Here is a 56,785-nt window from a genome sequence, read left to right as displayed (position 1 = left end):
CCGCGCACGTGGAAAACCCGGCACAGCGGCCCCATATGGGGGTCAATCCTGTTATGAAGGCTCCCTTCCGCCACCCCGCGGTGCCATCGTGGGGCCAATGATTCGCATGACCGAGCCGAGCAAGATCACCAGCGTACCCGACCACCAGCCTGCAGCCGGCGGCATCGCCGCGCGTGCGCGCGCCTCCGTGGGCCCGAAATATCTGGCGGGGCTCAACCCGGAGCAGCGCGAGGCGGTGGAGACGCTGGACGGCCCGGTCCTGGTGCTGGCCGGCGCCGGCACCGGCAAGACGCGCGTGCTGACCACGCGCATCGCCCATATCCTGAGCCAGGGCCGCGCCCGCCCCGCCGAGATCCTGTCGGTGACGTTCACCAACAAGGCCGCGCGCGAGATGAAGCACCGCCTCGGCCAGATGCTCGGGCAAGCCGTGGAGGGCATGCCGTGGCTCGGCACCTTCCACTCCATCGGCGGCCGCATCCTGCGCTTCCATGCCGAGCTCGCGCAGCTCAAGTCGAATTTCACCGTGCTCGATGTCGACGACCAGGTGCGGCTGCTCAAGCAGCTGCTGCAGGCCGACAATATCGACGACAAGCGCTGGCCGGCGCGGATGCTGGCCGGCCTGATCGACGGCTGGAAGAACCGCGGCCTGACGCCGTCGCAGGTGCCGTCAGGCGAAGCTGCGATGTTTGCCAACGGCAAGGGCGGCAAGCTTTATGCGAGCTACCAGGAGCGGCTGAAGATCCTGAACGCCGCCGATTTCGGCGATCTGCTCTTGGAAAACATCCGGATTTTCCGCGAGCATCCGGACATCCTTCGGCAGTACCAGCAGCGCTTCAAATTCATCCTGGTCGACGAGTATCAAGACACCAACGTCGCGCAATATCTGTGGCTGCGGCTGCTGTCGCAGGCGCCCTCTTCCTTCGCCTCTCCCCGCGTGCGGGGAGAGGCCGACACGCTCGGCAGCGCAATGGCGCGCCAGAGCGTGGCGGGTGAGGGGGACTCTCCGAGCACCGAGCTCGTGGAGAGTCCCCCTCACCCTGATCCTCTCAGTGCGAGCGAAGCTCGTCACGACCCCGCAAGCGGGGCGAGGGAGCAGACGTCTCACGTCAAGAACATCTGCTGCGTCGGCGACGACGACCAGTCGATCTATGGCTGGCGCGGCGCCGAGGTCGACAACATCCTGCGCTTCGAGCACGATTTTCCGGGCGCCAAGGTCATCCGCCTCGAGCGCAATTACCGCTCCACCGGCCACATCCTCGCCGCCGCCTCGCATCTGATCGCGCACAATGAAGGCCGGCTCGGCAAGACCCTGCGCACCGAGGACGTCGAAGGCGAGAAGGTCACAATCACCGGCTCCTGGGATTCGGAGGAGGAAGCCCGCGGCATCGGCGAGGAGATCGAGCAGATCCAGCGCAAGGGCGAGAAGCTCAACGAGATCGCCATTCTCGTGCGCGCGTCCTATCAGATGCGCGAGTTCGAAGATCGTTTCGTCACGCTCGGCCTGCCCTATCGCGTCATCGGCGGTCCGCGCTTCTACGAGCGCGCCGAAATCCGCGATGCGCTGGCATACTTGCGCGTCATCAATTCGCCGGCCGACGATCTCGCTTTCGAGCGCATCGTCAACGTGCCCAAGCGCGGCCTTGGCGACGCCACCGTGCAGATGCTGCACGACCACGCCCGCAAGCGCCGCATTCCGCTGTTCGAGGCGGCGCGCGCCGTGGTCGAGACCGACGAGCTGAAGCCGAAGGCGCGCGGATCGTTGCGCGACGTCGTCGCCCAGTTCGATCGCTGGCGCGCCCAGCGCGAGGTCACCGCGCATACGGATCTCGCCCAGATCGTGCTGGATGAGAGCGGCTATACCGAGATGTGGCAGAAGGACCGTTCGGCGGATGCCGCGGGCCGGCTCGAGAACCTCAAAGAGCTCGTGCGCTCGATGGAGGAGTTCGAGAACCTGCAGGGGTTCTTGGAGCACATCTCGCTGGTGATGGACCGCGAGGGCGGCGCTGAAGACGACGCGGTGTCCCTGATGACGCTGCACTCGGCCAAGGGCCTCGAATTCGACAACGTATTCCTGCCCGGCTGGGAAGAAGGCCTGTTCCCAAGCCAGCGCACGCTGGACGAACAGGGCCGCGCCGGCCTCGAGGAAGAGCGTCGTCTCGGCCATGTCGGCATCACGCGCGCCCGCCGTCGCGCCAAGATCTATTTCGCGACCAACCGCCGGATCCATGGCACCTGGTCGACCACGATCCCCTCGCGCTTCCTCGACGAACTGCCGGCGGCCAATGTCGAGATCACGGAATCCAAAGGCGGCTCGGCCTGGGGCGGCACCGGCGGCTACGGCGCCTCGCGCTTCGACGACATGGAAGCCTTTGGCTCAACCTATTCGACGCCGGGCTGGCAGCGCGCCCAAGCAAACCGCAATCGGGGTGGCGGGCGCAATGGCGGCGGCAGCCGCGGTGGCTTCGAGGAAGAGGCTTCGACATTCTCGTCGTCTTCGTCATCGGGCCTCGATTTCGGCAGCTTCTCCTCGCGCCGGCGCGGGCCGATGACGATCGAGGGCGAGCTGGTCGCCAAATCGACCGGCACGACATCGGAATTCTCGCTGTCCGACCGCGTCTTCCACCAGAAATTCGGATACGGCCGCGTCACCAGGATCGACGGCAACAAGCTCACCATCGCCTTCGACAAGGCCGGCGAGAAGAAGGTCGTGGACAGCTTCGTGCAGCGGGCGTGAGCCCGACATGCCTCACTACGTTGCCATCATCGAAGACAACGGCCCGGACGATGTCAGCCTGTGGCTTCCCGACTTGCCCGGCTGCATCTCTGGCGGCGACGATGTCGACGAGGCCCTGGAGGGCGCGCCCGAGGCGATCGCATTCTATGCGGAGGAGCTGATCGAGGACGGCCGCCAGCTTCCCCCGCCCCGGACCTTGGACGAACTCAAGGCCGATCCGGAATTTGCCGACGCGATCCGGAACCACACGGCCGTCCTGATCGAATTTCCTCCCCGCGACGACGCCCAAGAGTGAGGGCCGAGTGAGGACTGTTCGCCGCACTCGCCGAACTCTCGACAGTTCGGCGACGAACAGCCCTTGACCACCGCAAACTTCCCCGTATCTGATGCACCTATGGTCCGGGGCTCAATCACGCTGATCGTGCTTGCATTGGGGATGCCATCGCTTGCGATGGCGGAGACCATGAGCTTTGGCGATTCGATTGGGCTGCTGGCCAAGAGTTGCGGTGCGGAAATCGTCGCCAATTGCCGCGGCGTCAATCCGGACTCCACCCGCCTGAAGGAATGCCTGTCCCGCAACCGCGATGTGCTCTCGCAGCAATGCCAGAACGACTACCTCACGGTGTTCGACGCGATCCAGAAGCGCGTCGCCGCCCGTGTCACGGTCGCGAACGCCTGCCAGCGCGAGATCGTCAAGGTCTGCGGCGGCTCGACCAAGGAGACCAGCAAGTCGATCCCCTGCCTGATCTCGACGCCCAAGGGCATCAGCAACAACTGCCTGAAGGCCGTCGACGACGCGGGGTATCGATGATGCGCAGAGCCGGGCACATCGCCACAGGAATCGGCATCGCGTTGGGCCTCGCTCTGCTCGCAGGCGGAGCCGGCGCACAGACCGCGCCGACCCGCGACGACATCGTCGGCAAGCTCAACCATTTCGAGGAAGCGCCCGAACTCGACCTCCCCGCGCTGAAGCAGCAGGTGATGGAGCGGGCCAAGGCCAGGATCAAGAACGATCCGGGTCCGGTGAACCGGCCGCTGATCGCGCCCGACCTCGCCAAGCTGCCCGCCTTCAACGCCCAGATCCAGTTCGACGCCGACACGCCGATCATCCAGCCGGAATCCTACCAGACCGTCGGCCGGATCGCCGACGCGCTGGTTCACGCTTCGCTGCTGCCCTACACGTTCCTGATCGTCGGCCACGTCGAGTCCAACCAGAAGACGCGCGAGGCCAACGCGATTCTGAGCCAGCGCCGGGCGGACGCGATCCGCGACGTGCTGGTGAACACGTTCAAGATCTCGACCAAGCGGCTCCAGCCCATCGGCCTTGGCGAGGAGCAGTTCCTCGACCGCGCCAAGCCGACTTCGGCAATCAACGGCCAGTTGCAAATCCTGACCTTTGCCAAATTGCCCGATGAAGCGCCTGCGCATCCGGCAGCCCCTGCGCCTGCTGCGAAAAAGCCTGCCAAGAAGCACTGAGCGCGCGGCCCTCGCACCCGGCGGAACCCGTTGAAGTTCTGACCATTTTGTGACCTGTCTCACAGCGCGACAGCACTGTTTTGCGCGACGATAGTGCCGGTTTGTGCGCTGCCCTGTCAGGTGCTATAGGCTCTGGTTCGTCCTTCCCAACCCTGTGCTGCATGAGACCAAAATGGGTGGCTTGTTTCAACGCCAACTTGCCGTTTATGTCGAGTACCATCGCGATCCCCGGAATACGGCGATGCATGTGGTCGGCATCCTCTTGCTGTTCACGGGTGCCGTGCTGCCGCTGACACTGGTGAGGTTACCGCTGTTCGGAACCGAACTCAGCCTGGCGGTGATCCTGGCCTTGCCGGTTCTGATCTATTGGCTGCTGCTCGACGCGGCGCTCGGGGTCGGCATTTTGGCCGTTTCCATCGTGCTGTTTTCGATCGCGACGACGATTTCGACGCAAGTCAGCACCATGACGATGTGGGCGATTTTCACCGCGCTGGTCGTGCTCGGCCTCGCCGCCCAGACGATCGGCCACAAGGTTTTTGAGGGTCGCGAAGCCTCGTTATTCACGTTTCCGTCGCATCTTTTGCTGGGACCGATGTTCGTCATGGCAAAATTGTTCATTGCACTGGGCTTCCGTCGCGACCTTGCCGCGATTCTGGCGCCTCTTCCGACCAGTTCCCTTTCAACCCGATAGCTCTAGAAGCGCAACAGCAAACCTTCTTCATGGCTCTCGTACTGGTTACCGGTGGCAGCGGCTTCATCGGACATCATCTCGTCGAATCGCTCCGCGCCCGCGGGCAGCGGGTGCGTGTCCTCGATGTCCGGCCGCCGGCCGCCGCCAATACCGACGTCGACTACGTTCACGGCTCGGTGCTGGACGGCGTCGCGGTGGATGCTGCGCTTGCCGGCGTCGATCAGGTCTATCACCTTGCCGGCCTGCCCGGCATGTGGGTCGCCAACAAGCAGGACTTCCACGAGGTCAATTTCCGCGGCACCGAGGTCGTGCTTGCGGCTGCGATGAGGCGCGGCGTGTCGCGCTTCCTGCACTGCTCGACGGAATCGATCCTGTTTCCCTATGCCAACCTCAACGGCGTTCCCGCCGAAGAGGCGCTGCAGCCAGCCGACGCGATGCCGGGCGCTTACACGCGCTCGAAGTCGCTCGCCGAGCATCATGCCGCGAAGGCCGCAGCCAGCGGCTTTCCGCTCGTGATCGGCACGCCGACCATGCCGATCGGTCCCGCCGACCACAATCTGACGCCGCCCACCGCGATGCTGTGGTACTTCCTGCAAAAGAAGGTGCAGCCGCATCTCGACTTCCCGGTCAATCTCGTCGACGTCCGCGACGTCGCCATGGGCCTGGTGCTGGCGATGGAGCGCGGCCGGATCGGCCAGCGCTACATCCTCGGCGGAGACTGCGTCAGGCTCGGCCAGATCCTGCGAATGATGTCGGCGATGAGCGGACGGCGGCAGTATCCGGTCGTCGTTCCCGGCAAGATCGCCGAGCTCTCCGCCATCATGCTCGAATCGATCTCCGATCACATCACGCGCCGGCCGCCCAACGGCACCGCCGAGGGCGTACGCATCGCGCTCGCCGCAAGCGATCTGTCGATAGACAAGGCGCGCACCGAGCTCGGCTATGCGCCGCGCCCGATCGAGCCGGTGCTGCGCGAAACCATCACCCATCTGCTCGCCCGCGGCGGCCAGGCCGCCTCCAATGCTCTCGAGCATCACGCGCTCTCGTCGCGCGCGAGCTGATCTGCTCCCCAAAGCAAAGAACCTTTCCTTATGTCCTTCGATTTCAGCAAGCTTCTGTCCGTGGCCTGGGGTGGCTGGACCACGACCTGGCCGACCGAACTCCTGGCCCTGATCTGGCTCGCCTTTCTCGCCAGCTGGGTGGGCGCCTCGTTCTGGCAGGGGCGGACCAAGAAGCAGGTCATGACACTGGAGTCGCAGCGCTATCGCCTGCCGATCCTGATCGGCGGCATCCTGTATACGCCGTGGATTGCGCAGGTCCTGGGTTGGAAGCCGCTCTGGGTGCTCGGCGACACCGGCATTGCCATCGCCGCGATTCTTTCGGTCGCCGGCATCGCCTTTGCCTGGTGGGGCCGGCTGCATCTCGGAAAGTTCTGGTCGAACACCATCACCCACAAGGAAGACCACCGCGTCATCGACACCGGCCCCTACGGCATCGTGCGTCACCCGATCTACACCGGGTTGATCTTCGGCATGCTCGTCACCGGCATCGCGATCGGCAGCGTAACGACGATCCTCGGCGCGATCCTGATCTCCCTTGGCATGTGGCAGAAGGGCCGGATGGAAGAGGTGTTTTTGTCGAAGGAACTCGGCGAGGACGCCTACGGCGGCTATTGCCGCCGTGTGCCGATGATCATCCCGTTCACGTCGCCGCGGTGATTTAGGCTACTCCCTCCAATGATACTGCTGCCAGTCCCGTTATCCTGAGGTGCGCGGATCGCGATGCGAAAGCGTCGCGAGCCGAGCCTCGAAGGATGCGCGGCCAAGATGCAGCCGTGCCGTCCATCCTTCGAGGCTCCCCATGCGGCGCTCTGCGCCCCATGGCTCGCACCTCAGGATGACGGTAACAACGCCCGCATTCTTGCCATGCAAATTCGGCTTGCTGCCATTTGCATCATAAATGGTTCGATCCAAGCTCGGCCCGGTTGACTTTTTACCGCCAACCAGTTGGATGCGCGCGCAAACAGGGGCTTCTCATGACCTTTTCCAGCATCTTTGCGCAGTTCGTCGCCTTCGTCGGCGGCATCGCGCTGCAATGGCGAAAGCTGTCGGGCACGACGCCCGCGCCGGCCTGGGGTCAGGCCCCATCGATTCCCGAAGCGAAGCCACAAGGCGCACTGCCGACCTTGAAGATGCCGACGGCACGGGGCTGGAGCGAGGGCCAGAAGCCGACGGCGGCGCCCGGGCTCAAGGTCAACGCGTTCGCAACCGGCCTCGACCATCCGCGCTGGATCGAAGTCCTGCCCAACGGCGACGTGCTGATCGCGGAGGCGACGCAGGTCGCAGGTGCCCCCCGCAGCGTGTTTCACTACGCGATGCAGGCGACGATGCGCCGCGCCGCGGCGCTCGGCGTCTCCGCCAATCGCATCACGCTGCTCCGCGACAAGGACGGCGACGGCGTTGCCGAAGTGCGCGGCGCCTTCATGGAAAACCTCAACCAGCCGTTCGGCATGGCGCTGGTCGGCGACACCTTCTATGTCGGCAACACCGACGGCGTGATGGCCTTCCCCTACGTCGCCAACGCCGACCGCATCACTGCACCGGGCAAGCGGCTCACCACGTTCAAGCCGAGCGGCCACTGGACGCGCAGCCTGCTCGCCAGCCCCGACGGCAAGAAGCTCTATGCCGGCGTCGGCTCGCTCAGCAACATCGCCGAGATGGGCATGGAGGTCGAGGAAGGCCGCGCTGCGGTCTACGAGCTGGACCTCGTCGCCGGAACGCATCGCATCTTTGCCGCCGGCCTGCGCAATCCAGTCGGTCTTGCCTGGGAGCCGAATACGAATGTGCTCTGGACCGTCGTCAATGAGCGCGACGGCCTCGGCGACGAAACCCCGCCGGACTATCTCACCTCGGTGCGCGACGGCGGCTTCTACGGCTGGCCCTATTGCTACTGGGGCAAGACGGTCGACGATCGCGTGCCGCAGGATCCGGCCATGGTGGCCAAGGCGCTTCAACCTGACTACGCGCTCGGCGGCCACACCGCTTCGCTCGGCCTGTGCTGGGTGCCCGCGGGCACGCTGCCCGGCTTCCCCGACGGCATGGCGATCGGCCAGCACGGCTCGTGGAATCGCAGCACGCTGTCCGGCTACAAGCTGGTGTTCGTCCCGTTCGAGAACGGAAAACCCACCGGCCCTGCGCGCGACATCCTCTCGGGCTTCCTGGCGCCTGACGAGACGGAATCCTACGGCCGCCCTGTTGGCGTCGTCATCGGCCCCGACAAGAAGTCGCTGTTGATGGCCGACGACGTCGGCAATGTGATCTGGCGCGTGACCGGCGCTTGACGGTTAAGTCCCGACGCACAACGTGGCGCGCTGCTTCTTCAGCAGCGCGATCACGGACAGCGCGGTGATCATTCCGGTCTTGGGATTCTCGGACGGGACGTTCTCGATGCCCATCGAGAACCGCGCCGAATCCGCTTCGACCTCGATGCGATGAACATTGCGCGTCACGGTAGGGTCGGCCCAGACCTGCATCTGGGTGCGATCGGGCCCAATGCCCGCCAGCGACAGCGCAACGGCGACATTGACGTTCGCCGGAAACCCTTTTGCAGCTTCGCGCGCGCTGCCCTCGAACAGCTTGAGGGGCTCGCGCAGATTGTCGATATCGATGTTGTTCTGTACGATGAAAGGGGCGCCTCTCAGCCCGTCGACCGGCTTGCGGGTGACCATCTTCACCGAGTGAATGGTTCCCACCGCAGCGGCGTTGACGGCGTCGAGCCCGATCAGCGCACCTGTCGGCACGAGGATGCGGCCGCCCGTGGCGCGCGCGAGATCAATCAGATCGTCATTGTCGAGCAGGGCGCCGACACTGACGACGACCGCGGACTTGCCACGCTTCAGCGCGGGCTCCACAATCGCGCGCAGCTGACTGCTCGGCGCGCATTCGACGACGATGTCGGCGGCCTCGCCGAGCTGGTCGACCGGCAGGATCTGCGGCTGATGGCGCAAACCATTGAGGAAAGCCTTGTGCTTGGCGGGATCGCGCACGGCCACGGCCGACAGCATCAGTCCCTCGATGCCCCGATCAAGCGCAGTCGCGATCTTGCTGCCGATCGAGCCCAGACCCGCGATGGCCACCCGCAATTCGTTCGACGCTTTCCGAGTCATCGCATCACCCCCCTTGTCCAGTCCAATGTCATAACCGCCTACGCCTCGCGCGCATAGCTGCGCAGCCGCGACTCCAGCACAGACAGCATTGCATCCCGGGCTGGATCGCGCGAGCCGCGCAACCAGGCCGCCGCCAGCGGCAATCGACCGACGGGACCGCTTCGCTTCAGCCGAAGCGACACGAAGCGCACGCCTGTGACGGCCATCCGCGTCGTCCAACGCGGCACGATCGCGACCCCAAGCTTCGTTGCCACCAGATGGATGATGGTCTGCTTCTCGTCGGCGACTTGGACAATGCGGGGCGTCAGGCCAGCCTGCTCGAACAGTTTGATCGTGAGGTCGTGGCTGTGCGGCCGCGAGCGGCGGTCCGGTACCAGCATGGACTCATCGGCGATGTCGGCGAGCGTGATCGACTTGCGTCCAGCAAGCGCGTGACGCTGGGGAAAGGCCACGATCGCGGTCTCCTGAAGCAGCGGGCGAAACTCGAGCCGCTTGTCCGCCCGGTCAGGCGGGCGGACAAAGGCGAGATCGAGCGCGCCGGTCAAAAGCTTCGGTAGCAGCCGGACGGTCTTGTCTTCCAGAAGCTGCACCGCGACCTCGGGATGTCCGGCGCGGAAGTCGCGCAGCAGCGGCGGCAGCAGCCCCGCAGCCGCGCTGTCGATCGCGCCGAGCCGCAACCGCCGAGTAGCGCCTGCGCGCGAGCGGTTGCGCAGATTGCTCTCGACCGCCTCGACCTTGGCGAGGATGGCGCGGGCATCGCGCAGCAGCGTGGCGCCGTCCTCGGTGAGCGAGACCGCACGGGTCGTGCGCGCGAACAGCCGTGTTCCCAGATCCTCTTCCAGCAGCCTGATCTGGCGCCCGAGCGCGGACGGCAACATCGACAGATGCTGCGCCGCGCGACCGAAATGCAGCTGCTCGGCCGCCGCCACGAAACATCGCAGTTGATGCAATTCCATCTCACCGTTCCTCTCGTCTTACACGGGTCGTCATGCCCGGGGCTTGTCCCGGGCATCCACGTTCTTTGGGGCGCAGAGAAAGACGTGGATGGCCGGGACGAGCCCGGCCATGACGCTGTGGATGCTTCAGCGCGCCCAAAGGCTGACCTCGCATGTCGATTGCCCGTCCCCGTCCGACAGGATTGTATCATTTTTTTGTATAAACCAGCGCCAATTGAGTCCGCCTCCCGTGCCCGAATAGGCTTGTTGCCGAACAACGAAAATCGGAACTTCGGGAGGCCAGGGTGGCGAGCGAGATTGAGACGCGCGTGCTGCGCAAGATCAGCTGGCGCATCGTTCCCTTCATCATGCTGCTCTACTTCGTGGCGTTCATCGACCGCGTCAACATCGGCTTTGCGTCGCTGACGATGAACAAGGACATCGGCCTGTCGTCGACCGTCTACGGTTTGGGCTCCGGTATCTTCTTCTGGGGCTATTTCCTGTTCGAGGTGCCCTCCAACATCATCCTGCACAAGGTCGGCGCGCGGATCTGGATCGCGCGGGTGATGATCACCTGGGGCCTGGTGTCGGCGGCGATGGCGTTGGTACAAGGCGCGACCAGCTTCTACATCCTGCGTTTCCTGCTCGGCGTCGCGGAAGCCGGCTTCTTTCCCGGCATCATCCTCTACCTCTCCTACTGGTTCCCGGCACGCCAGCGCGCCGCCGTGACCGCGCTGTTCATGGCGGCCGCGCCGCTCTCCACCGTGCTGGGCTCGCCGGTTTCCGGCGCGCTGCTGGAGATGGATGGCCTGTTCGGCTTCAAGGGCTGGCAATGGCTGTTCGTGCTGGAAGCGATTCCGGCCGTGCTGCTCGGCTTCGTCGTGCTGGCGTTCCTGACCGACCGACCCGAGAAGGCCAAATGGCTGGCCGAGGATGAGCGCCGCTGGCTGGTCGAGACCATGAATGAGGAGACCACCAGCAAGGCCGCGACTGCGAGCCACAGCATCTGGCGCGGGTTAGCCGATCCGCGCGTGCTGGCGTTGTCGCTGATCTATTTCGGCACCTCAGCCGGTCTCTACACGCTTGGCGTCTGGGCACCGCAGATCATCAAGCAGTTCGGTCTGTCCTCATTCCAGGTCGGCTTCCTGAATGCGCTGCCGGCCACGGCTGCCGTCGTTGCGATGGTGCTGTGGGCACGGCATTCCGATCGCACCGGCGAGCGGACCTGGCACGTCGTGATCGCCTGCCTCATCGCAGCTGCGGGCCTTGCCTATGCCGGACTTGCGGGCAGCGTCATTGCCGTGCTGATCGCGCTGGCGCTCGTGAACGTCGGGATCTCCTCGGCAAAGCCGCCGCTGTGGAGCATGCCGACCATGTTCCTGTCCGGCTCGGCCGCCGCCGCAGGCATCGCCACCATCAACTCGATCGGCAATCTCGGCGGCTTTGTCGGTCCCGCCATGATCGGCTGGATCAAGGACCAGACCGGCAGCTTTGTCGGCGGGCTTTACTTCGTAGCCGGACTGCTCGTTCTCTCGGCGCTGCTGACCCTGCTATTGTCGCGCGCGCAGTCCGTGCCCGCCGAACCCGTCCCGCAATCCCACTGAACTCTCAAACGGAGCCTTTCCATGCGTACCCATTCGATTGCAGCCATTCCGGCCGACGGCATCGGCCCCGAGGTCATCTCGGCCGGCGTCCGCGTGCTGGAGGCTCTCGCAAAGCGCAGCGGCGACATCGCCTTCAACGTCACGACCTTCGACTGGGGCTCGGACTACTACAAGAAACACGGCGTGATGATGCCGGCCGACGGCCTTGCTGAGCTGAAGAAGTTCGACGCGATCTATTTCGGCGCCGTTGGCGCGCCTGACGTGCCCGACCACATCACGCTGTGGGGCCTGCGCCTGCCGATCTGCCAGGGCTTCGACCAATACGCCAATGTGCGGCCGACCAAGATTCTGCCCGGTGTTGCCTCGCCGCTGCGCAATGTCGGCGTCGGCGATCTCGACTGGGTGATCGTGCGCGAGAATTCGGAAGGCGAATATGCCGGCATGGGCGGCCGCGCGCATAGGGGCCTGCCGGAAGAGGTCGGAACGGAAGTTGCGGTCTTCACCCGCGTCGGCGTCACACGCATCATGCGCTATGCATTCCAGCTCGCGCAGTCGCGCCCGCGCAAGTTCCTGACCGTGGTGACCAAGTCGAATGCGCAGCGCCACGGCATGGTGATGTGGGACGAAATTGCCGCTGAAGTCGCGGCCGAATTCCCCGATGTGACCTGGGACAAGATGCTGGTCGATGCGATGACCGTGCGCATGACGCTGCATCCGAAGAGCCTCGACACCATCGTCGCGACCAACCTCCACGCCGACATTCTTTCCGATCTTGCCGGCGCGCTTGCCGGCAGCCTCGGCGTCGCGCCGACGGGCAACATCGATCCGCAGCGCCGCTTCCCCTCCATGTTCGAGCCGATCCACGGCTCGGCCTTCGACATCACCGGCAAGGGCATCGCCAACCCGGTCGCGACGTTCTGGACCGGCGCGCAGATGCTCGAGCATCTCGGCGAGAAGGACGCGGCTGCGCGGCTGATGAAGGCCGTCGAGAGTGTCTGCGCGGCCGGCGTTCTGACGCCCGACGTCGGCGGCAAGGCGACGACGAAGGAAGTGACGGACGCCGTAATCGACGCCATCCACGGCTCGAACCTGTAAGCGACCGGTCGGCAAGAGCGGCGCCACGACGGCGCCTCCGATGACGATGCCGGCCATAGAGGGCGCCTGACATTGCCGGCAGGCGCCCCCTGCGCCGCGTCCGGAGTTCGGCCGGGAGTTCATAGGCCTTGGCGCTCTCGGAGACGTCGACGGCCGGCGCGGCCGGGACCTCAAAAATTTGCGTCTCCCCTCTTGAAACCAAAACCGCGTTTTTTTATTTCTCGGCTGCTGCCGAGAGGTAGCACCCCGATGCCTGATGGGTCGGGACAGACTGAGACGGGCACCGGTCGTGTCCGGTGCCGCTCGTATCCATTTTGCTCCATGGAGGATATGGCTATGCGCACCTACGACTTCTCTCCCCTCTGGCGTTCGACCATTGGATTCGATCGCCTCTTCGACCTTGTTGAATCGGCACAACGTGCCAACGAGGACAATTATCCCCCTTACAACATCGAACGCGTCGGCGAGGATCGCTATCAGATCTCACTCGCGCTTGCTGGCTTTTCTCCCGCCGAGATCTCGGTGACGGCCGAACAGAATGCGGTCATCGTCGAGGGAAGCAAGCCGGACGAAGCCAAATGCGAATACCTCTACCGGGGCATTTCCGCCCGGCCTTTCAAGCGGCAGTTCAACCTGGCGGACTATGTTCAGGTGCGAGGCGCCGCATTCGAGGATGGCTTGCTCAAGATCGAGCTGATCCGGGAAATTCCTGAAGCCATGAAGCCCAGGCGAATTGCGATCTCCGGCGCGCCGGCCGGCTCTCTCCATCAACTCGAGGGGAAGGCTGCCTAAATCCCGACTGCCGGTGGCGCATCTTGCTCTCGCTCAATTCGGGGCGAGAGCAGCCGTCGTCCGCGAACTCGCATGCAATATCAGCAAGAGGTTTCAGCGAAAGGAGAAGGAGGACCTCTCATGATCGATCGTACCGACAACATCGTCGACCTGAACGCAATATTGCACCCCAGCTCCGTCTACGATCATCCCCGCGATGTTGTCGCGGATCCGACGCTGTCGATCGGTACGAAGCGCGCAATTCTCGCCTCGTGGGCATCGGACGCGGCCAGCGCCACATCGAACCCGGCGCTGAGAGAACTCGCTGGATCGGACAAGACCGTCACGATCGACGAGATCCTCGAAGCACTGGCGGCGCTCGACCATCATCCGAAAGGCCCTCCGGGCGGCACGTCGGTTCGCACGCGATCCGTCTCGCGAACCGGCCTCGCAGCAGCCTAGGCAACAATAGGCCGACGGGATCACGACCATGATTGATGAAAAGCTGGCCTTGTTGCGCGCGCACCGCAACAATATCAGCCGCTACCAGCGGCTGCTCAACACCGAGCTCACCGATTTCGAACGGCGCTTCATCGAGAGACGCCTGTCTGAAGAGCGCGCGGCGATCGAGAATGTGGCCGCTTCCACCTTTCCGGTTGCCTTTCAGACTCCAAACAGGGCGACTGAGAGCTCAACCGCGCTCCTGTGAGCGAGCAGTCACAGCTGATCGAGATGACTGATACTTTTTCCACATTCGAGATGTTCGTGAACCGATGCGGACGCAGGACGTGGCGTTGGCGCGTTTGTACGACCGAAGGACGCCTAGTCATGCACGGCTTTGAAAGGGGCCGGCCGGCGGCTAAATATGCGGCTGAACGGGCGCTGTTTTTGTCGCTTCTCGCCGCAGCCTTGAGGTCGGCCAGCCAGGCTTCCGGACCGGGCTCGCACTCTGTCGGTCAGACGGCGCCGCCAAAATGGCCACCACGACATCGAATGCCTGAATGAAAAGCACAAGGCCGGGATCGGCATTCTGCGTCAGGCGATTGCTATCCTGGCCATTCCAGCCGCTACATCCTCATCGTCGGCCCGGTGGAGGGGCCATTGCCGCGACCGGCTCAGGCGGCGTCAAGTGCCGCGGGACAACGATGGACTGGCCAGGCGTGAGCGTTGCGTTTTCCGTAAGCGAATTACTTTGAGCGATTGTCCAGACCGGCACGCGATGGGTCGCTGCGATGCTCTCCATGGTGTCGCCGGCACGCACCGGTATGCGCACGCCGCTGTCCCACAATTCGACCAACGTGTCTCCGGGGACCTGGTAACGCAGCGGCACTGCGTCGGCCTGGGTCTGCAGCTGGATGCGCGGAAGCTGCGTCACCATCTCGACGATCTGGCGGTGGATGTCGTCCGACTTTTCGATGTTGATATGCGAGACGCGGCTGTTCAGTTTCAGGTCGTAGCTTGCGTAATGGCCGCGAAAACCGGGTACGGCCACCACGTCGCCGCCGCCAAGCACGCTGTCGGAGAGGAAGATGTTGATGAAGCGTTCGACGTTGAGCGGCACGTCGTCGGTCGCATGGGCAGGATCGATGGCGACGACGAGGCTGATCGGAACGTTCTCCTTGGCCGCCATCTCGGAAATGAGGACCGAGCACAGCCCGCCCATGGAATGGCCGATCAGCACGATCGGCGCCGGCGATTCCTTGTAGCTGGCGATAGCCCGGTTGCCGATGAAGCGGCAGATGGTGAATTCGTAGACGTCGGCCGAGAAGCCGGCCTTGGTCAGCTTCTCGCTAAGCCGGTCCATGCCGGTCGAGAAGATCGGCCCCATCGCGCCGCGAAACAGATAGATCTTCGGCGGCGGCAACGGCTCGGCCGGCGGCGCAGGAGGCGGCGGCGCGACAGCTGGCGCTACGGCCGGCTTCGGCTTGGCAGGCGAGGCTGCAGCCAGACCGGGGTTCAAGGCGAGCAGCGCGACCGCTGCCAACACCACAAGTCGCCTTTGATCAATCATCAAGTCCCGCAGTCCCGCCACGGGGGCAACCGGCCCCATTCCGGCGCTTAGTGACCCCCGATTGGGCGGAATTTGGGGCACGGAGGCGACGAATTGCCCCGGTCAAGCCCGGGTCGCCATATCCTCACCTCTTGCCACGTTGTGGACTCCGAGTCGATCCGGCTACTGCTTGCTCTTGAGCCGGTTGCGGTGTGCGGCCTGCTTGGCGCGATTTCCGCACACCGCCATGATGCACCATCGCCGCGCGCGCCGGCGGGTGTGGTCGGCGAACAGCATCGTGCAGTTATGGCCCTCACATGCCTTCACGTCGGAGAAGTCCTCCTCGCAGACGAACTTGGCCATCGCTTCAGCAACCGGCAGCAACAAAGCTTCCGGCGATCGCCAGCGCCGCTTCACCTGAAGCGACAGCGCACGGCCATCATGATGTCCGGGCTCGATCCGACTGAATGTCTCGTCGCGCTCAAGCAGACCATTCAACGGACCAAGCTCTCCGAGTGCCGCCGCCGTCAGCGGACGGCCCGCATGCTTGCTTACGAAGGCCCTGAACCATTCGCGCAACGCCCGTGCCTGATCCGCGACCTTGTCCAGTTCGCCCGACGTCGCCCGCGCCTTCATCCCGCGCAGCTCATCCGCCGGCACCAGCTTCGCCTGGGCGAGCCAGTCGATCAGGCCATCGCCGTCGTCGAGCCAGTCGACGGGGGTATCGACCGGCGTCGCGACGGAGTTGAGGAAATCGAGGCCGGGCGAGTCTGCGATGAACGGAGCGGGTGGTTTTTCCATAAACGGTCTCTGAAGGGTCCGAGGCCAACATGGCTTAGTAACCTCTAAAATAGCATTTGACAAGTTACGCACAGAGACGTAACCCTATTTTTGTCTTTTAACAGGTTACTCTTTATGGAGACGGTCATGACCCCGACCACCTACTGCACCGCTGATGTCGATGGCTTCAAGGTGTTCTATCGCGAGGCCGGTCGCGCCGGTGCGCCGAAGCTTCTGCTGCTACACGGCTTTCCGAGCGCGGGGCACATGTTCCGCGACCTCATTCCGCTGCTCGCCGACAAGTTTCACATCGTCGCGCCCGACCTTCCCGGTTTCGGCCAATCCGACATGCCTCCACGCGAAACCTTCCGTTACACCTTCGACAACATCGCGCGCGTGATCGAGCGCTTCACCGAGGTGATCGGCTTCGACCGCTTTGCGACCTACGTCTTCGACTACGGCGCGCCGACAGGCTTCCGGTTGGCGCTCAGCCATCCCGAACGCATCGCGGCCATCATCTCGCAGAACGGCAACGCCTATGAGGAGGGGCTGAGCGACGATTGGGGTCCGATCAGAACCTATTGGCAGGATCCATCACCGACCAATCGCGAGGCATTGCGCGCCATGCAGACGCCGGAGGCGACACGCTGGCAGTACACGCACGGCGTTCCCGATACGGCGCTGGTCTCACCGGACGGTCAGAACCTCGACAATTTCTATCTGGCGCGGCCGGGCTCCGACGAGGTGCAGCTCGATCTGATCGGCGACTACAAGAGCAACGTTGCGCTCTATCCTGCCTTCCAGGCCTATTTCCGCGAGCACAAGCCGCCTCTCCTCGCGATCTGGGGCAAGAACGATCCGTTCTTCATTCCGCCCGGCGCGGAAGCGTACAAGCGGGACAATCCGAACGCGGTCGTGAAGTTCCTCGACACCGGACATTTCGCGCTGGAGACGCATGCAACGGAGATCGCGGACGCCATCCGCGCTTTCCTGGCCTAGCGAGAACTGCCCGCTGCCGCGCTACGCCGCGAGCTTCCGTTGATCGCGAAACGCGCTGATCGCCATGTGGACGAGATGCAGCTTGCCCTTGACCGCCGGCGAGATGTCGAACGGATAGGCGTCGCTCATGCCAAGCGACCGGTTGAGTTCGTTGATGCCGCGGGACAGCGGCATCCACAACGCCAGCAGCGCCTCGAAGTCGCTCTCGAAATACGGATCGGTCAAGGTCTGCCGGGCCCGCTCGTCCAGGGACAGAGGCAATCCGGCCAACGAGTCGAGCGTCGCGACGATGTGGAGAAAATGCGCGAAGGTCTCCGCCCAATCTTCCCAGGGATGCGACGTCGCGTATTCACTGATGAAGCCGCGCGGGTCGTATGAACGATCGGTCCGACCGTAATACGAGCTGATCGCGGCCTGATAATCCTGCGTCTCGTCGCCGAAGATCAGCCTGAACGGCGCCTGGAAAGCGGTGCCGTTGACGAGCAGGTCCCAGTAGAAATGGCCGATCTCGTGCCGGAAATGCCCGAGCAGGGTGCGGTAAGGCTCCCGGAATGCGACGCGACGAGCCTCGCGCTCGACGTCGTCAGCTTCCGCGAGATTGAGCGTGATCACCCCCGCAAGATGCCCCGTCAGGATCGGATTGGCCTCGTCGGAGAGAATGTCGAATGCCACCCGCGCGCCGCTGCGCGATACGAGCGGGAGTTGCAGGCGGCGGAGGTCGTAGAGAAGGCGGCGCTTGGCTTCCTCCATGCGCCGCCAGAGCATGATGTTTCTCGTGCTGCCGAGGTCAGGGGTCGTGCGCGTCAGGCTGCAGGATCTGCAATACCAATCCACAGCCTCGACACACCAGTTACAGCCGATGATCTCCCGATTGCGGCAGGCCTGGTTCAACCCGAGTTTTCTCATGTCGATGCATGACGCGTCGAACACCAGCGGGGTGCCACAATTCGCGCATGCGACGTGCTCGAACAAAACGGGCTGTCGGCACGACGGACACTGAAATTCTTTCACGTACTGCAGTCCTGAACCAACGGTGCACCGGAAAACGGGCTATGCCTTCGCGGAGCCCTTGGCGCTTATAGCGGAAAGCAGAGCACGCTGGATACGGAGTGCGTGCTGCCGCAACAAGCCGGCCCGCGTCGCATTCAAACGGATCGATCGCGGCTGCGACGTTTCGGCTGGCGCAGTTTCGGCAATCGGTTGGGCCGCCCACACGCGTTCGGGCTGGACAACCATCGGGCCAATGGCTCGTCTCTTTGTCATGATGTGACAACACCGGATCGTCCGCGAGGTTCCCCACAACGCCTCCGAGGAACCTTTGCTTCAACCACCTGTTGGCATCGCGATTGATTGGTTGAGGAGATCAAAATGAAGAAGCTGGTACTCACATGTGCGCTCGCGTTTGCCGCCGCCACTGCTGCTCATGCAGCAACGACCACGATGAAATCGGGACCGACGGAAAGCTGGACGGTGACCAACTACTACAAGCAGGCCGTCTATGACCCGAAGGAAAGCAAGATCGGCGACGTCGACGACGTGCTCGTTGACAAGTCCGGCAAGATCACGGGGCTTGTACTCGGCGTTGGCGGATTCCTGGGTGCCGGCGAAAAGGACGTCATCGTCCCCTTCAGCGCCGTCAAGACCGCCAAGAAGAACGACAAATGGTGGCTCACCATCGACGAGACGAAGGACACGCTCAAGGAAGCGCCGGGCTTCAAGTACGACAAGGCAAGCACCACCTGGGTGCCCGAGAAGAAATAATTCGTCGCTATCCGGGTACGGATGGGCCAGCCGCTAGCGCGGGCGGCCTTTCCCGCATCCGGCCGCAGCCCGCATGCACAAGGTCATGCCGCCGTCGACAATCAAGCCGGCGGCGGCTCGATCATGTCAGCCCTTACCGGCGTCGGGTCTCAGTTCCGTGCCGGCACAGCCGCCGCCGAGCGCGCAGCTCGCGGGGTGGCGCCAGGCTCGGCCACGGGTCCAGCCGGAGCGCGCGAGCGGGCGATCGCGGCATCGATCTCGGCAATGACGCGGCGCTGGATCGCCTCGTTCTTGTCGATGGTGATGTGGCCGACGCCGCTGCCGCGCACGTCGACATTGTCCAGCTTGCCCCGCAGGCCGGCCGCGGCGCGCACGGGTTCGCCCGGACCGTCGCCGATATAGATGTTGATGTAGCGCTCGGCACCGGTCGACAGCTTGGTCTTGAAGACGGAGTCGAGGCCGATCGCGAGCTTTACGGGAACGCCGAGCTGGTTGAGCTTGGCGATCATGTCAGGCAGCGCGGTTGCACCGGAGGAGTGGCCGACCAGGATGATGGTCTTGAGCCGGCCGGCCCTGTATTCGGTCGCGGCTTCATCGGCGAGCGAGGACCAGGACACGAAGTTCGCGACGGTCACCGGGACGCCCTGCGCCTGGAGCCGGGCGCCGATCGTGTCGAGCCCGAGCGAGAAGATGTTGAGCACGCCGCGGAGCAGGTAGACATGCGTCGTCGCAGCGGCTTGGGTCGGCGCCGCCTTGGCGGTAGTCGGGCTCATGGCAACAGCTGACAGCATGAGCAGGCAGAGCGCCCACACGCGGAGGGCGGGCAACTGGCTTGCGCCGGCGGTGTGACGGCCGTTCGGTCTCATTGATTGTTTCCCTGGGGACAAACGCTTCGCGATTGGGTTGAATCGTAGCCACGGCCTGCTCGCAGACGCAACAAAGAGCGGCGTGATTTGCGATCTTAGACGCAACCCGTGACCATCGGGCAACACCTGCCCGAAAACTACCACTTAAGGGCCCGTTTTGAGACCATTTTTCTCCAGCCGATTGCGGCGGAGCAAGGCCATTCCTATTTCCAGGCTCCGCTGCTTTCCGCCCAAAAGGGTGCGGGTTCCGGCGATTCCCTCCCCCACCCCCATCGGCCACCAATGTCTTCCATCATTTCCGTCGCCAATCTGTCGAAGACCTATGGGTCGGGCTTCAAGGCGCTCAAGAACATCAATCTCGACATCAAGCGCGGCGAGATCTTTGCGCTGCTCGGCCCCAACGGCGCCGGCAAGACCACGCTGATCTCGATCGTCTGCGGCATCGCCAATCCGAGCGAAGGCAAGGTCCTCGTCGGCGGCCAGGATATCCAGACCTCGTACCGCAAGGCGCGCTCGCTGATCGGCCTCGTGCCGCAAGAATTGCACACCGACGCCTTCGAGAGCGTGTGGGCGACCGTGAGCTTCTCCCGCGGCCTGTTCGGCAAGCCGAAGAACCCCGCCCATATCGAGAAGGTTCTGAAGGACCTTTCGCTCTGGGACAAGAAGGACAACAAGATCATCACGCTGTCGGGCGGCATGAAGCGCCGCGTGATGATCGCGAAAGCGCTCTCGCACGAGCCGCAGATCCTGTTCCTGGACGAGCCGACCGCCGGCGTCGACGTCGAGTTGCGCAAGGGCATGTGGGAAGTGGTGCGCGGCCTGCAGCAATCCGGCGTGACCATCATCCTCACCACGCACTACATCGAGGAAGCCGAGGAGATGGCCGACCGCATCGGCGTCATCAACAAGGGTGAGATCGTCCTGGTCGAGGACAAGGCGACCTTGATGCAGAAGCTCGGCAAGAAGCGGCTGACGCTGCATCTGCAGGGCAAGGTCACCTCGCTGCCGGAGAGCCTCAGCCAATACAGGCTCGACCTCTGCGACAATGGCGCGACGCTGGTCTACGACTACGACACCAAGGGCGAGCGCACCGGCATCACCAGCCTGCTCAGCGACCTGCGCAATGCCGGCATCCGCTTCAACGATCTCGACACGACCCAATCGTCGCTCGAGGACATCTTCGTCGACCTCGTGAGGGCGTCATGAACTACCGCGCTGTCCGCGCCATCTATCTGTTCGAAATGGCGCGCACCTGGCGTACGCTGCTGCAAAGCATCGTCTCGCCCGTCGTTTCGACCTCGCTCTATTTCGTGGTTTTCGGGGCTGCGATCGGCTCGCGCATCAGCCAGGTCGAGGGCGTCAGCTACGGCACCTTCATCGTGCCCGGCCTCATCATGCTCTCGGTGCTGACGCAAAGCATCGCCAACGCCTCCTTCGGCATCTACTTCCCGAAATTCACCGGCACGATCTACGAGATCCTGTCGGCGCCCATCTCCTATGTCGAGATCGTGCTGGGCTATGTCGGCGCCGCCGCGACCAAGTCGATCATCCTCGGCTTGATCATTCTTGCCACCGCCGGCCTGTTCGTGCCGCTGCACATCCACCATCCGGTCTGGATGCTGACTTTCCTGGTGCTGACGGCCGTGACGTTCAGCCTGTTCGGCTTCGTCATCGGCATCTGGGCCGATGGCTTCGAGAAGCTGCAGATGATCCCGATGCTGGTGGTGACGCCGCTGACCTTCCTCGGCGGCAGCTTCTACTCCATCGACATGCTGCCGCCCACCTGGCGCACCGTCGCGCTGCTCAACCCGGTCGTCTACCTGATTTCGGGCTTCCGCTGGAGCTTCTATGAGATCGCCGACGTCAGCGTCTCCGTCAGCGTCGGCATGACCGTGGCGTTCCTGGCGATCTGTCTCGCTGTGATCTGGTGGATCTTCCGCACCGGCTATCGGCTGAAGAACTGACGAACGCTCCCCTAGCCCATCCAATTACCTTTCGGCGCCGCCAGCGGCGCCGCGGACCATCTTGCCGAAACGACGGAAAGGGCAAACAATCCCCACCCGATACTGCATTTGTGTTTAACCGATTTGGAGGCCGATCATGTCTCAGGGCATCGCGTGGCCGTTTCCATTCGTGTTTCGTCTTCTCGCTGCGCTTCTGTTGGTTCAGACCTGCTTGACGCTCGGCCCGTGCGCGCCGGCCCATGCGCAACTTGATATCGGGATCGGATCGCGCGGCGGCGATCGCGTGCATGAAGATCGGGGCAGTGAGCGCGACCGCAATATCGGCGCCGGCATCGGGATCGGTATCGAGCTCGGCCGCGCCATCGAGCAAAATTCGAACGTCTCGACCAAGGGCAATCCGAGCGAGCCGAAGCGCTATGGCCGCAAGGACGGCAACGACAAGAAAAAGAAGGACGGCGACAACAAGACCGCCAAGACCGACGACAAGAAGACCGACGACAAGAAGAAAGATACCGGCCAGGCTATGACGGCCATCGACGATTGCTTCCTGATCATCGAATATCCGCCCGGCCAGATCGACGCGCCTGATGGCGCAACCAATACCGACCTCAAGGGCAGCGCGCAGGCGCTCAAGGCCTCGCTGAAAGGTTCAAATAGCGAGCAGACCGTCACCAAGGACAACAAGATTCCCGATGCCCTGAAGAAGCTCACCGAGGGCAACAAATGCTGCAAGCGGATCATGTTCTTCGGGCACGGCTATCAGGACGGCTCGCTCACCGTGCCTTACCCGACCTATGAGGGCGGCGACGGCGACAAGCCCTACCATCTCGGCGGCGACGCCCTGCAGCAGGGCGCGGGCGGCGACGCGTTCAAGGCTTTTGCCAAGCAGGTCAAGGACGCGCTGTGCAAGGATGCCAAGAACGGAAAGCCCGTCGACGGTGCCGAGGTCCGTTTCCACTCCTGCTGGTCCGCCAATAATGTGACGCAGGACCACTCCATTGGCGAGGAATTGTCCAAGACCGGCATCACCACCTGGGGCTATCAGGACGTCGTGAAGTTTCCCTACACCGCGCCGGAGGACGACGACTCCAAGCGTGAGTACAGGCCTCCCGAGTCGAAGGAAACCGGCGAGTTCAAGAAGCTCGACGGTGCCCAAGCGAGCGCCAAATAGCGGCGCTCGCGGCCTGCTCTGGCCTGATTAGCGGTAACAACGGAAGTGGTGGTACCCATCATAGTAACCGCGACAGTGTCGGTGCCCGTGATAGGGGATTCCCAGAATGCCGTCGACAGCGCCGACCGCGCCACCGACACCCGCGCCGACGACGCCGCCGACAGCACCGCCCACGGGACCAGCGATGCGGTTACCCTCGTACGAGCCTTCCTGGGCGCCACGCACGATGCCCTGGGCGTGACCGGCTTGCGGCACGCAAGCCAGGGCAAGAAGGACGGCTGCGCCTGCGAAAAGCAGGCGAACGGGTCGGCCCGCCGGCAACTGCGCGGCGACGATACGAGCTTTGTTCATCTTGAGTCCCCGGAGTAGACGGCGGCGATGGCCGCCAATTGGTAGGCACGTTTGCAACGCCGGGGCGGCCCAATGGTTGCGCCTTTGTGACGAATTGTCGGCGTTTATGAACGCCGGTCCGCTCGCGAAAATGTCAGCACGACCAGCGCCGGCGCGGCACCAAGCGGCCTTGCTTACGCCCGGCATCGCGTTAACGATGGGTGGGCAGGCCGCTGGAACGAAAGCCGGATTGCAGGCATATTGCAGGCCGGGAGACGGAGAGCCGCGGCGTTATTGTTGAGCATGATCTTTTCGGAAAACCGCGACACACTTTTCCGGATCATGCTCTAGCGTGAACAGGCCGGAGGCCAGACGTCAGATGCGTTCCTTTTTCATAGCGTTTACATCCTTGATGCTGTTGAGCGCGGGCACCGCGCAGGCCAAGGTCGACATTACGGTCGACAAGGACAATCAGCAGATGACCGTCGTGGTCGACGGCGTGACGCGCTATCACTGGCCGGTCTCGACCGGCATCCCCTCGCGCGAGACGCCGAACGGCGCCTTCCGCGCCTTCCGCATGGAAGAAGATCACTTCTCGAAGGAATTCGACGACGCGCCGATGCCGCACTCGATCTTCTTCACCAAGGCCGGGCACGCCATTCACGGCACCGACTCGGTGGGGCGATTGGGCACGCCGGCCTCGCATGGCTGCGTGCGGCTGTCGCGCCAGAACGCCTCGACGCTCTACGCGCTGGTGCAGGAGCAAGGCGTGCTCAACACCACGGTGACGCTGACCGGCTCGGCGCAGGTGGCGCTGGCCCGTATGCCGCGCGGCCGCCCGAACAACGCAGTTGCCCGCGCCCAGCAGCCGGCAGACCAGCAATACGCCACCTCAGGCGACCCGGTGAACCTGACGCCGCCAATGCAGCAGCCCGGGCGGCGCTATATGCAGCAGGATGACAACTACATCTATCCTGCTGACGGCAGCGACACCGGCGCTCGCTATCCGGCGCCGCACCCGATCACCCGCCCCTACGGCACGCAGGTCTACCAGCAACTGCCGCAACCGCAGCAGACCTACGACCCGGCCTATAGCCAGCAGCAGGGCTATTACTATCAGCCGCAGCCGCGTCAGTATTATCAGCCGCGCAATTACTACTACCAGAACTGACGCTATTGCTTGAACGCGGCGTCGCCGCGTTCGACGATTTTCCGCGCAGCATCGACGAATGCGCGCGCGACCGGCTCGAGGATCTCGGGCCCGGTCGCGCTGAGATCGTCCGCGGGCGTGTGGAAGGTTTGATGGCGGCCGGCCATGCCGAGAAAATTGGCGTAGCCCGCCGCATGGACGTCGCGCAGCTCACCGACCGCCTGCTTCTCCGTCACCAGACGTTTGGCTGCAACCGAGGCAAAGGCCTCGTCGATCAGCGCGACGGCTGACTTGCTCAGCACGAGATAGCGCTCTTGCTCAGCCCTGACCGTGCGAACGCCTTCCGCAAAGGCGTAGCATGCATTCGACGAACCGAAGTGAATCCAGGCCAGCGTCTCCGTTGGCGGCGGCGCGCCCTCTTTCAAAAACAACTCCATGCCGCCATGGCCGATCTCGTGGCCGGCGGTCGCGATGAAGACGAGATGCGCCGGCCAGTTTTCCGCCGCGGCCGTGCGCGCCAAAGCGAGGAAGTTGGCAATGCCTGGACCGCGCTCGCAGACACAGGAGTACCAGCCGGTCATCGGCGTGGAGACGACGATGGTCGGCCCGCGGCCGACGCCGGCCTCGGCGATAACATTGCGCCCCGACACGTTGCTCTCGTAATGCCCGGTCACATCGAACGTCACCGGCGCGCCCGAGGCGCGCGCACGGTCGAATGTGTCACGCGCCTTGGCGCCGACCACCATCACCGGCACCGGCCAGAGTGCGTCTTCCTGCGTGACGTTGTAGGCAAAGCGATCGTCGGCGGGATTGCCGATCATCAACAGGATGGCGGCGGGCTTTTTTGCCGCGGCTTCGGTGATCGCCGCACGATGCGCCGGGCCGAGATAGGCGCCGCGATCAAACGGCAGATCGACCCAGAGAATCTTGCCGGCGACATCGCCATCCCGGACGAGCGGCGCGGACAGGTGGAAGCCTGCCTTGTCTTGCGGCGGCCACCAGAACGGCGTCGCCTCGACCACCGTGCCGGCCGCCTCCGCGCTCGCCCGCTCCACGACATATTGCCGGCCGAGCACAACGGGCTGGAACCTGATCGCGTAGCCGGCCCCGGACAGCTCGCCTGCAATCCAGTCAGCCGTGGCGCGATCGCCTGATGAGCCGAAGCGGTGCAGGCCGAACGAGGCGTAGCGTGCCACATCGGCATAGAGGCTCGCGCCCGACAACACGTCCTTAGCTGCCGCCTGTCCAACCATCAGAGCCGCCATCGTTGCGATGAGAACAAGACGCATATGAATCGCTCCCGGTCTTTTTCGGAGCAGTTTCGGCTTTCCTCGGCCCCCGTCAACCGCCCTCGCCGACCAGCACGAACGGCGCCCAGACGGCCGGATCGGCATTGCGGGGCGACGAGCGGTCCGCAATCAAGGCCCTCATCGAGCGCCGCAGCGCTTCGGCGCGGCCGATGCCGGGATGCGCGGTGAGTTCGGAGAAGGCGCCCGTGGTCAGGCGCACGGCCGCGTCTGAATCGACCGGCCAGTGCGAAACCAGCAGCGCGCGTGCGCCGGCATAGAAGAAGGCGCGCGCGAGCCCCGACAGGCCTTCTGCGCCCGGCGTATCGCCCGCGGCGGTGTTGCAGGCCGACAGCACGGCCCAGTCGGCATCGAGCTTGAGTTTTGCGACGCGGCTTGCGGTCAGCAGACCATCGTCGTCATCTGTCGGCTTGTCAGGCAATGTCAGTACGAGCGCAGGTTCGCTGAGACCATTGACCTCGCCGGCGACGAGACCATGGGTGGCGAAATCGACGACGCGGTATTGGTCCAGCGGCAGCTGGTTGACGTTGGTCACGGTCGCGGCCGCCCCAAGCTTGACGTCGTCCTGCGGCGACGCACCGAGCGCCGTCGCCACGGCCCGGAGCTCGCCCGCCGTCTCCGGCAGCGCCGGCAGGCCGGTGCGCAGACGCTCGAGATCGACCGCGGAGCCCGCATAGTAGTTCTGGTAGGGCTGCACGTTGCGCCCTGCGCGCTTGTCGCCGGGCGATTGTTGAAACACGGGATCGCCGAAGCCGATGAACGGCTTTTGCGCCCGCGAGTCCCTGGCAAAGCTGCGCAGCGCGCGCAGGCTGGGCACCGAGGGCAGCACCGTGATGGCGCGCTCGTTGAGCAGCCAGGCTGCCTGCCGGTATCGGTCGACGGATGCCTGGTCCGGCTTTTTCGTCACCAGCACCTGAAACGGCAGGCTGGTCAGCGCCCCCGCCGGGACGATCAGCAGCTTCGGTTTGCCGGCGATATCGGTCTCGATCGGGCCGAACAGGGCGTTGTAGAGCTCGAAAGACGCATCGAGGTCGAACGAGGATTTGGCCGCCTCCGGGTCAGCGAGCCCCTGCCGCAGATGCGCGACACGGGCGCTGATCTCGCGGCTGCCGAGCGCGATCTGGCGTAGCGCACTGGCTTCACGTGTCACCGTGAACGCAAAAGTCTTGTCGCTAAGCGCGACGAACGTCACCAGCGCTTCGTCCGGCTTCAACAGCGATTGAGTTTGCACGATCGACAGTGGCTGCGGATTGGACAATTCGGCATAGGCGGGAAAGCTGCGGTCGAGCTGCGCGGTGACCTCATCGAGCGATTTCTGCGTTTGCGCGGCTTGCGCGCGCAGGCTCGCGATCAGCGTGTCGTTGCGCTTTCCATCCGCCTGCCCAAGTTCCGAGGTGATGCGCTTGCCGAGCGTCTCGAGGCTCGCTCTCAGATCCTGCTGCCGCCGGACCAAACCCGCGATCGCATCGTTACCGGCGCCGAAGCGAGCTGCCATCTGCGCCAGCGCGGCGCCTGCCCTGGTCTCATGCGCCCGCTGCGCAGCGCCGAAGGCTTCGTCCCGCGCCGCCGAGTCAGGCTTTCCGTCAGAGACGCGCCAGATGGCGTCGATCAGCCAGGGGTCGATTTCGGGGAAGCGGATGAACTGGGCACTCTCTTGCGCATTGAGCAGTCCGGCGGCTTGTCGCAGCCGCGCCAGCGCGTCCCGCCACTTGCCCTCGCGACGATCGACATCCGCAAGATTGATCAGAGTTGCGATCGTATCGTGGTGCCGGGGGCCGAGCCTTTCCTGGGCGATCGCAAGCGCGCGATCGAGCCTGCGTCTCGCATCCGGCCAGTTGCCGGTTTTGAGGTCCAGAAAGGCAATGCTGCGCAGGTCCATGACAAGCGTCGGATGCGTCTCGCCGAGAACGCGCTCGTCGATCTCGAGCGAGCGGTCGAGATATGGCGCAGCCTCGTCCATGCGGCCCATCTCCATCAGGGTCTGACCGAGCGAATTCGCCGCCAGCGCTGTCGGACCGCTGCCCTGGCCGAACTTGCGTTCCATGACATCGAGCGAACGCCGATAGAGCGCGATCGCCTGCTCCTTGCGCCCGAGACTGACGTAGCTGCCTGCGAGATTGTGCAGGGCGCGCCCGACGTCGGGACTCTCGTCGCCAAAGGCTTTCTCGTAGATCGCGAGAACGCGCTCCTGCAATCCAGCCGCAGCTTCGACCTTGCCCTGAGCAACATAGACATTGGCGAGATTGTTAAGGCCGATCGCCGTGGTCGGATGGGTCGGACCAAAGGTCCGTTCATAGGCCTGAAGCGTCTGCTGGTAGAGTTTTTCGGCCTCTGCATAGCGACCCTCATGCTCCAGGACAGTTGCAAGATTGCCCATGGTGCCCGCGACGTTCAGATGCGCTTCACCGTTCCGCGCCTGCCCGATCGCGAGCGAGCGGCGCATGGTCGCCTCTGCATCAGACAGTCGTCCGGCACTCAAATAGAGGTTGCCGAGATCGTTGAGCATCTTGTCGTAGTTCGGCGCTGCTTCGGCGTTCTTGCCAAAGCTACGGTCAAACAGGGCGAGCGCCTGCTTCAGCATGCGCTCGCCGTCATCGAAGCGACCGAGGAGGCCGTAGACGTCGCCGAGATCATCCATGGCGCCGGCAACGTCGAAGGGTTCCGAATTGACGGCTTGCAGGCCGGCGAGCGCCCGCTCGTAGTATCCGGCGGCCTCCGTGAAATTCTCCTTGTCACGCGCGAGCCCGCCCAGCGCCGACAAGGTGCCGGAGAGGCGGGCATCGTTGGCACCGAATGCACGGGTGCCAAGTGCGAGCGCCCGCTCGGCGACCGTGGCCGCATCCGCCCGGCGCTCGAGCATCCCCAGCGATGCGACCAGAATGTTCGAGGTGCGCAGCGTCGAGGCGACGTCGTTGTTGCGGAGCTTGATGGCAAGCGCGGCATTGAGCTTGTCGGCGGCTTCTCCGAAGCGGCCCAGATTGTGCAGGAACATGCCTTCGTTATGCAGCACGCCGGCATAGTTCATGTTGTCGGCGCCCTGCCGGCGGCGCACCTGGTCCTCCAGCTTCTGCGCGGCCGCCAGCCCCTCGGCCCAACGCCCGCTTTGTGTCGCCGCGTTCATCTGTGCCAGCAGCGAATCGAAATCGCTGCCGCGCTGGGCGGCGGCTGGCTCCGATCCGATGAGGAACGTTAGAAGAAAGGCAGCGAACAGGCGGGCGCGGCTCATGCGAAATTCCCGTCACGCGCGTCGAATTGCAATGATCGCAGGATACGGGCGCCAGCAGCCCCTGTCGACAGCGGGAAGCCAATCCGGCCCGTCCAGGAGGTGACGCCTCGATCGGGCCTCGCCTGCCTGCAAACGGGCAATCCCCCCTCACATTTGCGCGAGGAATCCCGCCCGCGGGCCCCGCCGGTGGAACGCGGTCATCCAGCTGCAAAAAACCAGCAATACGATCGGCGACCATTATTGCTTGAGCATGGACGTTCGGCGGGAAGTTTGCGGCGCCGCCGCATCGGGGCCGGCAGCCCGCCCTGAGGATTTGAACACCGAAAGCGGAGACTATCATGAAGCGAGGCATTGCCGTTTTCGCCTCAGTCGCAGCGCTGATGGCCTTCATTTATTTCGTTGCCGGGAAATGGGCGATTCGTCACAGCACCTTGGAGTTCGCCGACATCCTGCGCGGCGACCGCAACGTCACCGTGGAGGTCTCGGTCCGACGCGACCGCGAGATGGAATCGATCGCGGAAATGATCGATCTTCCCGTCGTGATCCTCAGCCATGGCAACACGGTCAAGCACACCGAGTATTCGTTCCTCACCAACACATTCGCAGCTCGCGGCTATCTGGTCGTCAGCATCCAGCACGATCTTTCGACCGACGATCCGATGGTGACGAAGGCGGGCGAGGAATATGTAGGCCGGCGTTCGCAATACAACCGCGGCATTGCCAACATCCTGTTCACGATCGACGAGCTCAAGAAGATCTATCCGAATGCGGACTACCGCCACTTGACCCTGGTCGGTCATTCCAACGGCGGCGACATCTCGATGTACTTCGCCAAGCTGCATCCGGATCTGGTGAAGAAGGTCGTTACGCTCGACAATCTGCGCGTGCCGTTCGTGACCGACGGCAAGGTCAAGATCCTGTCCTTCCGCTCGAAGGATCCGCAATTCAAGCCAGATCCCGGCGTCGTTCCCGATGACGAAACCTGCGCCAAGGCCGGCATCCAGGTGGTCAGGACCGAATTCCAGCACAATGACCTCAGCGACCGCGGCTCGGACCGGGTCAAGGGCTTCATCGGCAGCGCGCTCGATGACTTCCTCGACGAGCTCGGCGAAGACGACAACCCTTTGAGCCTGCCGCGCCTGGCAAAACCGCGTCCCACCATTGACCGGCTTGCGGCCTCGTTGCCCGACCGCTGAGGGCCCGCGCCACCGCGCATGGGTCTGCCCGCCCGGACGCTGTGCCCTCACCGGGTGGACGGCGCCGCCAATGCCGACTATGGGTCGGCCTTGGCGGCAACAGCCGCCGTCCTCTTGCCCGTTGCGGTTCATGATGTCATTCCGTCCTGCGTTACTGCTCGGCACGATCTGTCTTCTCGCCGCGGGAGGGGCCATGGGTCTCGATTTGGCTTTCGATATCGAGGCGCATCGCGGCGGGCGAGCGCTGTTGCCGGAAAACACCCTGCCGGCCTTTGCCAATGCGCTCACGATGGGCGTGGATACGCTGGAGCTCGATGTCGGCGTGACCGCCGACGGCGAGGTCGTCATCTCGCATGAGCGTGGGCTCAATCCCGATCTCGCGCGGGATGCCGACGGCGCCTACATCGCGGCGCCCGGCACACCCTTCGTCAAGCTAAGGTTCGCCGATGTCAGGAGCTACGACGTCGGGCAAATCCGGCCGGACACCGCCTACGCCAAGCAATTTCCCGACCAGCGCGCCGTGCCGGGGACCCGCATCCCCACGCTGAAGGAGCTGTTCGCACTGGTGCGCAAATCCGGCAACGAACGCGTCCGCTTCAACATCGAGACCAAGATCGATCCGGATCATCCGGATCAATCGCTGGGGCCGCAGGCTTTCGTCACCAAGCTGCTCGGGGTGATCGACGCCGAGGGATTTTCCGACCGCGTCATGATCCAGTCGTTCGACTGGCGGACGCTCCTCCTCGTCCAGCAGCAGGCTCCCAAAATTCCGACCGTGTACCTGACGCTCCAGCGCGGCTCAGCGCCGACCAACGCGCTCGACAAGGCCACCAGTTGGACGGCGGGCTTCAACCCGGCTGATCATGGCGGGTCGCTGCCCCGCACGATCAAGGCTGCGGGCGGGGCGGTGTGGTCGCCCTATTTCGGCGACGTGACTGCGGCGCTTGTCGCGGAAGCTCATACGCTGGGATTGCGCGTCGTGGTCTGGACCGTCAACAAGCCCGACGACATGGCGCGGATGATCGAGTACGGCGTCGACGGCATCATCTCGGACAGACCCGACCTGCTGCGTCAGGTTGCCGGGGAGAAGGGACTTGCGCTGCCGGCAGGGACGCCAGTGGAGCCGTAAGCTATCTTGTAGCCCGGATGGAACGCAGCGAAATCCGGGAATGGTGCCACGTGCCGAACAACCCCGGATTGCGCTGCGCTCCATCCGGGCTACAAACTACGAAGCTGCGTTCGGACTGCGGAATATTACTGCTCGCCGTAGCGCAGCCGCCGATAGAGTGCGCCGAGGATGTTGGAGTAATCATCGGTCCAGACCCGCACCTTCTCGTCCGGATCGGTCTCCTCCCACTGCTTGGAAGACGCGAGCTTACCGACATCGGCCGCCTCGCGCGCGGAGATGACGACGTCGGTCGAGAAGATGTAGTCTGCGTCGCGGCCGGAATCCTCATCAAAGACCCAGCTCTTGAGATCGTTGGCATCGGCAATTCCGACGACGACCGGTTCGAGATCGAGATGCCGGTTAGAGACGTGCATCACCACGGCGCCGTGCGGCGCGAGCTTGTCCTTGTAGATCTTCATTGCCTCTTCGGTCGCGAGATGAATCGGGATCGCATCCGACGAATAAGCGTCGACGATGATGAGGTCGTAGACGCCATCGGGCTCCCTGGCGAAGGTGAGGCGTGCGTCACCGATTACCGGCTTGAAGTTCGGCTGGCAGCTCGAGATGAAGCGGAAATTCTTCGGATCGCTCGCGGCATCGACCATGGACTGGTCGATTTCGAAGAACTTCCAATCTTCACCGGGCTCGGCGGCGCAGGCAAGCGTGCCCGAACCGACGCCGATCGCCGCGACCTTCAACGGCGCGCCCTTGCGCTCGCGGATCGCCGTGATGGCCTGACCGATGCCGCCGTCCTTGTGATAATAGGTGATCGGCTCGGGCCGCCCGGTGACCGGCGTGCCGTCATTGTTGCGGAAACGCTCGGCGCCGTGAATCGTGGTGCCGTGCATCAGCACATGGAAATAGCCGCCCGGCGTCTCCACGATCTTGTGCACGCCGAAGAAGCTGCGCACCGTCGTAACGCGGCCTTCGTCGGCCGGATAGATCCGGATCAGAGCGAGCGCGAGCGCGACGGTGGCAAAGATCTTCCAGCGGCCTGCATTGAGCGCGAGCGCCAGCAGCGCTGCGAGCACCCCAACGGCGCCGGCGACCCAGACGCGCTGGTCCTCGAACCAGGTCGAGAGTGCGCCCGTCGTATAAGACGGCGCAACCAGTGCCGCGGCGAGCACCGCAAGTGCCAGCCAGTACCATTTGACGACGCCGGCAAAACGTTCGTTCGCCGACGGCCGGCACAGCGCCGCAAGCGCGACCAGGATCGGGTATTCGGCGATCCATGAGAACGTGAAGGGCGCCACGAGGCCGGCAAAGAAACCACCAACCATGCCGCCGAACGACAGCGCGACATAGAAGCCGGTGAGATACTTTGCCGCCGGCCGGGTCCGCGCCAATTCGCCGTGACAGGCCATCGCGATGATGAAGAAGCAGAGCTGATGGCCACCAAGCGTGAGCAACAAATTCTGTTCGCCGCCGAAGGCCAGCAGGACGATGATGCCGGCGATCGCGAGCGGCTGCAGCATCAGCATCCATTTGTGCGGCAACAGCGGCCGCGTCTGGAACACGACCACCCAGGTGAGCAGATACAGCGACAGCGGCAGCACCCACAGCAGCGGCGCGGCCGCGACGTCGGTCGAGATATGCGCGGTGACCGCGATGAGCAGGCCTGACGGCACCGCGGCAAGGAAGATCCAGCGCAGCCGCGTCACGATGCCAGGCGCCGGCGCATTCGCGTCCTCGGTCCGCATATCGGCCACAGCCGGCATCGGCGAGCGCAACAGCAGCACGCCGCAGGCGGCGATCAAGAGAATCAAGAGGCCATAGCCCCCGGTCCAGAGCCGGTTCTGCGTGTGCAGCGTGAACATCGGCTCGAGCAGAAACGGATAGGACAACAGGGCGAGGAAGCTGCCGATGTTGGAGGAGGCATAGAGGAAATAGGGATCGCGCCCGTCAGGATGGCCGGTGCGGACGAACCAGGCTTGCAGCAGCGGATTGTTGGCGGCGAGCGCGAAGAACGGCAGCCCGATCGACGTCACGAACAGGCCGAGCAGCCAGAACGCATAGCCGGAGGCCGGCGGCTCGCCATAAGCGCTGGCGATGCCGAGCGGCAGCGCGACGAAGGCGACGACCAGCAACGCAAGATGCACCACCACGGGAACGACGCGATTCCTGATCTGCATCAGCAGATGCGCATAGGCATAGCCGGCGAGCAGCAGCGACTGGAAAAACACCATCGCCACGGACCATACCGCCGGCGAACCGCCGAGTCGCGGCAGCACCATTTTCGTGAACAGCGGCTGCGCCGAGAACAGCAGCAATGCGCTGACGAAGATCGCGGCGGTGTAGACCGCCAGCAGCAGCCGGTTGCGCGACGACGACGGCTGTTCCGTGGCGGCGGGTTGCACGATCGAATCCATGGAAGCTCCGGCTTGCTCCCGGCGGACGCCGGGCGGCGCAATGGAGCACACCGCGCCTGAACGGGCAATAAATGGTCTCGTGATGTTGCCGCGAGGAATGCTTGATATAGAACGTCATTCCGGGGCGCCTCGAAGAGGCGAACCCGGAATGACGCCAGGAACATCATGAGCGAAACCGACGTCGTCATCATCGGCGCTGGCCATAACGGCCTCACCTGCGCGGCCTATCTCGCGATGGCGGGCTTGCGGGTGCACGTGGTCGAGCGCCGCAAGGTGGTGGGCGGGGCCGCGGTCACGGAGGAGTTTCATCCTGGCTTCCGCAACTCGGTCGCGGCCTACACCGTCAGCCTGCTCAATCCGCAGGTCATCCGCGATCTCGGGCTCGCCGAGCAGGGCTTGCGCGTGGTCGAGCGCCGCGCGCAGAATTTCCTGCCCGCGCCTGACGGCAGCTATCTTCTCACAGGCGAGGGCCGGACCAAGACGTCGGTCGCACGGCTCAGCGCGCACGACGCCGACGCGCTCGACGGGTTTTCGCGCGAACTCGAGGACATCGCGGATGTGCTGCGGCAGTTCGTGCTGCGCGCACCGCCGAACCTGCTCGCTCATTTTGGCATTGGCGCCATCCGCGAGGCCGCGAACGCGCTTTCGACAGCCAACATCCTGCGCGGCCTGACGCTGGAGCAGAGCCGCAGTCTGCTCGATCTCTTCACCCGCTCGGCCGGCGAGATGCTGGACGAGCGCTTCGAGCACGATCTCGTCAAGGCGCTGTTCGGCTTCGATGCCATCGTCGGCAATTATGCGAGCCCCTACGCCGCCGGCTCGGCCTATGTGATGCTGCATCACGCCTTCGGCGAGGTGAACGGCAAGAAGGGCGTCTGGGGCCACGCCATCGGCGGCATGGGTGCGATCACGCAGGCGATGGCCCGCGCCGCAGAGGCGCGTGGTGTGACAATCGACACGGATGCCGGCGTGCGCGAGGTGATCGTCGAGCGCGACCGCGCCGTCGGCGTGGTGCTGGAGAACGGCACGGCGATCCGCGCAAGGTATGTCGCGGCCAACGTCAATCCAAAGCTGCTCTATACGCGGCTGATCGCAGCCGACGCGCTTCCTGGGGATTTCCTCGCGCGCATCCGCCATTGGAAGAACGGCTCCGGCACCTTCCGGATGAACGTGGCGCTGGACCGCCTGCCCTCCTTCGCGGCGCTATCAGGCGAAGGCGATCACCTCACCTCCGGCATCATCCTCGCGCCAAGCCTCGGCTATATGGACCGCGCCTATCTCGATGCGCGGGCCGAGGGCTGGAGCCGCCAGCCGATCGTCGAGATGCTGATCCCATCGACACTCGACGACACGCTGGCGCCAGCCGGCAAGCACGTCGCGAGCCTGTTCTGCCAGCACGTCGCCCCCGAGCTGCCTGACGGAAAATCCTGGGACGATCATCGCGAGGAGGTGGCCGATCTCATGATCGCGACGGTCGACAGCTACGCGCCCGGCTTTGCGGCAAGCGTGCTCGGCCGCCAGATCCTCTCCCCGCTCGATCTCGAGCGTCAATTCGGCCTGCTCGGCGGCGACATCTTCCACGGCGCGCTGACCCTGAACCAGCTGTTCTCGGCGCGGCCGATGCTGGGCCATGCCGATTATCGCGGGCCGCTGAAAGGCCTCTACCATTGCGGCTCCGGCGCCCATCCCGGCGGCGGCGTCACCGGCGCGCCGGGCCATAACGCGGCGCAGGCGATCTTGCGGGATCACCGCAGACTGTTTGCAAACCGTGGATAAGCCTGTGGACGGGCTGTGGACAGAGCTGTTGGCGGTGGTGCGCCGAACCCGTGGAAGCTTGAGGCAGAGGCCTAGTACAATCGCGGGGGCAAGCTGTGGAGAACGGGCGGGATAGACCGGGTATAACCGTGGACCGGCCGCGGGATCGCGGGTGGACAACCTGTGGGCCAAAGAGCGCGAGAGCCCGGTTCCCAAAACGACCTCCGCCCGCCAGGAGGCAATTTCCCCGGCGGGCGGTCGCAAACGAAGCCGTCTATGAAAAAAGTGCCCCCCGCTGGGAAATGGGAGGCAGAAATTACTTCAAGGAGCTGCTAACCGAACCGAACTTGTCATTCATCGTGGTGCCCAGGCTGTTCACGACTGTGATGATGGCCAGCGCGATACCGGCCGCGATCAGTCCGTATTCGATCGCGGTCGCGCCTGATTCATCGGACCAGAACTTCGAAACCATGCACTTCAAGACTCGCCTCCATTTCCATTCCAGGGTGTGTCGGTTGGCTCCAACATCCGTACATCTACCCTGTGCAACCTATGGTCTAGTTAACTGGAAGACTGCAAGTTATGCGGAAAACTGGAACAAAAGTTCCCAAAATTGAACTCTACGGAACCCTCGAATGCAGCCCTTGCCGACCCATCGCGCCAGTTTTTCGATAGGCAACGAGTCTGCCGCCAGGCGCGTGGTCGACCTGCTCACGGAAGTCTTTTTCGAGGGCGAGGCGGCCGTTGCAGCCTTCGAACGGCCGGACGGACAATGGGACGTCACGCTGCATTTTGCCGAGGCGCCCGACCAGGAATTGCTGCGCGAACTCGTTGCAACTTCAGCAGGAAATGACATCGCCGCCACCCTCGCCTTCGACACGATCGAGGCCAAGGACTGGGTCAAGGCGAGCCTCGAGGACCTCGTCCCGGTGCCGGCCGGACGCTTCGTCGTTCATGGCAGCCACGACCGCGACCGCGTGGCGCCAAACAAGCTCGCCATCGAGATCGAAGCGGCGCTCGCTTTCGGCACGGGCCACCACGGCACCACGCGCGGCTGTTTACTTCTGCTTGACCATGTCTTGAAACATGCACGGCCGAAGCACGTGCTCGACCTTGGCACCGGTACCGGCGTGCTGGGGATCGCGGCCGCCAAGGCGCTGCATCTGAGGGTGCTGGCCTCCGACATCGACCCTCCCTCGGTGCGGGTCGCGGCCGAGAATGCGGCCCTGAACGAAACAGGGCAATACGTGCGGGTAATCCGGGCGACCGGCTTCGCCGCACCGGATTTTGCCAGAAGCGGCCCGTTCGACCTCGTGCTCGCCAACATCCTTGCCAATCCGCTGCGGCAATTGGCCGGCCCGATGACTCGGCATCTGGCCCCCGGCGCCCACGTCATTCTCTCCGGCCTGTTGACCCACCAGGCGCCCGCGGTGATCGCCGCCTATCGCGTGCGAGGTCTCGCGCCACTCCGCCATCTGCGGATCGAGGGGTGGAGCAGCCTGCTGCTGAGGAAACTCTCGTAGCAACCTCAAACGCCGATGGGGCACTACTTCACCGCCTTCTCGTCACCGCGCTTCGAAGCGCGCAATGCGCGCCTCGCACGGCGCTCGGCGAACCGATCCATCATCTGGCTGATGAGGCCGCGCGGCTTCTTTGGCGTCGCTGCCGCAGGTGCACGGCGCACCGGTGGTGAAATCTTCTCAAAGGTGAACGCTGGCATCGTGTGTCCCCTCGCCGTTGAGATGAACCACTTGCTCGAGTGTCCCTGTTATCCGGACGAAGCGCAACAGCCGCATCCATTACTCCACTCAATTCGAATGGAACATTTTCAAGCACAGTCCATGCCAGATGAGATGCCAATTGCGTCTACATTGCGGACTGATCTCCATGATCCTAAACTGAGCCATGTTCGAAGCTCACTTCCAGACATTCGAAGAGCCCGAGGCCGGCGTCGCATTGACGGCGCGGCTGGCGGCACTCCGTGAAGAACTCGCCCACCGCAAGCTGACCGGCTTCGTCGTTCCGCGCGCCGATCAGCAGCAGAACGAATATGTGGCGCCGTCCGAGGAGCGGCTTGCCTGGCTGACCGGCTTTACCGGCTCGGCCGGGCTCGCCGTGGTGCTGACCCAGGAAGCCGCATTGTTCGTCGACGGCCGCTACACGATCCAGGCGGCCAAACAGGTCGATGCCACGGCGTGGGGGGTGGAATCGCTGATCGATCCGCCACCGGAGAGCTGGGTCTCGGCCCATCTCAAAGCCGGCGATCGCCTAGGATTTGATCCTTGGCTGCACACTTTTGCGGCAGCCGAGCGTCTCTCGGCCGCTTGCGCCAAGGCCGGCGCCGAACTGATCGCGGTCGACAGCAATCCCATCGACGCAGTCTGGCGGGACCGGCCGCAGCCGCCGGTCGCGCCGGTCACGATCCACGGCGTGCAATATGCGGGCGTTGCCGAGGCCGAGAAGCTCGCGCAGATCAAAAGCGAGATCGAGAAGTTGGGAGCCGACGCGCTGGTTCTCTCCGACAGCCATGCGGTGGCCTGGACCTTCAACATCCGCGGCGCCGATGTCGCGCATACGCCGCTCCCGCTCTCCTACGCGCTGGTGCCCAAGGTCGGCCGGCCCACCGTGTTCATCGATCACCGCAAGCTCTCCAACCTCACCCGTGACCATATCGAGCAATCGGCCGACGTGCGCGAGCCCGACGCGCTGACGCCAACACTGATGGCGCTCGCTCGAAGCGGTGCCGCGATCGCGCTCGACAACCCCACCGCGGCCGACGCGCTGAGCCGGTTGATCACGGGCAGCGGCGGCAAGCCGGTGCGCGGCAGCGATCCGGTCGCCCTGCTCAAGGCCGTCAAGAACGCCACCGAAATCAAGGGCACGCAGACCGCGCACCGGCGCGATGCGATCGCGCTGGCGCGCTTCCTCGCCTTCATCGATCGCGAGGCGGGAAGCGGCAAACTCACCGAGATCGATGCGGTCGAGGCGCTGGAGACGTTTCGCCGCGATACCGGTGCGTTGAGGGACGTGTCGTTCCCGACCATCTCCGGCACCGGCCCGAACGGCGCCATCGTGCACTACCGCGTCACCCGCAAGAGCAACCGGCGCATTGCGCCCGGCGACTTGCTGCTGATCGATTCCGGCGCGCAATACGAAGACGGCACCACGGATGTGACCCGCACCATGGCGGTGGGCGAGCCCACCGAGGAGATGCGTGACCGTTTCACCCGCGTGCTGCGCGGTCATATGGCGATTGCGCGCGCAGTCTTCCCGGACGGCACCACCGGCGCGCAGCTCGACACGCTGGCGCGGCAATATCTTTGGGCGGCCGGCGTCGATTTCGAGCATGGCACCGGCCACGGTGTCGGCAGCTATCTCAGCGTGCACGAGGGCCCGGCGCGGATCTCCAAGCTGGGCACCACGCCGCTCAAGCGCGGCATGATCCTCTCCAACGAACCCGGCTATTACAAGACCGACGCTTTCGGCATCCGCATCGAGAACCTCGAGCTGGTCGTCGCCGCCGACATCAAGGGCGCAGAGAAGGCGATGAACGCATTCGAGACGCTGACCTTGGCACCGATCGACCGCCGGCTGATCGACACCGCGATGCTGAACCGCGACGAACTCGCCTGGCTCAATGCCTACCACGCGCGTGTCCGCGCTGAGGTGGGCCCGGCGCTGGATGCGGCGACCAAGGCCTGGCTCGATCAGGCCACGGCGGAGCTGAAGGCTTAAGCCTTGCCCGTATAGCGCCACGCGACCAGCGCAAGGCTCTTTCTCCGCCCTTCGCTGTCATTCCCCGCGAAAGCGGGGAATCCAGTATTCCAGAGACAGAAACGTATGCGGAGAGGCCGCGGCCTACTGGATCGCCCCGTCAAGCCGGGCGATGACACCGGATTTGTGGCTTGAAGCACGCCCAATCAGTCGCCATCGCGCCCTCGTCATAACCGTCCCAAAATCCGTATGGCCGCATTCCGAAACGCCGATTTCGGTCTTGTGCGAACACGCTACAGTCCGCCTCGAACTCGAAAGACGGACGCGCATGCACGGCATGATCAGCAAGCCGCCGGAAGCGGCGAACAAGGACATCGCGACCTCGCGCGTGGTGTTGCTGTTGCTCGTCGTCATGACCGGGATCGCGCCGATTTCGCTCTACATTCTGGTGCCGGCGCTGCCGGTGCTGGCGACGACGTTCGGACGCGACATCTCGATCGCGCAGATGACGGTGTCGCTCTACATGGTCGGCATCGCGCTGTCGCAGCTGATCATGGGGCCGTTGTCGGACAGGTTTGGCCGGCGCCCGGTGCTGCTTGGTGGCCTCGCGCTGATGGTCGCGGCGAGCGTCGCCTGCATCTTCGCCGAAACCCTGCCGCAGCTGATCGCGGCACGCTTCTTCCAGGCGCTTGGCGGCGCCTCCGGCATGGTGATCAGCCGCGCCATCATCCGCGACATCTACGAGCGCGACCGTGTCGCCTCCATGATCAGCCTGGTGGTCGCCGCCCTGATGATCGGCCAGATGGTCTCGCCGCTCACCGGCGGCCTGATCGAGACCGCGTTCGGCTGGCGCGCGATCTTCTACGCGGTCACGATCGGCGCGCTCGCGGTCTCTGTCGGCATTGCGATCGCGTTGCCCGAGACGCGCCGCGACCGTGCAGTCGGCAGCGGCGGCTTTCGCAACGACGTCGGCAGCCTGATCAAGAGCCGCGCCTTCATCGGCTATGTCATGTGCCAGGTGCTGGCCTCGCAGATCATCTTCACCTTCGCCGGCGGCGGTCCCTACATCGTGGTGACCCAGATGGGCCGGACCAGCGCCGAATATGGCGCCTGGTTCGCCACGACGGGATTTGCGTATCTGGTCGGCAATCTGCTCTGCGTGCGCTTCGCGCCGCGGCACTCGCTGGAGAAGCTGATCTGGTTCGGGCTGGGCCTGCAGCTCTGCGGCAGCCTCTTGAACCTGCTCTGGAGCTTCACCGGCTGGAACGAAGCACCTGGCTGGCTCTTTGGCACGCAGATGATCGTGATGGTCGGCAATGCCTTCGTGATGGCGAATTCCGCCGCCGGCGCCATCAGCATCCGCCCTGAAGCCGCCGGTACCGCGTCGGGCGCGATGGGCTTCCTGCAGCAAGGCATCGGCGCACTGATGTCGCAATTCGGCGCCTATCTCGGCGGCCACTCCGCAACGACGCTGCCGCTGACGTCCGCGGTGCTGGCGATCTCGCTGCTCTGCGCCTGCATGATGATCTTCGTCGTTCCTCGCCGCGAGCTCGTGGTGAGCGACGAACTGATCGAACAGGCGGAAGAGGAAGAGACGGGGATGATGTGAAGGGGGGCAGGCCCTCTCCCCGTCATTGCGGGCGCAGCGAAGCAATCCAGACTACCTCGGCGGTGACAGATTGGATTGCTTCGTCGCAAGAGCTCCTCGCAATGACGGAGAGAGACCTCACTCCCCGATCAGCGCCAACCACTCGTCCTCGGTCAGCACCTTGACGCCGTGCTTGTTGGCGTCTGCGAGCTTCGAGCCCGCACCGGGACCGGCGACGACGAGATCGGTCTTCTTCGACACCGATCCCGAGACCTTGGCACCTAAGCGTTCCGCCGTCGCCTTGGCCTCGTCACGGGTCATCTTTTCCAGCGAGCCGGTGAATACCACCGTCTTGCCGGCGACCGCCGAGTTGCTCTTCGGCTTCTCGGCGTCGACGATCTCGACCTCCTTGGTCAGCCGCTCGACGATGCCGCGATTGTGGCTCTCGCCGAAATAGTCGGCGATGCTCTTGATCACGGTGTCGCCGATCTGGTCCAGTGCGTCCATCTCGGCGATCGCCTCTTCGTCGCCTTTGGCGACCTTGAGGCAGGCATCGTGGAAAGCGTCCCAGGAGCCGTAGCCGCGCGCCAGTGCCAGCGCCGTGGTCTCGCCGACATGGCGCATGCCGAGCGCATAGACGAAGCGCTCCAGCGCGATTCTGCGCCGGCTCTCGATGGCCCTGAACAGGTTGCGCACCGAGGTCGCACCGTAGCCCTCGATCTCCTCGAGCTTGAGCTTCGAATTGCGCTTCTCCAGCGTGAAGATGTCGGCGGGCTCCTTGACCCATCCCTCATCGAAGAAATACTGGAGCTGCTTCTCGCCGAGACCGTCGATGTCGAAGGCGCGCCGCGACACGAACAGCTTGAGGTGCTCGATCTTCTGATAAGGGCAGGCAAACTCGCCGGTGCAACGGGCGCGGGATTCCTCTTCGCCGGCGGCCGTCTCGCCGCGCACGACGTCGGTGTGCAGCGGACACGGGCACTTCTTGGGGAAGTGAAATTCCCTGGCGCTCTTCGGCCGTTTGTCGAGGACGACGTCGACGATCTGCGGAATCACGTCGCCGGCGCGCTGGACCACGACGGTGTCGCCGATCCTGATATCGCGGCCCTCGCGCAGCACCTCGCCCTTGTTGCCGATGCCCTTGATGTAATCCTCGTTGTGCAGCGTGACGTTTTGCACGATCACGCCGCCGACCCCGACCGGTTCGAGCTTGCCGACCGGCGTGAACGAGCCGGTGCGGCCGACCTGGATCTCGATGTCGCGCAGCACCGTCATGGCGCGCTCGGCCGGGAATTTGTGCGCGATGCCCCAGCGCGGCGTGCGCGAGACGAAGCCGAGCCGCTCCTGCCAGTCGATGCGGTCGACCTTGTAGACGACGCCGTCGATATCGTAGTCGAGCTCGGCGCGCTCCTCCTCGATGCTCTGGTGGAAGGCGATCAGCTCCTCGACGGAGTGGCAGAGTTTTGTCAGCGGATTGGTCTTGAAGCCACAGCGCTCGAACCAGTGGATCATGCCGGTCTGCGTCTCTTCCGGCATCGCGCTCATTTCGCCCCAGGCATAGGCAAAGAAGCCGAGCGGACGCGAGGCGGTGATGCTCGGGTCCTTCTGCCGCAAGGAGCCTGCCGCCGAATTGCGCGGATTGGCGAAGATGGTATCGCCCGCCGCCTTCTGCCGCTCGTTCAGCGCGAGAAAGGCCCTCTTGGTCATATAGACCTCGCCGCGCACCTCGCAGATCTCAGGGACGTTGCGGCCCTTCAGCTTCTGCGGCACGTCTTCGAGTGTGCGGATATTCGCCGTGACATCCTCGCCCTCTGCGCCGTCGCCACGCGTCGCCGCAGTGACGAGCTCGCCGCCTTCATAGCGCAGCGACATCGAGAGACCATCGATCTTCGGTTCGGCTGAGAAGTTGATCTTGTCGTCATCGAGCTTCAGGAAGCGCACGATCCGGCCGACGAAGTCGCGCACGTCCTCGTCGGCGAAGGCGTTGTCGAGCGACAGCATCGGAACGGAATGCCGCACCTTCTTGAAGCGGCCTGACGGCGCAGCGCCGACCCTCTGTGAGGGCGAGTCTCCGCTGACGAATTCAGGAAAGCGCTTTTCGATCGCATCGAGGCGATGGCGCAGGGCGTCGTACTCGGCGTCGGTGACGGTGGGCGCGTCGTCCTGATAATAGCGCTCGTTGTGCCCCTCGATCTCGAGCGACAGCCGCATGTGCTCGACCTTGGCCTGGGCCTTGGTGAGCTCGGCAACATCACGAAGCGGTTTGGATTTTGCTGCTCTTGCCATGGTGGTTGAATACGACGGAGCGGGTATGACGGTAAAGGCGTGTGGAAATCTCATGCTCCGGACGCTGCGCAGCGCGAAGCGGTGCGCTGCAGAGCCGGGGCCCATCTAGAGGCGGCATTCTGGGTCCCGGCTCGCGCTACGCGCGTCCGGGACACGAAAACTAGGCCGTCGCCGCCTTGAGCAGCCGGTCCGCTGCCGCCCGTGCCTCGGCCGTGATCTCGGCGCCGGCGAGCATGCGGGCGATTTCTTCGCGGCGGTGGTCGGCGGCGAGCGCGTTGACGCGGGTGGCGACACGCTTGCCCTTGTCCAGCGCATCCTTGGAGATCAGCAGATGCTGGTCGGCGCGAGCGGCAACTTGCGGGGCGTGGGTCACGGCCATCACTTGCACCTTCCCGGCAAGCCGGGCCAGCCGAGCGCCGATCGCGTCCGCGACCGCGCCACCGACGCCGGTATCGATCTCGTCGAACACGAGCGTCGGCGCGGAGCCGCGGTCGGACAGCACGACCTTGAGCGCCAGCAGGAAGCGCGAGAGCTCGCCGCCGGAGGCGACCTTCATCATCGGACCTGGCTTGGTGCCCGGATTGGTCTGCACCCAGAACTCAACGCGATCAAATCCCTGCGGTCCGGGCGCGGCCTCGTCGGTCGTGACCTGGGTGATGAATTTCGCGCGTTCGAGCTTGAGCGGCGCAAGCTCGGCGTTGACGGCCTTGTTGAGCTTCTCGGCCGATTTCTGCCGCGCCGCGGAGAGCTTTTTCGCAGCAGCCGCATAGCGGCTATCTGCCTCGATCGCGGCCTGCTCCAGCTTTTTCAGACGCGAGGCGCCGGCATCGATCAGCACGACGTCCGCGGCATATTTGGCCGCGAGCGCGGCGAGGCCATCGACCGGCGTCGAATATTTGCGCGAGGCGGCGCGCAGCGCGAACAACCTCTCCTCGATGCGCTCCAGCTCGGCCGGATCGAAATCGGTTGCGGCGAGCGCCGCCAGGAGATGCTGGTCAGCCTCCTCCAGGGCATTGATCGCGACATCGATCGCCTTCACGGCGGGCTCGACCAGCGCCGGCGAGTTGACGCCGCGACGCTCCAGCCTGCGCACGGCGGCGGCCAAGGCCGAAACGGGCGAATTGTGGCCGCCGACGACCTCCTGCGCCTCGCGCAGGTCGGAGGCGATCTTCTCGCCCTGCATCATGGTGGTACGGCGATTGGCAAGCGAGGTTTCCTCGCCGTCCTTCGGTGCAAGCTGCTTCAGCTCGTCGGAGGCATGGCGCAGATAATCGGCCTCGCGCGCGGCACGCTCCATGCCGGCGCGGTGCTCTTCGAGCTCGGTGTTGGCGGTACGGCGCGCGTCCCAGAGCGCTTCCACGCCGGCTACGTCCTTTTCGAGGCCGGAGAAGGCATCGAGCAGGCGACGATGGGTGGCGGCATCGACCAGCGCGCGCTCGTCATGCTGGCCGTGGATCTCGACCAGCGCGGCGCCGACTGCCTTCAACGTCTGCACGCTGATCGACTGGTCGTTGATGAAGGCGCGGGTGCGCCCGTCGGAGAGCTGGACCCGGCGCAGGATCATCTCGCCGGTATCGTCGAGACCGTTCTCGGCGAGGATCTTTGCTGCGGGGTGATTCTTGGGGATATCGAAGACGGCGGTGACCTGCCCCTGCTCCGCGCCGTGGCGCACGAGGCCGGCGTCACCGCGGCCGCCGAGAGCCAGTGCAAAGGCATCGAGCAGGATGGATTTGCCCGCACCGGTCTCGCCGGTCAAAACCGCAAGCCCGGTGGCGAATTCGATATCGAGCCGTTCGATCAGGACGATGTCACGGATCGACAGACGCGCCAGCATGGAACCAGATTTCCTCGCCGAGACCTAGAGGCCTATCTTCTTGAAGGTCTGGCTGATCCAGGACCCCTGATTCTCGCTCGGCTCGAGACCGCCGGATTTTACAAGATTATAGGCGTCCTTGTACCAGCGGCTGTCAGGAAAATTGTGGCCGAGCACGGCGGCGGCGGTCTGGGCCTCGCCGACGATGCCGATCGACATATAAGCCTCGGTGAGGCGGTAAAGCGCCTCCTCGACGTGGCGGGTGGTCTGGTATTGCGTCACCACGGCCTTGTAGCGGTTGATCGCGGCCGTGTAGTCGCGCTTCTGCATGTAGTAGCGCCCGACGGACATTTCCTTGCCGGCGAGCTGATCGCGGGCGCCCTCGATCTTGGCCTTGGCGGAGGTCGCATATTCGGACGTCGGATATTTGCGCACCACCTCTTCCAGCGAAGCGATCGCCTTCTCGGTGCGGCCCTGGTCGCGATTGATGTCCGGGATCTGGTCGTAGTGCGAGGCGGCTATCAAATATTGCGCATAAGCGGCGTCCGGGCTGCCGGGATGCAGGGTGACGTAGCGGGTCGCAGCACCGATGCAGCTGTCATAGTCGCCGCCCTGGTAAGACGCGTAGGCCGACATCAGCAGCGATTTGCGCGCCCAGTCGGAATAAGGATGCTGGCGGTCGACCTCTTCGAACTTCTTGTTCGCCGCCTTCATGTCCTTCTTTTCGTTCATGAGGTACAGGCCCTCATTGTAGATCTTGTCGGCGGGCTCCTCGACGAAGGTGTCGTCCTTGTTGGTGAACTTGTCCCAGAGAGAGCCGGTGCCGCAGCCAGCCAGCGGCACGGCGAGCAGGAACAGGCTTGCCGCCTGAAGCAGCCTGCGGGCTTGAGATGAAATCGAGAGATATCCGCGCGTCATACGCTGTGCCGACATAGATTTAAGACCTGACGCCCTGTGATGCGGTGTCCGCAGGCCCAAGATCCCCGTCATGGGCGCGAAATGTGACCGTGGTGCCTGCCATGCGACCACGCCGGTGTAACCGAAAATCGATCGTTAACCTACCGGATAGGCAGGCATTCCGCCCGGATTAAGGCGAACTTGCCGCAATCCTAGGGGATCATGGTTACCAGGAGTTTCCCGGAGAATTCGTGGCTTGATGGCCTGCTGCGGCTGGCGCTCAGGACACGTCCGGCCCGTAGGCCGCGGCGATCCGGCCGCCGACGATGCCGCTTCCAACTTCGACCACAGGGCGCGCCGTGCGGCGAGCTGCCTCGCCTTCGATCACCCGCCAGGCGGTGCGGTCGGCGAGCAGTGCGGTCAGGACGGCATGGTTGAGCTTGTGGCCACCACGCACCGAGCGGTAAGCGCCGAGCAGCGGCAGGCCGGCGAGCGCAAGATCGCCGATCGCGTCGAGCACCTTGTGGCGGGCGCATTCGTCGGCATAACGCAGGCCCTCGGTGTTGAGCAGCCGCTCGTCGTCGAACACGACGGTATTTTCAAAAGAAGCGCCGAGCGCATAGCCAGCGCTCCAGAGCTTGGCGACATCGCCCATCAGACCGAAGGTCCGGGCGCGAGCGACTTCGCGGCGGAAACGTTCCGGGTTGACGTCGAAGCCATAGCTCTGCTGGCCGATCACGGGATTGGTGAAGTCGATCTCGACCTCGGCGCGGAAACCGCTCGCGTAGGGGCGGATCTCACCGAAGGAGTCGCCCATCTTGACCGCGATCGGCTTCAAAACCTGGATAAAGCGGCGCTGCGCCGGCTGGTTCACAATGCCCGCCTGATCGATCGCGGCGATGAAGGCCGCGGCGCTGCCGTCCATAATCGGCACTTCGGGACCATCGACTTCGATGATGGCGTTGTCGACACCCATGCCCCGCAGCGCAGCAAGCACATGCTCGGCGGTGGAGATCAACGGACCATTGCGATCACCGAGGACAGTCGCAAAATCGGTAGCCACCACATGCTCGGCGGACGCCTGAATCTCGCGGTCACTTCCCTCAAGCCCGGTGCGGACAAAAATAAGACCCGCATCGACTGGTGCAGGCCCAAGCGTGAGAGTGACGGGAAGACCGGAATGAACGCCGACGCCGGCCACGGTGGCTTGCGCACGAAGCGTTGTTTGCCGGCTAAATTTCATCAGGAACCCGCCCCACTACGACCCACTGCGACTTATACTAGACCCAACTGATCGATCGAGATCGACCGCTCGAATCTCCGTATCCCCAAGTCACGGCAAACCATAGTCACTGCCTCAAAGAGCGCCAACTCACGCTTTTTTACCGATTGTTACCCCAAACCTGCCGTATTCGCGCCAAGGCTTAACCAAATTGCACCTCGGTCCGGGGCCGTTACCGGCGGTTTTACTGAACCACCGAACAGGTAATTAATGATTTAAAATCAGTTGCTTGAGCGCGCACCCCGGATATTTACGGGACCACGGAAAAGGTCCCGGCGAGCGTCTCGCCGGGACCTTTTTGTGTCCGCCTTATTGTAACAATTCTCAGGTCGCCTGCCGTCGCAGGAAGGCCGGGATATCAAGATGGTCGTCTCCCTGTGGCGCCGGCGCAACAGGTGCCGGGCGGCCATGGGCGTCCAGACCCTGGGGTGCGGGCCGGCGGGCATATTCCGACACCGGCTCGCTGGCTGCGATCTGCTGCTGCACCGTCCGCTGCGGCTTGCGATCGGGCAGCGCCGGCATGGCGGGACCAGCCGCGCGGGCAGCGATCGGCGCCTCGGTCTCCTCGTCGCGACGGCCGAGGCCGACATTGGCGAGGCGCTGGAGCAGCGACAGGCGGGTCTTCTGCGGCGTTTCGTCCTCGACCTCGCCGCGGGCCTGACGAAGCTCGGCCTGGGCCGGCATCGGCAGTTCATCGAGGCGCGGCATCCGCGGCGCACGGGCCGGAGCACGCTCGGCCTGCGGCGGGATGAAGGTTTCCGGCGTCATCGGCTCCTGCATGGCAAGCGGCGCCTGCTCGGGCTCCGGAAACAGCGTGGGCTTCTGCGCAATCGGGCGCACGGTCACATCGCCGTAGGTCTGCGGCGCGGAGGCCTGCGGCACCTCGGCAACCGCGGCGGCGATGGCGGCGAGCGCAGCACGCTCGACGTTCGGACGCGGCGCGACCGGCGCGGCCGCGACAGGCGCGGCGGCCGGGATCTGCGCATCCAGCTTCTGGGCACGCTCGGCCAGGCGCTGGTTATCGGCGCGCAGGCGCGCGGTCAGGTCGGCGAGACGGCTCTCCGCAGCAGCAGCTGGCGCCGCGGGAGCCTGCTGCACCTGCTGCGGCGCGGCGTTCGCGACCGGAGCGGAGGTGGCCTGGCTGTTGCGGGCGATCGCGGCCTGCTCGATGCCGGTGGCAACGACCGAGACGCGGATCAGGCCATCGAGCGCTTCGTCGAAGGTGGCGCCGACGATGATGTTGGCGTCCTGGTCGACTTCCTCGCGGATGCGGGTCGCGGCTTCGTCGACCTCGAACAGGGTCAGGTCCTTGCCGCCGGTGATCGAGATCAGGAGGCCCTTGGCACCCTTCATCGAACTGTCGTCGATCAGCGGGTTGGCGATCGCAGCTTCGGCAGCGGTCAGCGCGCGCTTGTCGCCGGAGGCTTCGCCCGTTCCCATCATCGCCTTGCCCATTTCCCTCATCACCGCCCTGACGTCGGCGAAGTCGAGGTTGATCAGGCCTTCCTTGACCATCAGGTCGGTGATGCAGGCGACGCCCGAGTAGAGCACCTGGTCGGCCATCGCGAAGGCGTCGGCGAAGGTGGTCTTTTCGTTGGCGACCCGGAACAGGTTCTGGTTCGGGATGATGAGCAGCGTGTCGACCACCTTGTGCAGTTCGGCAATGCCGGCTTCGGCGGTGCGCATGCGGCGGCCGCCCTCGAAGTGGAACGGCTTGGTCACGACGCCGACGGTGAGGATGCCCATGTCGCGCGCGGTCTTGGCGATGACGGGAGCAGCACCGGTGCCGGTGCCGCCACCCATGCCGGCGGTGACGAACACCATGTTGGCGCCCGAGAGATGGTCGCGCAGCTCGTCGATGACCTCTTCGGCGGCGGCGGCGCCGACGTTCGGCTGCGAACCCGCGCCGAGCCCTTGCGTCACCGCGGTGCCCATCTGCACGATGCGCTGCGCCTTCGACATCGTCAGCGCCTGCGCATCGGTGTTGGCGACCACGAAGTCGACGCCCTGCAGGCCCGCCGTGATCATGTTGTTGACGGCGTTGCCGCCGGCGCCACCGACGCCGAACACGGTGATGCGGGGCTTCAACTCGTGAATATCAGGAACATTGATGCTGATGGTCATGTTTGCCTCTCGATCACGCGCGCGTGGGTTCGCCCCGGCCTGCGGCCGCGGGAGTTGGTGAAATCAGACATTTGCGGAAAGCGGTCATCAAAAGCCCTCGCGTAGCCATCGTCCGACCTTTCCGAAATAACCGCCCGTCCCTGTCCTGACCTGCTGCCGCGTATGCCGCGGTTCGACATGTTCCTGGTGGACATATTGCGGGTAGACGAGAAGACCGGCCGGCACCGCGAACGCGGCGTTCTTCGCCTCGTTGGGCAAGCGGCCGAAACCGAGCGGACGCCCGACCCGCACGGGCCGGCCGAGAATCTGCGTTCCGAGCTCGACGAGGCCGGTGAGCTGCGAGGCGCCGCCGGAGAGCACGACACGGCCCTTGGGCTCGGCGGCGAACGGCGAATCCTTCAACTTGTCCCGAACCATTTCGAAGACTTCCTCGGCACGGTGCTTGACGATGTTGGCGATGGTGGCGCGCGAAACGATCTGCGGCAGATCCTGGTCGTCACCGGCTGTCGGTACAGACATCAGCTCACGCGAGTCCGATCCGCCGGTGATGACGGTGCCGTATAACGTCTTGATTCGCTCGGCATCGGCAATGGTCGCCGAGAGTCCGCGCGCAAGATCCATCGTGATGTGTTGCCCGCCGACCGCAAAACCGGCCGCGTGCACGAAGCGGCCTCCCGAATAGACCGCGATGGTGGTGGTGCCCGCCCCCATCTCGACGACGGCGGCGCCGAGATCGGCCTCGTCGTCGGTGAGCACCGACAGGCCGGCCACATAGGGGCTCGCCGCCATGGCTTCGACGTTGAGATGGCAGCGTTCCACCGCCAGCATCAGGTTTCGCGCCACCGTGGCGTCGCAGGTGACGACGTTCATGTCGACACCGAATTGATGGGCAACCATGCCGCGGGGATCGCGGATGCCCTTGACGCCGTCGAGCGTGTAGCCGACCGGCAGCGCGTGCAGCACGGTGCGGCCCTCGCCGGTGGCGTGGCGCATGCCGGTGGAGGTGACGCGGCTGACATCGGCCGGCGTCACCGCGCCGCCGCGGATATCGGCGGCAGCTTCGACGAGCTGGCCGGAGAGCCGGCCACCGGAGACCGACAGCAGCACGGACTCGACCCGCACCTTGGCCATTTTCTCGGCAAGCCCGACGGCCTGGCGGACCGCCTGCTCGCATTCGCCGAGATCGACCACCGCGCCGGCCTTCATGCCGCGCGACTGGATCTGGCTGTAACCGATCAGCTCCACCGCATGGGTACGGCCTTGCAGGGCTTCGCTCGGCGCCGACGGCTTCAGGCGGGCGATCATGCAGGCGATCTTGCTGGTGCCGATGTCGAGGCAGGCGACGAGGCCACCGCGCTTGTGCGGCATCGGGCGCGTCTTCGGCGTCTGGGTGCGATCAAGACCGGTCATGCGGCGTCCCCGGCCTTCTTTTTCTTCTTCTCCTTGAACAGATCCTCGCGCGCCTTGGCGGCGTCGTCGGACAGCTGCACCACCAGACGATCGGGCAGGCGCATGTCGATGGCGACGATGTCCTTCGAGAACAACCGGTCATCCTTGTCGAGCTTGGACAGCGCGGCGAGCGCGTTGCCGACATCCTGCTCGGGCAGGCGGACGTCGAGGCCGTCCTTCAGCCTCAGGTTCCAGCGGCGCTCGCCGACATAGATCGCGGCCTTGGTGACCGAGTTGACCTGCGGATAGCGTGCGAGCAGCGCCAGGAAGTCGCGGGCCTGGGTGTCGGCGCCCTTGCCGACCACCAGCGGCAGCGACAGGAACCGGCGCGACACATAGGGTTCGAGCAGCGCGCCGTCGTCGGCGATGACGGAGAGCCGGCCGGCCTCCTGCCACAGCGCGAACGCCTTGCGCTCGGTGATCTCGATCATCAGCTGGCCCGGATAGAGCTTGAGCACGGTCGCGTCCGCAATCCAGGGATTGGCCTTGAGCTTGTCGCGGACGTCGTCGGCATCGAGGAACAGCAGCGAGGAGCGGCCGCTGACGCCGCCGATCGCGAGGATCTCGTCCTGGCTGAGCTGCTTGCGACCGTTGATCACGACCGAGGTGATGCGGAAGCCGGCCGAATTGGCCATGGCGTTGCGCGCGTCGCTGACGGCGGTGATGAAATCATGGAGATGGCCGCCCTTGACGATGCCGAGGCCGCAGCTGCCGATCAGCAGCAGCGCGGTCATGCTGATCCCGACCCGGCGCGGCAGATAGCGCTCGACCAGCGCGATCAGACGCGGCGGCGGCTCGCGTTCGACGACGGCCTTGGCCTTGATTTTCTGCTTGGCGGTGACCCGCTTCTGGTGAAGCCGTTGCTGGCGCTTATCCTGCACCCACTCGCGCAGAAGCACGACCGCTCCGATAGCGGCCGCCTTCAGGTCAGCTTGGGGCCTCAGCGATCTCAAAAACGACCGGGTGAGGCTTCCTGCTCCATCCATTGCACGAGCTCGTCAACAGTTTGCCCGCAACACTGCGCGGGCCCTGGCGAACATGACGTCTCGGACGTGCCGGGCCGGGTACTGGTCTTCGGCAGAAGAAACCGCTCCCCTTCAAAACGTTCGCCGATCGGATCCTTCCCAAACGGTTCACGCGCCGGCAGCCAAAACGCCATATGCGCCGCCAGCGTTAACCTTCGGATGTCCTGGTAAACAAAAGGTAAAATTCGTTAACGCGGGATGCTTTTTGCCCAGGCGAGTGAGGCAGTTGCGCCACGATGTCCGGCATTTTACCGGTTTTGGCCGCCAAACCGGGCGCTTTCGCCCGTCTGGCCGTTAACCAATCCTAACTATTTCCGCACGCCCCGCTCGGCGAGCTCGATCAGGCCACGGAGGAAGTCGACAAATGCGATGCCCTCGGCCTTCAGCGCCTTGGGGTAGAGCGAGGATTTGGTCAGCCCGGGCAGCGTGTTGGTTTCGAGATAGACCAGCCCCTTGTCCGAGACGATGAAGTCGGAGCGGGAATAACCGGTGCAGGACATCGCGCGGTGCGCCAGCATGGCCTGCGTCTTGAGCGCGGCGGTCACCTCCGGGGTGAAGCGGCCCGGGCAGATCTCCTGGGTCGTCGACAGCAGATATTTTGCGGCGTAGTCGAAACTGCCCTCGCCCGGAATGATCTCGATCGGCGGCAGCGAGATGATCGACCCATCGGTGCGCTCGAGCACACCGCAGGTCGCCTCGACGCCGGCGATGTAGGGCTCGATCACGTACTCCTCGTGCTTGGCCGCGTTGCGGACGGCAACGAGATCCTGCCTGGCGTTGACGAAGATCAGGCCGTAGCTCGAGCCGTCACGCGCCGGCTTTGCGATCAGCCTGCCATACTCGGCGAAGGCGTCGTCGATGTTGTCGAGCGCGATGTTTGCCGGCGGCGTCACACCGCCAAGCGCGGCAAAACGTTTGGCCGCGATCTTGTCGAAGGCGAGATGCGAGGAGGCTGAGCCGGAGCCAGTGAAGGGAACGCCGCGCGTCTCACACATCACCTGCAATTCGCCGTTCTCCGCAGCTCCGCCGTGCAAGCTCAGCACGAGGACGCGGTCTTCGGCCTTGGCTTTGTCGAGCGCCTGTGGCAGCGGAATTCCGCGCGTGCCCGGCTTGAACTCGTCTTCGAATGGACGGGTATGCTCGAGCAGTTGCTTGGACTGCACGACATGCACCTTGTCCTCGACATCCCACCACCACAGATCGGCCTCGGGCAATGCCTGATGCAGCGCCTGGGCTGAAGCCACTGAAACCAGACGCTCGCGGTTGGAGCCGCCGAAGAGGATGGTGATGCGCATGTTCATGGTCCGCAATTTCTCCAATTCGTCATTCCGGGGCGCGACGAAGTCGCGAACCCGGAATCCATTTCTCCACCGAATCTGCGGCCCGATGGATTCCGGGCTCTCGCTTCGCGAGCCCCGGAATGACGGTGATCATGAAATCCCGATCCGCTTGATTTCCCAGTGCAGCTCAATTCCGGAATTCGCCTTCACGCGTTCACGCACGGTCTCGCCCAGCGTCTCGATGTCGTGCGCGGTGGCATCGCCCGTATTGATCAGGAAATTGCAGTGCATCTGCGAGACCTGCGCGCCCCCGACGCGCAAGCCACGGCAACCGGCGGCATCCACCAGCTTCCAGGCGGAATGGCCGGGCGGATTCTTGAAGGTCGAGCCGCCGGTCTTCTCGCGGATCGGCTGCGCGGTCTCGCGGTGGGACTGCACCTCCGCCATCCGCGCGCGGATGGCCTCGGCATCCCTGATCTCGCCGCGAAAGCGCGCGGACGTGAAGATGATGGAGGGGTCGACGCCGCTGTTGCGATAGACGAATTTCATGTCCGCGTTGGAGAAGACGTGCGTGGTGCCGTCGCGCCCGACGCCGCGCGCCTCGATCAGCACGTCCTTGGTCTCGCCGCCATTGGCACCGGCATTCATGCGCAGCGCGCCGCCGATCGTGCCGGGTATGCCGAAATAGAATTCGAGCCCGCCGATATTGGCGCCAGCCGCAACCTCCGCGACGCGCTTGTCGAGCGCAGCCGCGCCGGCGGTGACGATGTCGCCACTCGCGGCAGCCTCGCCGAACGCGCGCGGTGCGAGGCGGATCACCGCGCCCGCAATGCCGCCATCACGCACGATCAGGTTGGAGCCGACGCCGACGACATAGACCGGGATGTCCTTGGCCAGATGCGCGAGGAAGTAGGCGAGATCGTCCTCATCCGCCGGCGTGAACAGCACCTGCGCCGGCCCGCCGACGCGAAACCAGGTCAGCTCGGCCAGCGACTGGTTCGCGAGCAGCCGGCCGCGCAACTCCGGCATCGCGGCTTTGAGCTCGGGTGTGATGTCGGGGAAGCTCATTGGATGTCCGGAAGGTTTGGAAACCAGACGCCGCGACGAAGCATCACGCCAATATTTGGAGCAACATGATTTTGGTCAAGGTCATCAATGCTTCGCACTTCCGTCGAGCTATCGACTATTGATTCTTCGTCTGGCTGTCCCGTCAGAACTCTCCGCGCTTCGGCCAGGAGATGCATCGCGTCTTGCCAATCCCGAGCTGTAATGCCGAAACCAAGCGGAACATCTCGCAACTGCAGCCAAAGGACCTTCATCCCAACGCCTTCAATTGGTCCGGCAACGCATAGGCCCATTGCGTGATGTTGCCGGCCCCCAGACACACCACGAGATCGCCGGACTTCGCCAGTCCCTTGACGATGCCTGCAAGCTCCGGCGCCGCCGGCAGCGGGATCACCTCGCGGTGGCCGTGCGCGCGCAGGCCCGCGACGAAATGATCGCGGTCGATGCCGTCGATCGGGCTCTCGCCCGCGGCATAGACGTCGGCGACGACGACCGCATCCGCGTCGTTGAAGCAGGTGCAAAATTCCTCGAACAGCGATTGCAGGCGGGTGTAGCGATGCGGCTGCACCACGGCGATGATCCTGCCGTTGGTGGATTCGCGTGCCGCTTTGAGCACCGCTGCGATTTCGACGGGGTGATGGCCGTAATCGTCGATCACGGTGATGCCGTTCCACTCGCCTGTCTTGGTGAAGCGGCGCTTGACGCCGCCGAAGCCGGCGATTGCCTTGCGGATCGCATCGTCAGGGACGCCGAGCTCGCGCGCGACCGCGATCGCGGCCGTCGCGTTGGAGGCGTTGTGACGACCGGGCATCGGCAGCATGAGATCGGCGATCTCGTGCACGGCGCCCGTCTTGCGATCGTGGAACGCGACCTTGAACTTCGAGCCGCCGCCCATCGGGGTCAGGTCGAGAAGCCGCACATCGGCCTGCGGGTTCTGGCCGTACGTGATGATACGGCGATCCTCGATCTTGCCGACGAGGGTCTGCACCACCGGATGATCGATGCACATCACGGCAAAGCCGTAGAACGGCAGGTTCTCGACGAAGTGCCGGAATGCGTCCTGCACGGCATCAAACGTCTTGAAGTGGTCGAGATGCTCAGGGTCGACATTGGTGACGATCGCGACATCCGTCGGCAGCTTCAGAAACGTGCCGTCGCTCTCGTCGGCTTCCACCACCATCCAGTCGCCGGCGCCGAGACGCGCGTTGGAGCCGTAGGCGTTGATGATGCCGCCATTGATCACGGTCGGATCGAGCCCGCCCGCATCCAGCAGCGTTGCGACCATCGTGGTCGTGGTGGTCTTGCCATGCGTGCCGGCGATCGCGACGCAGCTCTTGAGCCGCATCAATTCGGCCAGCATCTCGGCGCGGCGCACCACGGGAATGCGCCGCTCGCGCGCGGCCATCAGCTCCGGATTGTCGCGCTTGATCGCGGAGGACACCACGACGACTTCGGCGCCGTCGACATTCTCGCTCCTGTGGCCGACCGAGACCTTCGCGCCCTTCTTGCGCAGACGGTCGAGATTGTAATTGTCCGAGGCGTCCGAGCCCTGCACGGCATAGCCGAGATTGACCAGCACCTCGGCGATGCCGCTCATGCCGATCCCGCCGATCCCGACGAAGTGGATGGGTCCGATCTCGCGCGGCAGTCTCATGCTTTATCCCGTCGTTCCGTCGTCATGCCCGGGCTTGTCCCGGGCATCCACGAATCCCTACTACTTCATGCAAGACGTGGATGGCCGGGACAAGCCCGGCCATGACGGCAAAAGCAGGAAATTTGGCCGGTTTCGCGTCAGATTCCCGCGACCTTGACCACCAGATCGGCCAGCCGCTCGGCGGCGTCGAGCCGTCCTGCTCCTTTCGCCGCGGCGGCCATGGCGGCAAGCCGCGCCGGCTCGGCGGCAAAACCGGAGATCTCGGCGGCGAGGCGGTCGGAGGTGAACTCGGTCTGCGGGATGCGGATCGCGCCATCGACCTTGGCCAGCACGCCGGCATTGGCGAACTGGTCCTGGTCGATCGCACCCGGCAGCGGCACCAGGATCGAGGGCCGGCCGATCGCGGCGAGCTCGGCCACGGTGCCGGCACCGGAGCGCGACACCACCAGATGGTTCGATGCCAGCCGTGCCGGCAGATCGGTGAAGAACGGCGCAAGCTCGGCCTTGATCTTGAGCTTGTCGTAGACCGCGCGCACGCGGGTCATGTCCTCGTCGCGGACTTGCTGGGTGAGGATAAGCCGGCCCCACAAAGCGGGCTCGAGCCGTTCGATCGCGCCAGGCACGATATCGGCCATGATGCGCGCGCCCTGGCTGCCGCCGACGACAAGCAAACGCAGCGGACCATTCACTTCGGGTGCGGCATATTGCACCGCCGCTGCCGCAAGGACCGCCGGCCGCATCGGCGTGCCGACCGTGGTGGTCTTGCCCGACAGCGCAGGATCGCGGTCGAGCACGCCGGGCAACGACGTTGCGATGGCGTTCACACGGCTCGACAGGAAACGGTTGGCGCGACCAAGCACCGCATTGGCGTCATGGATGATGCCGGGCACGCCGGCGAATTTGGCCGCCACCAGCGGCGGCAATGTCGGATAGCCGCCGAAGCCAACGACAGCCATGGGCTTCAATCGCTTGATCAGGCGGTAAGCAGCGAGGGTGCCGGTCGCAAGCGTCAGGCCGGCATAAGCGAGCTGGACCGGATTGCGGCCGCGCGCGGTCTCGCTCGCGACGACGTCGATCATGTCCTTGCTGAACAACCCGCTATAGC

At 64.5% G+C, this 56,785-nt stretch carries 49 protein-coding genes (1 of these 49 only partly in view); 25 read left to right on the top strand and 24 right to left on the bottom strand.

The window, feature by feature from the left end:
• Window positions 1-97: 97 nt before the first annotated feature.
• The 8 genes from JQ621_RS12460 (at window position 98) to JQ621_RS12425 (ending at window position 8,241) form a co-directional block, all read left to right on the top strand.
• The gene (locus tag JQ621_RS12460; RefSeq protein ID WP_212234987.1) at window positions 98-2,734 is read left to right on the top strand and encodes an ATP-dependent helicase; all 2,637 of its coding nucleotides are present in this window, start codon (window positions 98-100) and stop codon (window positions 2,732-2,734) included.
• A 7-nt stretch (window positions 2,735-2,741) separates the two neighbouring features.
• On the top strand, window positions 2,742-3,029 hold the full coding sequence (locus JQ621_RS12455; protein ID WP_212234986.1) for a type II toxin-antitoxin system HicB family antitoxin: 288 nt from the start codon (window positions 2,742-2,744) through the stop codon (window positions 3,027-3,029).
• Between the two features lie 99 nt (window positions 3,030-3,128).
• Window positions 3,129-3,545, top strand: coding sequence for a hypothetical protein (locus JQ621_RS12450; RefSeq protein WP_212234985.1), 417 nt, complete (start codon window positions 3,129-3,131; stop codon window positions 3,543-3,545).
• Complete coding sequence (locus JQ621_RS12445) at window positions 3,545-4,210, top strand: OmpA family protein (RefSeq protein WP_212235032.1); 666 nt, start codon at window positions 3,545-3,547, stop codon at window positions 4,208-4,210. Before JQ621_RS12450 ends, JQ621_RS12445 begins: the two co-directional genes overlap by 1 nt.
• 172 nt (window positions 4,211-4,382) lie before the next feature.
• Window positions 4,383-4,901 carry an Mpo1 family 2-hydroxy fatty acid dioxygenase gene (locus JQ621_RS12440; RefSeq protein ID WP_212235031.1) on the top strand — a complete coding sequence of 173 codons (519 nt, stop codon included), beginning with the start codon at window positions 4,383-4,385 and terminating at the stop codon, window positions 4,899-4,901.
• 29 nt (window positions 4,902-4,930) lie between these two features.
• Window positions 4,931-5,962, top strand: a complete 1,032-nt coding sequence (locus tag JQ621_RS12435) for an NAD-dependent epimerase/dehydratase family protein (RefSeq protein ID WP_212234984.1) — start codon at window positions 4,931-4,933, stop codon at window positions 5,960-5,962.
• A gap of 30 nt (window positions 5,963-5,992) precedes the next feature.
• Window positions 5,993-6,619, top strand: coding sequence for a methyltransferase family protein (locus JQ621_RS12430; RefSeq protein WP_212234983.1), 627 nt, complete (start codon window positions 5,993-5,995; stop codon window positions 6,617-6,619).
• 317 nt (window positions 6,620-6,936) lie between these two features.
• Entirely contained in the window at window positions 6,937-8,241 is a 1,305-nt protein-coding gene (locus JQ621_RS12425; protein ID WP_212234982.1) for a PQQ-dependent sugar dehydrogenase, read from the top strand.
• 3 nt (window positions 8,242-8,244) lie between these two features.
• On the opposite strand, the gene JQ621_RS12420 is transcribed toward JQ621_RS12425, so the two are convergent.
• Together JQ621_RS12420 and JQ621_RS12415 are read right to left on the bottom strand one after the other, a co-directional pair.
• Window positions 8,245-9,066 carry an aspartate dehydrogenase gene (locus JQ621_RS12420; RefSeq protein ID WP_212234981.1) on the bottom strand — a complete coding sequence of 274 codons (822 nt, stop codon included), beginning with the start codon at window positions 9,064-9,066 and terminating at the stop codon, window positions 8,245-8,247.
• 38 nt (window positions 9,067-9,104) lie between these two features.
• On the bottom strand, window positions 9,105-10,022 hold the full coding sequence (locus JQ621_RS12415) for a LysR family transcriptional regulator (protein WP_212234980.1): 918 nt from the start codon (window positions 10,020-10,022) through the stop codon (window positions 9,105-9,107).
• 284 nt (window positions 10,023-10,306) lie between these two features.
• On the opposite strand from JQ621_RS12415, the gene JQ621_RS12410 reads away from it, so the two are divergent.
• The 5 genes from JQ621_RS12410 (at window position 10,307) to JQ621_RS12390 (ending at window position 14,180) form a co-directional block, all read left to right on the top strand.
• A complete protein-coding gene (locus JQ621_RS12410; RefSeq protein ID WP_212234979.1) occupies window positions 10,307-11,605 on the top strand; it encodes an MFS transporter in 1,299 nt (432 codons plus the stop codon).
• A 21-nt stretch (window positions 11,606-11,626) separates the two neighbouring features.
• Window positions 11,627-12,700 (top strand): tartrate dehydrogenase, encoded by a 1,074-nt coding sequence (locus JQ621_RS12405; RefSeq protein ID WP_212234978.1) that lies wholly within the window; start codon window positions 11,627-11,629, stop codon window positions 12,698-12,700.
• A gap of 336 nt (window positions 12,701-13,036) precedes the next feature.
• Entirely contained in the window at window positions 13,037-13,492 is a 456-nt protein-coding gene (locus JQ621_RS12400; protein WP_212234977.1) for an Hsp20 family protein, read from the top strand.
• A gap of 120 nt (window positions 13,493-13,612) precedes the next feature.
• Window positions 13,613-13,933, top strand: a complete 321-nt coding sequence (locus tag JQ621_RS12395; protein ID WP_212234976.1) for a hypothetical protein — start codon at window positions 13,613-13,615, stop codon at window positions 13,931-13,933.
• A 28-nt stretch (window positions 13,934-13,961) separates the two neighbouring features.
• On the top strand, window positions 13,962-14,180 hold the full coding sequence (locus JQ621_RS12390; RefSeq protein WP_212234975.1) for a hypothetical protein: 219 nt from the start codon (window positions 13,962-13,964) through the stop codon (window positions 14,178-14,180).
• A 366-nt stretch (window positions 14,181-14,546) separates the two neighbouring features.
• On the opposite strand, the gene JQ621_RS12385 is transcribed toward JQ621_RS12390, so the two are convergent.
• Both JQ621_RS12385 and JQ621_RS12380 read right to left on the bottom strand, forming a co-directional pair.
• Window positions 14,547-15,482, bottom strand: coding sequence for a LysM domain-containing protein (locus tag JQ621_RS12385; protein ID WP_212234974.1), 936 nt, complete (start codon window positions 15,480-15,482; stop codon window positions 14,547-14,549).
• Between the two features lie 162 nt (window positions 15,483-15,644).
• Complete coding sequence (locus JQ621_RS12380; protein WP_212234973.1) at window positions 15,645-16,262, bottom strand: CGNR zinc finger domain-containing protein; 618 nt, start codon at window positions 16,260-16,262, stop codon at window positions 15,645-15,647.
• Window positions 16,263-16,388: 126 nt separating this feature from the next.
• Here JQ621_RS12380 and JQ621_RS12375 point away from each other — a divergent pair, with 126 nt between their 5' ends.
• Window positions 16,389-17,240, top strand: a complete 852-nt coding sequence (locus JQ621_RS12375) for an alpha/beta fold hydrolase (protein ID WP_212234972.1) — start codon at window positions 16,389-16,391, stop codon at window positions 17,238-17,240.
• Window positions 17,241-17,261: 21 nt separating this feature from the next.
• Here the strand turns inward: JQ621_RS12375 and JQ621_RS12370 are convergent, their stop codons facing one another.
• Window positions 17,262-18,251 carry a zinc-binding metallopeptidase family protein gene (locus JQ621_RS12370; RefSeq protein ID WP_212234971.1) on the bottom strand — a complete coding sequence of 330 codons (990 nt, stop codon included), beginning with the start codon at window positions 18,249-18,251 and terminating at the stop codon, window positions 17,262-17,264.
• Window positions 18,252-18,608: 357 nt separating this feature from the next.
• Between JQ621_RS12370 and JQ621_RS12365 the strand changes: the two genes are divergently transcribed.
• Window positions 18,609-19,001 carry a PRC-barrel domain-containing protein gene (locus JQ621_RS12365; protein WP_212234970.1) on the top strand — a complete coding sequence of 131 codons (393 nt, stop codon included), beginning with the start codon at window positions 18,609-18,611 and terminating at the stop codon, window positions 18,999-19,001.
• Between the two features lie 149 nt (window positions 19,002-19,150).
• On the opposite strand, the gene JQ621_RS12360 is transcribed toward JQ621_RS12365, so the two are convergent.
• Window positions 19,151-19,867, bottom strand: a complete 717-nt coding sequence (locus JQ621_RS12360; RefSeq protein ID WP_212234969.1) for a hypothetical protein — start codon at window positions 19,865-19,867, stop codon at window positions 19,151-19,153.
• 282 nt (window positions 19,868-20,149) lie between these two features.
• On the opposite strand from JQ621_RS12360, the gene JQ621_RS12355 reads away from it, so the two are divergent.
• The 3 genes from JQ621_RS12355 (at window position 20,150) to JQ621_RS12345 (ending at window position 23,002) form a co-directional block, all read left to right on the top strand.
• On the top strand, window positions 20,150-21,073 hold the full coding sequence (locus tag JQ621_RS12355) for an ABC transporter ATP-binding protein (RefSeq protein WP_212234968.1): 924 nt from the start codon (window positions 20,150-20,152) through the stop codon (window positions 21,071-21,073).
• Window positions 21,070-21,831, top strand: coding sequence for an ABC transporter permease (locus JQ621_RS12350; RefSeq protein ID WP_212234967.1), 762 nt, complete (start codon window positions 21,070-21,072; stop codon window positions 21,829-21,831). The genes JQ621_RS12355 and JQ621_RS12350 overlap by 4 nt, the downstream gene beginning before the upstream one ends.
• Window positions 21,832-21,967: 136 nt before the next feature.
• Complete coding sequence (locus JQ621_RS12345; protein WP_212234966.1) at window positions 21,968-23,002, top strand: hypothetical protein; 1,035 nt, start codon at window positions 21,968-21,970, stop codon at window positions 23,000-23,002.
• Between the two features lie 27 nt (window positions 23,003-23,029).
• Here JQ621_RS12345 and JQ621_RS35440 read toward each other — a convergent pair whose 3' ends face one another.
• Window positions 23,030-23,353, bottom strand: coding sequence for a hypothetical protein (locus JQ621_RS35440; RefSeq protein WP_249125195.1), 324 nt, complete (start codon window positions 23,351-23,353; stop codon window positions 23,030-23,032).
• A gap of 358 nt (window positions 23,354-23,711) precedes the next feature.
• Here JQ621_RS35440 and JQ621_RS12335 point away from each other — a divergent pair, with 358 nt between their 5' ends.
• Window positions 23,712-24,503, top strand: a complete 792-nt coding sequence (locus JQ621_RS12335; protein ID WP_212234964.1) for a L,D-transpeptidase — start codon at window positions 23,712-23,714, stop codon at window positions 24,501-24,503.
• Window positions 24,504-24,505: 2 nt separating this feature from the next.
• Here the strand turns inward: JQ621_RS12335 and JQ621_RS12330 are convergent, their stop codons facing one another.
• Window positions 24,506-25,771: a hypothetical protein gene (locus JQ621_RS12330; RefSeq protein ID WP_212234963.1), complete on the bottom strand. Its 1,266-nt coding sequence runs from the start codon at window positions 25,769-25,771 to the stop codon at window positions 24,506-24,508.
• 52 nt (window positions 25,772-25,823) lie between these two features.
• Window positions 25,824-29,015, bottom strand: coding sequence for a CHAT domain-containing tetratricopeptide repeat protein (locus tag JQ621_RS12325; RefSeq protein ID WP_212234962.1), 3,192 nt, complete (start codon window positions 29,013-29,015; stop codon window positions 25,824-25,826).
• 338 nt (window positions 29,016-29,353) lie between these two features.
• Between JQ621_RS12325 and JQ621_RS12320 the strand changes: the two genes are divergently transcribed.
• Both JQ621_RS12320 and JQ621_RS12315 read left to right on the top strand, forming a co-directional pair.
• The gene (locus JQ621_RS12320) at window positions 29,354-30,211 is read left to right on the top strand and encodes an alpha/beta fold hydrolase (RefSeq protein ID WP_212234961.1); all 858 of its coding nucleotides are present in this window, start codon (window positions 29,354-29,356) and stop codon (window positions 30,209-30,211) included.
• A 193-nt stretch (window positions 30,212-30,404) separates the two neighbouring features.
• Window positions 30,405-31,340, top strand: coding sequence for a glycerophosphodiester phosphodiesterase (locus JQ621_RS12315; protein ID WP_249125193.1), 936 nt, complete (start codon window positions 30,405-30,407; stop codon window positions 31,338-31,340).
• A gap of 125 nt (window positions 31,341-31,465) precedes the next feature.
• Here the strand turns inward: JQ621_RS12315 and JQ621_RS12310 are convergent, their stop codons facing one another.
• Window positions 31,466-33,748 (bottom strand): fused MFS/spermidine synthase, encoded by a 2,283-nt coding sequence (locus tag JQ621_RS12310; protein WP_212234960.1) that lies wholly within the window; start codon window positions 33,746-33,748, stop codon window positions 31,466-31,468.
• Window positions 33,749-33,913: 165 nt separating this feature from the next.
• Here JQ621_RS12310 and JQ621_RS12305 point away from each other — a divergent pair, with 165 nt between their 5' ends.
• Complete coding sequence (locus JQ621_RS12305) at window positions 33,914-35,524, top strand: phytoene desaturase family protein (RefSeq protein WP_212234959.1); 1,611 nt, start codon at window positions 33,914-33,916, stop codon at window positions 35,522-35,524.
• Window positions 35,525-35,819: 295 nt separating this feature from the next.
• Here the strand turns inward: JQ621_RS12305 and JQ621_RS12300 are convergent, their stop codons facing one another.
• On the bottom strand, window positions 35,820-35,975 hold the full coding sequence (locus tag JQ621_RS12300) for a Flp family type IVb pilin (RefSeq protein ID WP_376708088.1): 156 nt from the start codon (window positions 35,973-35,975) through the stop codon (window positions 35,820-35,822).
• A gap of 163 nt (window positions 35,976-36,138) precedes the next feature.
• Here JQ621_RS12300 and JQ621_RS12295 point away from each other — a divergent pair, with 163 nt between their 5' ends.
• The gene (locus JQ621_RS12295; protein WP_212234957.1) at window positions 36,139-37,026 is read left to right on the top strand and encodes a 50S ribosomal protein L11 methyltransferase; all 888 of its coding nucleotides are present in this window, start codon (window positions 36,139-36,141) and stop codon (window positions 37,024-37,026) included.
• Window positions 37,027-37,049: 23 nt separating this feature from the next.
• Here JQ621_RS12295 and JQ621_RS12290 read toward each other — a convergent pair whose 3' ends face one another.
• Window positions 37,050-37,223, bottom strand: a complete 174-nt coding sequence (locus JQ621_RS12290) for a hypothetical protein (RefSeq protein WP_212234956.1) — start codon at window positions 37,221-37,223, stop codon at window positions 37,050-37,052.
• Between the two features lie 185 nt (window positions 37,224-37,408).
• Here JQ621_RS12290 and JQ621_RS12285 point away from each other — a divergent pair, with 185 nt between their 5' ends.
• Together JQ621_RS12285 and JQ621_RS12280 are read left to right on the top strand one after the other, a co-directional pair.
• Entirely contained in the window at window positions 37,409-39,238 is a 1,830-nt protein-coding gene (locus JQ621_RS12285) for an aminopeptidase P family protein (protein ID WP_212234955.1), read from the top strand.
• A gap of 307 nt (window positions 39,239-39,545) precedes the next feature.
• On the top strand, window positions 39,546-40,826 hold the full coding sequence (locus JQ621_RS12280; protein WP_212234954.1) for a multidrug effflux MFS transporter: 1,281 nt from the start codon (window positions 39,546-39,548) through the stop codon (window positions 40,824-40,826).
• A 117-nt stretch (window positions 40,827-40,943) separates the two neighbouring features.
• Here JQ621_RS12280 and ligA read toward each other — a convergent pair whose 3' ends face one another.
• From ligA to murG, 12 genes are all read right to left on the bottom strand, one after another.
• Window positions 40,944-43,091, bottom strand: a complete 2,148-nt coding sequence (gene ligA / locus JQ621_RS12275; protein WP_212234953.1) for an NAD-dependent DNA ligase LigA — start codon at window positions 43,089-43,091, stop codon at window positions 40,944-40,946.
• Between the two features lie 160 nt (window positions 43,092-43,251).
• Window positions 43,252-44,925, bottom strand: a complete 1,674-nt coding sequence (gene recN / locus JQ621_RS12270; protein WP_212234952.1) for a DNA repair protein RecN — start codon at window positions 44,923-44,925, stop codon at window positions 43,252-43,254.
• 24 nt (window positions 44,926-44,949) lie between these two features.
• Window positions 44,950-45,837: an outer membrane protein assembly factor BamD gene (locus JQ621_RS12265; RefSeq protein WP_212234951.1), complete on the bottom strand. Its 888-nt coding sequence runs from the start codon at window positions 45,835-45,837 to the stop codon at window positions 44,950-44,952.
• 244 nt (window positions 45,838-46,081) lie between these two features.
• Window positions 46,082-47,044, bottom strand: a complete 963-nt coding sequence (lpxC, locus tag JQ621_RS12260; protein ID WP_212234950.1) for a UDP-3-O-acyl-N-acetylglucosamine deacetylase — start codon at window positions 47,042-47,044, stop codon at window positions 46,082-46,084.
• A gap of 363 nt (window positions 47,045-47,407) precedes the next feature.
• A complete protein-coding gene (gene ftsZ, locus JQ621_RS12255) occupies window positions 47,408-49,207 on the bottom strand; it encodes a cell division protein FtsZ (protein ID WP_212234949.1) in 1,800 nt (599 codons plus the stop codon).
• Window positions 49,208-49,294: 87 nt separating this feature from the next.
• Window positions 49,295-50,617 carry a cell division protein FtsA gene (gene ftsA, locus JQ621_RS12250; RefSeq protein WP_212234948.1) on the bottom strand — a complete coding sequence of 441 codons (1,323 nt, stop codon included), beginning with the start codon at window positions 50,615-50,617 and terminating at the stop codon, window positions 49,295-49,297.
• Window positions 50,614-51,642: a cell division protein FtsQ/DivIB gene (locus tag JQ621_RS12245; protein ID WP_212234947.1), complete on the bottom strand. Its 1,029-nt coding sequence runs from the start codon at window positions 51,640-51,642 to the stop codon at window positions 50,614-50,616. The genes ftsA and JQ621_RS12245 overlap by 4 nt, the downstream gene beginning before the upstream one ends.
• A gap of 347 nt (window positions 51,643-51,989) precedes the next feature.
• Window positions 51,990-52,976 carry a D-alanine--D-alanine ligase family protein gene (locus tag JQ621_RS12240; RefSeq protein WP_212235029.1) on the bottom strand — a complete coding sequence of 329 codons (987 nt, stop codon included), beginning with the start codon at window positions 52,974-52,976 and terminating at the stop codon, window positions 51,990-51,992.
• Window positions 52,977-53,111: 135 nt separating this feature from the next.
• On the bottom strand, window positions 53,112-54,029 hold the full coding sequence (gene murB / locus JQ621_RS12235) for a UDP-N-acetylmuramate dehydrogenase (RefSeq protein ID WP_212234946.1): 918 nt from the start codon (window positions 54,027-54,029) through the stop codon (window positions 53,112-53,114).
• Window positions 54,026-54,280 (bottom strand): hypothetical protein, encoded by a 255-nt coding sequence (locus tag JQ621_RS12230; protein WP_212234945.1) that lies wholly within the window; start codon window positions 54,278-54,280, stop codon window positions 54,026-54,028. The genes murB and JQ621_RS12230 overlap by 4 nt, the downstream gene beginning before the upstream one ends.
• Window positions 54,277-55,680 (bottom strand): UDP-N-acetylmuramate--L-alanine ligase, encoded by a 1,404-nt coding sequence (gene murC, locus JQ621_RS12225; RefSeq protein ID WP_212234944.1) that lies wholly within the window; start codon window positions 55,678-55,680, stop codon window positions 54,277-54,279. The genes JQ621_RS12230 and murC overlap by 4 nt, the downstream gene beginning before the upstream one ends.
• Window positions 55,681-55,817: 137 nt before the next feature.
• On the bottom strand, window positions 55,818-56,785 hold the 3' portion of the coding sequence (gene murG / locus JQ621_RS12220; protein ID WP_212234943.1) for an undecaprenyldiphospho-muramoylpentapeptide beta-N-acetylglucosaminyltransferase. Its footprint extends 133 nt past the window's final position; the window shows 968 of its 1,101 coding nt (coding positions 134-1,101); its start codon lies beyond the right edge, outside the window — the gene reads right to left on this strand; it ends in the stop codon at window positions 55,818-55,820.

This window comes from Bradyrhizobium manausense (genome assembly GCF_018129685.1).
In the GTDB taxonomy this organism is placed as follows: domain Bacteria; phylum Pseudomonadota; class Alphaproteobacteria; order Rhizobiales; family Xanthobacteraceae; genus Bradyrhizobium; species Bradyrhizobium manausense_D.
The sequence above is the reverse complement of the archived record's forward strand: the minus strand, read 5'-3'. Positions and strand labels throughout refer to the sequence as shown.

Excerpts from the sequence above, each read along its gene's own strand:
- JQ621_RS12460 (WP_212234987.1), top strand. The coding sequence starts at position 98 with ATGATTCGCATGACCGAGCCGAGCAAGATCACCAGCGTACCCGACCAC.
- JQ621_RS12455 (WP_212234986.1), top strand. The coding sequence starts at position 2,742 with ATGCCTCACTACGTTGCCATCATCGAAGACAACGGCCCGGACGATGTC.
- JQ621_RS12450 (WP_212234985.1), top strand. The coding sequence starts at position 3,129 with ATGGTCCGGGGCTCAATCACGCTGATCGTGCTTGCATTGGGGATGCCA.
- JQ621_RS12445 (WP_212235032.1), top strand. The coding sequence starts at position 3,545 with ATGCGCAGAGCCGGGCACATCGCCACAGGAATCGGCATCGCGTTGGGC.
- JQ621_RS12440 (WP_212235031.1), top strand. The coding sequence starts at position 4,383 with ATGGGTGGCTTGTTTCAACGCCAACTTGCCGTTTATGTCGAGTACCAT.
- JQ621_RS12435 (WP_212234984.1), top strand. The coding sequence starts at position 4,931 with ATGGCTCTCGTACTGGTTACCGGTGGCAGCGGCTTCATCGGACATCAT.
- JQ621_RS12430 (WP_212234983.1), top strand. The coding sequence starts at position 5,993 with ATGTCCTTCGATTTCAGCAAGCTTCTGTCCGTGGCCTGGGGTGGCTGG.
- JQ621_RS12425 (WP_212234982.1), top strand. The coding sequence starts at position 6,937 with ATGACCTTTTCCAGCATCTTTGCGCAGTTCGTCGCCTTCGTCGGCGGC.
- JQ621_RS12420 (WP_212234981.1), bottom strand. The coding sequence starts at position 9,066 with ATGACTCGGAAAGCGTCGAACGAATTGCGGGTGGCCATCGCGGGTCTG.
- JQ621_RS12415 (WP_212234980.1), bottom strand. The coding sequence starts at position 10,022 with ATGGAATTGCATCAACTGCGATGTTTCGTGGCGGCGGCCGAGCAGCTG.
- JQ621_RS12405 (WP_212234978.1), top strand. The coding sequence starts at position 11,627 with ATGCGTACCCATTCGATTGCAGCCATTCCGGCCGACGGCATCGGCCCC.
- JQ621_RS12400 (WP_212234977.1), top strand. The coding sequence starts at position 13,037 with ATGCGCACCTACGACTTCTCTCCCCTCTGGCGTTCGACCATTGGATTC.
- JQ621_RS12395 (WP_212234976.1), top strand. The coding sequence starts at position 13,613 with ATGATCGATCGTACCGACAACATCGTCGACCTGAACGCAATATTGCAC.
- JQ621_RS12390 (WP_212234975.1), top strand. The coding sequence starts at position 13,962 with ATGATTGATGAAAAGCTGGCCTTGTTGCGCGCGCACCGCAACAATATC.
- JQ621_RS12385 (WP_212234974.1), bottom strand. The coding sequence starts at position 15,482 with ATGATTGATCAAAGGCGACTTGTGGTGTTGGCAGCGGTCGCGCTGCTC.
- JQ621_RS12380 (WP_212234973.1), bottom strand. The coding sequence starts at position 16,262 with ATGGAAAAACCACCCGCTCCGTTCATCGCAGACTCGCCCGGCCTCGAT.
- JQ621_RS12375 (WP_212234972.1), top strand. The coding sequence starts at position 16,389 with ATGACCCCGACCACCTACTGCACCGCTGATGTCGATGGCTTCAAGGTG.
- JQ621_RS12365 (WP_212234970.1), top strand. The coding sequence starts at position 18,609 with ATGAAGAAGCTGGTACTCACATGTGCGCTCGCGTTTGCCGCCGCCACT.
- JQ621_RS12360 (WP_212234969.1), bottom strand. The coding sequence starts at position 19,867 with ATGAGACCGAACGGCCGTCACACCGCCGGCGCAAGCCAGTTGCCCGCC.
- JQ621_RS12355 (WP_212234968.1), top strand. The coding sequence starts at position 20,150 with ATGTCTTCCATCATTTCCGTCGCCAATCTGTCGAAGACCTATGGGTCG.
- JQ621_RS12350 (WP_212234967.1), top strand. The coding sequence starts at position 21,070 with ATGAACTACCGCGCTGTCCGCGCCATCTATCTGTTCGAAATGGCGCGC.
- JQ621_RS12345 (WP_212234966.1), top strand. The coding sequence starts at position 21,968 with ATGTCTCAGGGCATCGCGTGGCCGTTTCCATTCGTGTTTCGTCTTCTC.
- JQ621_RS35440 (WP_249125195.1), bottom strand. The coding sequence starts at position 23,353 with ATGAACAAAGCTCGTATCGTCGCCGCGCAGTTGCCGGCGGGCCGACCC.
- JQ621_RS12335 (WP_212234964.1), top strand. The coding sequence starts at position 23,712 with ATGCGTTCCTTTTTCATAGCGTTTACATCCTTGATGCTGTTGAGCGCG.
- JQ621_RS12330 (WP_212234963.1), bottom strand. The coding sequence starts at position 25,771 with ATGCGTCTTGTTCTCATCGCAACGATGGCGGCTCTGATGGTTGGACAG.
- JQ621_RS12325 (WP_212234962.1), bottom strand. The coding sequence starts at position 29,015 with ATGAGCCGCGCCCGCCTGTTCGCTGCCTTTCTTCTAACGTTCCTCATC.
- JQ621_RS12320 (WP_212234961.1), top strand. The coding sequence starts at position 29,354 with ATGAAGCGAGGCATTGCCGTTTTCGCCTCAGTCGCAGCGCTGATGGCC.
- JQ621_RS12315 (WP_249125193.1), top strand. The coding sequence starts at position 30,405 with ATGGGTCTCGATTTGGCTTTCGATATCGAGGCGCATCGCGGCGGGCGA.
- JQ621_RS12310 (WP_212234960.1), bottom strand. The coding sequence starts at position 33,748 with ATGGATTCGATCGTGCAACCCGCCGCCACGGAACAGCCGTCGTCGTCG.
- JQ621_RS12305 (WP_212234959.1), top strand. The coding sequence starts at position 33,914 with ATGAGCGAAACCGACGTCGTCATCATCGGCGCTGGCCATAACGGCCTC.
- JQ621_RS12300 (WP_376708088.1), bottom strand. The coding sequence starts at position 35,975 with ATGGTTTCGAAGTTCTGGTCCGATGAATCAGGCGCGACCGCGATCGAA.
- JQ621_RS12295 (WP_212234957.1), top strand. The coding sequence starts at position 36,139 with ATGCAGCCCTTGCCGACCCATCGCGCCAGTTTTTCGATAGGCAACGAG.
- JQ621_RS12290 (WP_212234956.1), bottom strand. The coding sequence starts at position 37,223 with ATGCCAGCGTTCACCTTTGAGAAGATTTCACCACCGGTGCGCCGTGCA.
- JQ621_RS12285 (WP_212234955.1), top strand. The coding sequence starts at position 37,409 with ATGTTCGAAGCTCACTTCCAGACATTCGAAGAGCCCGAGGCCGGCGTC.
- JQ621_RS12280 (WP_212234954.1), top strand. The coding sequence starts at position 39,546 with ATGCACGGCATGATCAGCAAGCCGCCGGAAGCGGCGAACAAGGACATC.
- ligA (WP_212234953.1), bottom strand. The coding sequence starts at position 43,091 with ATGGCAAGAGCAGCAAAATCCAAACCGCTTCGTGATGTTGCCGAGCTC.
- recN (WP_212234952.1), bottom strand. The coding sequence starts at position 44,925 with ATGCTGGCGCGTCTGTCGATCCGTGACATCGTCCTGATCGAACGGCTC.
- JQ621_RS12265 (WP_212234951.1), bottom strand. The coding sequence starts at position 45,837 with ATGTCGGCACAGCGTATGACGCGCGGATATCTCTCGATTTCATCTCAA.
- lpxC (WP_212234950.1), bottom strand. The coding sequence starts at position 47,044 with ATGAAATTTAGCCGGCAAACAACGCTTCGTGCGCAAGCCACCGTGGCC.
- ftsZ (WP_212234949.1), bottom strand. The coding sequence starts at position 49,207 with ATGACCATCAGCATCAATGTTCCTGATATTCACGAGTTGAAGCCCCGC.
- ftsA (WP_212234948.1), bottom strand. The coding sequence starts at position 50,617 with ATGACCGGTCTTGATCGCACCCAGACGCCGAAGACGCGCCCGATGCCG.
- JQ621_RS12245 (WP_212234947.1), bottom strand. The coding sequence starts at position 51,642 with ATGGATGGAGCAGGAAGCCTCACCCGGTCGTTTTTGAGATCGCTGAGG.
- JQ621_RS12240 (WP_212235029.1), bottom strand. The coding sequence starts at position 52,976 with ATGCGCATCACCATCCTCTTCGGCGGCTCCAACCGCGAGCGTCTGGTT.
- murB (WP_212234946.1), bottom strand. The coding sequence starts at position 54,029 with ATGAGCTTCCCCGACATCACACCCGAGCTCAAAGCCGCGATGCCGGAG.
- JQ621_RS12230 (WP_212234945.1), bottom strand. The coding sequence starts at position 54,280 with ATGAAGGTCCTTTGGCTGCAGTTGCGAGATGTTCCGCTTGGTTTCGGC.
- murC (WP_212234944.1), bottom strand. The coding sequence starts at position 55,680 with ATGAGACTGCCGCGCGAGATCGGACCCATCCACTTCGTCGGGATCGGC.